Origin of the sequence: Pseudomonas sp. B23(2017), assembly GCF_002113725.1 — a bacterium.
In the GTDB taxonomy this organism is placed as follows: domain Bacteria; phylum Pseudomonadota; class Gammaproteobacteria; order Pseudomonadales; family Pseudomonadaceae; genus Aquipseudomonas; species Aquipseudomonas putida_Z.
Genome location: NZ_NEJM01000007.1, coordinates 56,466 through 112,716, shown reverse-complemented (window position 1 = coordinate 112,716; position 56,251 = coordinate 56,466). Strand labels below are relative to the sequence as shown.

52 protein-coding genes, 1 tRNA gene, 1 pseudogene and 1 riboswitch (2 of these 55 only partly in view) are annotated in these 56,251 nt (G+C 62.9%); of the genes and pseudogenes, 27 read left to right on the top strand and 27 right to left on the bottom strand.

Annotated elements, in window-relative coordinates; translation table 11 throughout:
• Window positions 1–1,310, top strand: partial view of a phosphate acetyltransferase gene (pta, locus tag CAG46_RS13590; RefSeq protein ID WP_085617390.1) — the 3' portion only. The gene continues 778 nt to the left of window position 1, outside the view; only the last 1,310 of its 2,088 coding nucleotides appear in the window; its start codon lies off the left edge, out of view; it ends in the stop codon at window positions 1,308–1,310.
• Window positions 1,311–1,445: 135 nt separating this feature from the next.
• On the opposite strand, the gene CAG46_RS13585 is transcribed toward pta, so the two are convergent.
• The 8 genes from CAG46_RS13585 to CAG46_RS13535 form a co-directional block, all read right to left on the bottom strand.
• Entirely contained in the window at window positions 1,446–2,156 is a 711-nt protein-coding gene (locus CAG46_RS13585) for an OmpA family protein (protein ID WP_015268963.1), read from the bottom strand.
• Between the two features lie 108 nt (window positions 2,157–2,264).
• On the bottom strand, window positions 2,265–2,909 hold the full coding sequence (locus tag CAG46_RS13580; protein WP_085587373.1) for an MBL fold metallo-hydrolase: 645 nt from the start codon (window positions 2,907–2,909) through the stop codon (window positions 2,265–2,267).
• Between the two features lie 1,344 nt (window positions 2,910–4,253).
• The gene (locus CAG46_RS13565; RefSeq protein WP_025337711.1) at window positions 4,254–4,946 is read right to left on the bottom strand and encodes a sensor histidine kinase KdpD; all 693 of its coding nucleotides are present in this window, start codon (window positions 4,944–4,946) and stop codon (window positions 4,254–4,256) included.
• On the bottom strand, window positions 4,943–6,550 hold the full coding sequence (locus CAG46_RS13560) for a response regulator (protein ID WP_025337710.1): 1,608 nt from the start codon (window positions 6,548–6,550) through the stop codon (window positions 4,943–4,945). The genes CAG46_RS13565 and CAG46_RS13560 overlap by 4 nt, the downstream gene beginning before the upstream one ends.
• 158 nt (window positions 6,551–6,708) lie before the next feature.
• Window positions 6,709–9,426 carry a LuxR C-terminal-related transcriptional regulator gene (locus tag CAG46_RS13555; protein WP_085617386.1) on the bottom strand — a complete coding sequence of 906 codons (2,718 nt, stop codon included), beginning with the start codon at window positions 9,424–9,426 and terminating at the stop codon, window positions 6,709–6,711.
• 338 nt (window positions 9,427–9,764) lie between these two features.
• Window positions 9,765–11,129 (bottom strand): DUF1329 domain-containing protein, encoded by a 1,365-nt coding sequence (locus CAG46_RS13545; RefSeq protein WP_075043774.1) that lies wholly within the window; start codon window positions 11,127–11,129, stop codon window positions 9,765–9,767.
• Between the two features lie 25 nt (window positions 11,130–11,154).
• Complete coding sequence (locus CAG46_RS13540; protein WP_085617383.1) at window positions 11,155–13,038, bottom strand: DUF1302 domain-containing protein; 1,884 nt, start codon at window positions 13,036–13,038, stop codon at window positions 11,155–11,157.
• Between the two features lie 331 nt (window positions 13,039–13,369).
• On the bottom strand, window positions 13,370–15,052 hold the full coding sequence (locus CAG46_RS13535) for a fatty acid--CoA ligase (protein ID WP_085617381.1): 1,683 nt from the start codon (window positions 15,050–15,052) through the stop codon (window positions 13,370–13,372).
• Between the two features lie 312 nt (window positions 15,053–15,364).
• Here CAG46_RS13535 and CAG46_RS13530 point away from each other — a divergent pair, with 312 nt between their 5' ends.
• From CAG46_RS13530 to CAG46_RS13520, 3 genes are all read left to right on the top strand, one after another.
• Window positions 15,365–16,330, top strand: a complete 966-nt coding sequence (locus CAG46_RS13530; protein WP_085617463.1) for a 2-hydroxyacid dehydrogenase — start codon at window positions 15,365–15,367, stop codon at window positions 16,328–16,330.
• Window positions 16,331–16,384: 54 nt separating this feature from the next.
• Entirely contained in the window at window positions 16,385–17,383 is a 999-nt protein-coding gene (locus CAG46_RS13525) for a class I SAM-dependent methyltransferase (RefSeq protein ID WP_085617379.1), read from the top strand.
• A 39-nt stretch (window positions 17,384–17,422) separates the two neighbouring features.
• A riboswitch (yybP-ykoY riboswitch) is annotated at window positions 17,423–17,562 on the top strand.
• An 88-nt stretch (window positions 17,563–17,650) separates the two neighbouring features.
• Window positions 17,651–18,235 (top strand): TMEM165/GDT1 family protein, encoded by a 585-nt coding sequence (locus tag CAG46_RS13520; RefSeq protein WP_013970934.1) that lies wholly within the window; start codon window positions 17,651–17,653, stop codon window positions 18,233–18,235.
• A 126-nt stretch (window positions 18,236–18,361) separates the two neighbouring features.
• Here CAG46_RS13520 and CAG46_RS13515 read toward each other — a convergent pair whose 3' ends face one another.
• From CAG46_RS13515 to CAG46_RS13500, 4 genes are all read right to left on the bottom strand, one after another.
• On the bottom strand, window positions 18,362–19,177 hold the full coding sequence (locus tag CAG46_RS13515) for a M48 family metallopeptidase (protein ID WP_025337703.1): 816 nt from the start codon (window positions 19,175–19,177) through the stop codon (window positions 18,362–18,364).
• Window positions 19,178–19,356: 179 nt separating this feature from the next.
• Window positions 19,357–19,977: an SOS response-associated peptidase gene (locus CAG46_RS13510; RefSeq protein WP_085617376.1), complete on the bottom strand. Its 621-nt coding sequence runs from the start codon at window positions 19,975–19,977 to the stop codon at window positions 19,357–19,359.
• 15 nt (window positions 19,978–19,992) lie between these two features.
• Entirely contained in the window at window positions 19,993–20,253 is a 261-nt protein-coding gene (locus CAG46_RS13505; protein ID WP_025337701.1) for a putative signal transducing protein, read from the bottom strand.
• Window positions 20,253–20,435: a CPXCG motif-containing cysteine-rich protein gene (locus CAG46_RS13500; protein WP_012270508.1), complete on the bottom strand. Its 183-nt coding sequence runs from the start codon at window positions 20,433–20,435 to the stop codon at window positions 20,253–20,255. Before CAG46_RS13500 ends, CAG46_RS13505 begins: the two co-directional genes overlap by 1 nt.
• Before the next feature lie 125 nt (window positions 20,436–20,560).
• Here CAG46_RS13500 and CAG46_RS13495 point away from each other — a divergent pair, with 125 nt between their 5' ends.
• On the top strand, window positions 20,561–21,727 hold the full coding sequence (locus CAG46_RS13495; protein WP_025337700.1) for a 1-acyl-sn-glycerol-3-phosphate acyltransferase: 1,167 nt from the start codon (window positions 20,561–20,563) through the stop codon (window positions 21,725–21,727).
• Window positions 21,728–21,843: 116 nt separating this feature from the next.
• Here the strand turns inward: CAG46_RS13495 and CAG46_RS13490 are convergent, their stop codons facing one another.
• Both CAG46_RS13490 and CAG46_RS13485 read right to left on the bottom strand, forming a co-directional pair.
• Window positions 21,844–22,104 carry a hypothetical protein gene (locus tag CAG46_RS13490; RefSeq protein WP_012270506.1) on the bottom strand — a complete coding sequence of 87 codons (261 nt, stop codon included), beginning with the start codon at window positions 22,102–22,104 and terminating at the stop codon, window positions 21,844–21,846.
• 197 nt (window positions 22,105–22,301) lie between these two features.
• Window positions 22,302–22,886, bottom strand: a complete 585-nt coding sequence (locus CAG46_RS13485) for a YajG family lipoprotein (protein WP_013970929.1) — start codon at window positions 22,884–22,886, stop codon at window positions 22,302–22,304.
• A 146-nt stretch (window positions 22,887–23,032) separates the two neighbouring features.
• Here CAG46_RS13485 and CAG46_RS13480 point away from each other — a divergent pair, with 146 nt between their 5' ends.
• Together CAG46_RS13480 and mqo are read left to right on the top strand one after the other, a co-directional pair.
• Window positions 23,033–23,266, top strand: a complete 234-nt coding sequence (locus CAG46_RS13480; protein ID WP_025337699.1) for a hypothetical protein — start codon at window positions 23,033–23,035, stop codon at window positions 23,264–23,266.
• A gap of 600 nt (window positions 23,267–23,866) precedes the next feature.
• Window positions 23,867–25,375 carry a malate dehydrogenase (quinone) gene (gene mqo / locus CAG46_RS13475; RefSeq protein ID WP_025337698.1) on the top strand — a complete coding sequence of 503 codons (1,509 nt, stop codon included), beginning with the start codon at window positions 23,867–23,869 and terminating at the stop codon, window positions 25,373–25,375.
• Between the two features lie 178 nt (window positions 25,376–25,553).
• Here the strand turns inward: mqo and CAG46_RS13470 are convergent, their stop codons facing one another.
• From CAG46_RS13470 to CAG46_RS13455, 4 genes are all read right to left on the bottom strand, one after another.
• Window positions 25,554–25,844: a PA4642 family protein gene (locus CAG46_RS13470; RefSeq protein WP_015268954.1), complete on the bottom strand. Its 291-nt coding sequence runs from the start codon at window positions 25,842–25,844 to the stop codon at window positions 25,554–25,556.
• Window positions 25,845–25,912: 68 nt separating this feature from the next.
• On the bottom strand, window positions 25,913–26,383 hold the full coding sequence (locus tag CAG46_RS13465) for a hypothetical protein (RefSeq protein WP_025337696.1): 471 nt from the start codon (window positions 26,381–26,383) through the stop codon (window positions 25,913–25,915).
• A 187-nt stretch (window positions 26,384–26,570) separates the two neighbouring features.
• Window positions 26,571–27,044: a WbuC family cupin fold metalloprotein gene (locus CAG46_RS13460; protein ID WP_025337695.1), complete on the bottom strand. Its 474-nt coding sequence runs from the start codon at window positions 27,042–27,044 to the stop codon at window positions 26,571–26,573.
• Between the two features lie 2 nt (window positions 27,045–27,046).
• On the bottom strand, window positions 27,047–27,604 hold the full coding sequence (locus CAG46_RS13455) for a hypoxanthine-guanine phosphoribosyltransferase (protein ID WP_003256346.1): 558 nt from the start codon (window positions 27,602–27,604) through the stop codon (window positions 27,047–27,049).
• 161 nt (window positions 27,605–27,765) lie between these two features.
• Between CAG46_RS13455 and upp the strand changes: the two genes are divergently transcribed.
• Window positions 27,766–28,404: a uracil phosphoribosyltransferase gene (gene upp / locus CAG46_RS13450; RefSeq protein WP_011532223.1), complete on the top strand. Its 639-nt coding sequence runs from the start codon at window positions 27,766–27,768 to the stop codon at window positions 28,402–28,404.
• Window positions 28,405–28,406: 2 nt separating this feature from the next.
• Entirely contained in the window at window positions 28,407–29,681 is a 1,275-nt protein-coding gene (locus CAG46_RS13445) for a uracil-xanthine permease family protein (RefSeq protein WP_025337694.1), read from the top strand.
• A 132-nt stretch (window positions 29,682–29,813) separates the two neighbouring features.
• On the opposite strand, the gene hemH is transcribed toward CAG46_RS13445, so the two are convergent.
• Window positions 29,814–30,827: a ferrochelatase gene (gene hemH, locus CAG46_RS13440; protein ID WP_025337693.1), complete on the bottom strand. Its 1,014-nt coding sequence runs from the start codon at window positions 30,825–30,827 to the stop codon at window positions 29,814–29,816.
• 13 nt (window positions 30,828–30,840) lie between these two features.
• Window positions 30,841–31,746 carry a TIGR01777 family oxidoreductase gene (locus CAG46_RS13435; RefSeq protein WP_085617374.1) on the bottom strand — a complete coding sequence of 302 codons (906 nt, stop codon included), beginning with the start codon at window positions 31,744–31,746 and terminating at the stop codon, window positions 30,841–30,843.
• A gap of 187 nt (window positions 31,747–31,933) precedes the next feature.
• Between CAG46_RS13435 and CAG46_RS13430 the strand changes: the two genes are divergently transcribed.
• The 5 genes from CAG46_RS13430 to CAG46_RS13410 all read left to right on the top strand — a co-directional run bounded on the left by CAG46_RS13430 (window position 31,934) and on the right by CAG46_RS13410 (window position 37,006).
• Window positions 31,934–32,920 carry an NAD(P)/FAD-dependent oxidoreductase gene (locus CAG46_RS13430; protein WP_025337691.1) on the top strand — a complete coding sequence of 329 codons (987 nt, stop codon included), beginning with the start codon at window positions 31,934–31,936 and terminating at the stop codon, window positions 32,918–32,920.
• 100 nt (window positions 32,921–33,020) lie between these two features.
• Window positions 33,021–33,989, top strand: coding sequence for a DUF523 and DUF1722 domain-containing protein (locus CAG46_RS13425; RefSeq protein WP_085617371.1), 969 nt, complete (start codon window positions 33,021–33,023; stop codon window positions 33,987–33,989).
• Entirely contained in the window at window positions 33,979–34,878 is a 900-nt protein-coding gene (locus CAG46_RS13420) for a MerR family transcriptional regulator (RefSeq protein WP_085617369.1), read from the top strand. Before CAG46_RS13425 ends, CAG46_RS13420 begins: the two co-directional genes overlap by 11 nt.
• Window positions 34,869–36,311, top strand: a complete 1,443-nt coding sequence (phrB, locus tag CAG46_RS13415; protein ID WP_085617366.1) for a deoxyribodipyrimidine photo-lyase — start codon at window positions 34,869–34,871, stop codon at window positions 36,309–36,311. The genes CAG46_RS13420 and phrB overlap by 10 nt, the downstream gene beginning before the upstream one ends.
• Complete coding sequence (locus CAG46_RS13410) at window positions 36,308–37,006, top strand: SDR family oxidoreductase (protein ID WP_085617363.1); 699 nt, start codon at window positions 36,308–36,310, stop codon at window positions 37,004–37,006. Before phrB ends, CAG46_RS13410 begins: the two co-directional genes overlap by 4 nt.
• A gap of 109 nt (window positions 37,007–37,115) precedes the next feature.
• Here the strand turns inward: CAG46_RS13410 and CAG46_RS13405 are convergent, their stop codons facing one another.
• From CAG46_RS13405 to hemA, 6 genes are all read right to left on the bottom strand, one after another.
• On the bottom strand, window positions 37,116–37,634 hold the full coding sequence (locus CAG46_RS13405; protein ID WP_025337686.1) for an acyloxyacyl hydrolase: 519 nt from the start codon (window positions 37,632–37,634) through the stop codon (window positions 37,116–37,118).
• Between the two features lie 101 nt (window positions 37,635–37,735).
• The gene (gene murI / locus CAG46_RS13400; RefSeq protein ID WP_025337685.1) at window positions 37,736–38,533 is read right to left on the bottom strand and encodes a glutamate racemase; all 798 of its coding nucleotides are present in this window, start codon (window positions 38,531–38,533) and stop codon (window positions 37,736–37,738) included.
• A complete protein-coding gene (locus tag CAG46_RS13395) occupies window positions 38,526–39,281 on the bottom strand; it encodes a molybdopterin-synthase adenylyltransferase MoeB (RefSeq protein WP_025337684.1) in 756 nt (251 codons plus the stop codon). Before CAG46_RS13395 ends, murI begins: the two co-directional genes overlap by 8 nt.
• Window positions 39,275–40,105, bottom strand: a complete 831-nt coding sequence (gene prmC / locus CAG46_RS13390; protein WP_013970910.1) for a peptide chain release factor N(5)-glutamine methyltransferase — start codon at window positions 40,103–40,105, stop codon at window positions 39,275–39,277. The genes CAG46_RS13395 and prmC overlap by 7 nt, the downstream gene beginning before the upstream one ends.
• Window positions 40,105–41,187 (bottom strand): peptide chain release factor 1, encoded by a 1,083-nt coding sequence (prfA, locus tag CAG46_RS13385; RefSeq protein ID WP_013970909.1) that lies wholly within the window; start codon window positions 41,185–41,187, stop codon window positions 40,105–40,107. Before prfA ends, prmC begins: the two co-directional genes overlap by 1 nt.
• The gene (hemA, locus tag CAG46_RS13380; protein WP_085587332.1) at window positions 41,184–42,461 is read right to left on the bottom strand and encodes a glutamyl-tRNA reductase; all 1,278 of its coding nucleotides are present in this window, start codon (window positions 42,459–42,461) and stop codon (window positions 41,184–41,186) included. The genes prfA and hemA overlap by 4 nt, the downstream gene beginning before the upstream one ends.
• 805 nt (window positions 42,462–43,266) lie before the next feature.
• Between hemA and CAG46_RS13370 the strand changes: the two genes are divergently transcribed.
• From CAG46_RS13370 to CAG46_RS13310, 13 genes and pseudogenes are all read left to right on the top strand, one after another.
• Window positions 43,267–44,460, top strand: a complete 1,194-nt coding sequence (locus CAG46_RS13370) for a hypothetical protein (RefSeq protein WP_256575084.1) — start codon at window positions 43,267–43,269, stop codon at window positions 44,458–44,460.
• A 23-nt stretch (window positions 44,461–44,483) separates the two neighbouring features.
• Window positions 44,484–45,101, top strand: a complete 618-nt coding sequence (locus CAG46_RS13365) for a phosphatidylcholine/phosphatidylserine synthase (protein ID WP_085617361.1) — start codon at window positions 44,484–44,486, stop codon at window positions 45,099–45,101.
• A 12-nt stretch (window positions 45,102–45,113) separates the two neighbouring features.
• A complete protein-coding gene (locus CAG46_RS13360) occupies window positions 45,114–46,439 on the top strand; it encodes an ATP-grasp domain-containing protein (protein WP_085617359.1) in 1,326 nt (441 codons plus the stop codon).
• 102 nt (window positions 46,440–46,541) lie between these two features.
• Window positions 46,542–46,715, top strand: a pseudogene (locus tag CAG46_RS13355) (IS5/IS1182 family transposase); the annotation flags it as partial.
• Between the two features lie 245 nt (window positions 46,716–46,960).
• Window positions 46,961–48,682 carry a tetratricopeptide repeat protein gene (locus CAG46_RS13350; RefSeq protein ID WP_085617357.1) on the top strand — a complete coding sequence of 574 codons (1,722 nt, stop codon included), beginning with the start codon at window positions 46,961–46,963 and terminating at the stop codon, window positions 48,680–48,682.
• A gap of 4 nt (window positions 48,683–48,686) precedes the next feature.
• Entirely contained in the window at window positions 48,687–49,304 is a 618-nt protein-coding gene (gene lolB / locus CAG46_RS13345) for a lipoprotein insertase outer membrane protein LolB (RefSeq protein WP_085617355.1), read from the top strand.
• 3 nt (window positions 49,305–49,307) lie between these two features.
• Window positions 49,308–50,168 (top strand): 4-(cytidine 5'-diphospho)-2-C-methyl-D-erythritol kinase, encoded by an 861-nt coding sequence (ispE, locus tag CAG46_RS13340; protein WP_075043753.1) that lies wholly within the window; start codon window positions 49,308–49,310, stop codon window positions 50,166–50,168.
• 20 nt (window positions 50,169–50,188) lie between these two features.
• Window positions 50,189–50,263: transfer RNA gene (locus CAG46_RS13335), tRNA-Gln, on the top strand.
• Window positions 50,264–50,310: 47 nt separating this feature from the next.
• Window positions 50,311–51,252 carry a ribose-phosphate pyrophosphokinase gene (locus CAG46_RS13330; protein WP_003247410.1) on the top strand — a complete coding sequence of 314 codons (942 nt, stop codon included), beginning with the start codon at window positions 50,311–50,313 and terminating at the stop codon, window positions 51,250–51,252.
• A 121-nt stretch (window positions 51,253–51,373) separates the two neighbouring features.
• Window positions 51,374–51,967: a 50S ribosomal protein L25/general stress protein Ctc gene (locus CAG46_RS13325; RefSeq protein ID WP_013970896.1), complete on the top strand. Its 594-nt coding sequence runs from the start codon at window positions 51,374–51,376 to the stop codon at window positions 51,965–51,967.
• Window positions 51,968–52,046: 79 nt separating this feature from the next.
• Window positions 52,047–52,631, top strand: a complete 585-nt coding sequence (gene pth / locus CAG46_RS13320) for an aminoacyl-tRNA hydrolase (protein ID WP_008099045.1) — start codon at window positions 52,047–52,049, stop codon at window positions 52,629–52,631.
• Window positions 52,632–52,655: 24 nt separating this feature from the next.
• The gene (gene ychF, locus CAG46_RS13315; protein ID WP_013970895.1) at window positions 52,656–53,756 is read left to right on the top strand and encodes a redox-regulated ATPase YchF; all 1,101 of its coding nucleotides are present in this window, start codon (window positions 52,656–52,658) and stop codon (window positions 53,754–53,756) included.
• 283 nt (window positions 53,757–54,039) lie between these two features.
• Window positions 54,040–55,752, top strand: a complete 1,713-nt coding sequence (locus CAG46_RS13310; protein ID WP_085617352.1) for a SulP family inorganic anion transporter — start codon at window positions 54,040–54,042, stop codon at window positions 55,750–55,752.
• An 89-nt stretch (window positions 55,753–55,841) separates the two neighbouring features.
• On the opposite strand, the gene CAG46_RS13305 is transcribed toward CAG46_RS13310, so the two are convergent.
• Window positions 55,842–56,251, bottom strand: the end of a protein-coding gene (locus tag CAG46_RS13305) for a DUF2955 domain-containing protein (RefSeq protein ID WP_085617349.1). 613 nt of this gene lie beyond the right edge of the window; 410 of the gene's 1,023 nt are visible here — the last part of the coding sequence; its start codon lies off the right edge, out of view — the gene reads right to left on this strand; it ends in the stop codon at window positions 55,842–55,844.

Below are 56,251 nucleotides of genomic sequence, written 5' to 3'. Positions count from 1 at the left end.
TGGTGACCCCGGGCGACCGCGACGACATCATCCTCGCCGTCAGCCTGGCGGCGATCAACGGCGTACCGCTGGCCGGCCTGCTGCTGACCAGCGACGGCAAGCCAGACCCACGCATCCTGGGCTTGTGTCGCGGCGCCCTGCAGGCCGGCCTGCCGATCCTGTCGGTCAGTACCGGCTCGTACGACACCGCCAACCAGCTCAACTCGCTGAACCGCGAAATCCCGGTGGACGACCGCGAGCGCGCCGAATTCATCACCGACTTCGTCGCCAGCCACCTCGACGCCGCCTGGCTGCACCAGCGTTGCGGCACCCCGCGCGAACTGCGCCTGTCGCCTGCAGTGTTCCGCTACCAGCTGATCCAGCGGGCGCAGCAGGCCAACAAGCGCATCGTCCTGCCGGAAGGCGCCGAGCCGCTGCTGGTGCAGGCTGCGGCCATCTGCCAGGCCCGCGGCATTGCCCGCTGCGTGCTACTGGCCAAGCCCGAGGATGTAGATGCCGTGGCGCGCGCCCAGGGCATCACCTTGCCGCCGGGCCTGGAAATCCTGGACCCCGAGGTGATTCGCGGGCGCTATGTGGAGCCGATGGTCGAGCTGCGCAAGAGCAAGAACCTCAATGCCCCAATGGCCGAGCAGCAACTGGAAGACCCGGTGGTGATCGGTACCATGATGCTGGCCCTGGACGAAGTGGACGGCCTGGTCTCGGGCCTGGTGCACTCCACCGCCAACACCATCCGCCCGGCCCTGCAGCTGATCAAGACCGCACCGGGTTCGAGCCTGGTGTCGTCGGTGTTCTTCATGCTGTTCCCCGAGCAGGTGCTGGTGTACGGCGACTGCGTGATGAACCCGCACCCAAGTGCTGTCGAACTGGCCGAGATCGCCCGGCAGAGTGCCGAATCGGCGCAGGCCTTCGGCATCGCGCCGCGGGTGGCGATGATCAGTTATTCAAGCGATTCGGCCAGCGACGAGGAAGTCGAGAAAGTGCGCGAAGCGACCCGCCTGGCACAGGGCGCGGCGCAGGAGCTGCTGATCGACGGGCCGTTGCAGTATGACGCGGCGGCCAACCCGGCGATTGCACGGGAGCTGGCGCCGGGCAGCCCGGTAGCCGGGCGGGCGACGGTATTCGTGTTCCCTGACCTGAATACCGGCAACACGACCCACAAGGCGGTGCAACGCAGCACCGACGGGGTCAGCCTGGGGCCGATGCTGCAAGGGTTGCGCAAGCCGGTGAACGACTTGCCGCGCGGGGCTCAGGTTGACGATATCGTGCATACCATTGCCCTGACGGCGATTCAGGCGAGCGTGGCGGGCTAAAAGCTGGGGCTGCTTTGCAGCCCATCGCCGGCAAGCCAGCTCCCACAGGATTTGCATAGCCCTTGAGCCTTGTGCAGTACCTGTGGGAGCTGGCTTGCCGGCGATGGGCCGCAAAGCGGCCCCAGGATTGATGCCTTACTGCTGAACCTGCCCCTGGTCATACTGCTGACCCGGAATCGGCTTCAGGTTCACTTCCACCCGGCGGTTCTGCGCGCGACCATTGGCGTCGGCGTTGCTGGCGATCGGCTGGTCCGGGCCCATGCCACGTACGGTGATACGCGAGGCATCCACACCCTGCGAGGTCAGGTAGGTGCTGACCGCCTGCGCACGGCGCTGGGACAGGTCCATGTTGTGCTGGCGGCTGCCAGTGCTGTCGGTGAAACCGACCACTTCGATGGTGTTCTGGTTGAACTGCTTGAACGAGCCGGCCAGGTTGTTCAGCGGCGAGTAGAAGCTTGGCGCGATGTTGGCCGAGTCGGTGGCGAAGGTGATGTTGCCCGGCATGATCAGCTTGATCTGGTCACCCTGGCGCTGCACTTCCACGCCGGTGTTGGCCATCTGCGCGCGCAGCTCGGCTTCCTGCTTGTCGGCGTAGTAGCCATAACCGGCTGCGGCGGCACCTACGGCGGCGGCACCGATCAGTGCACCCTTGCCACGGTTGTTGTGGTCGATGGCGGCACCGGCGATAGCACCGGCCAGCGCGCCCAGGCCGCCGTACTTGGCGGTCTTGCTCATCCCTGTGGAGCCCTGCGCCTGCCCCTGGCTGTCATAAGGGTTCTGCCCGGCACAGCCGGTCATCAGGGCAGCGGCGGTTGCGACGATAATCAGACGACGCATGGTGAACATGGACAAGCTCCTACTGAATTCATGAATGCGGCAGATCATAAAGGGATCTATGCCAGCCTTGGATTGCATCGGCAACAAAAAATTCCATGAAAGTGCCTTCATGTGCCATCAGGCACGCACGAAGGGGTTTTCGCGCATTTCGTCGCCCAGGCGGGTATCAGGCCCGTGGCCGGTCACCACGATGGCCTCCTCGTCCAGCCGATACAGCCGCTCCTTGATCGAACGGACGATGGCCCGCTGGTCGCCACCCCACAAATCGGTACGGCCAATGCCTCGGCGGAACAGCGTATCGCCGGCGATCAGCAGCTTGGCATCGGCAAACCAGAAGCTCATCGAGCCCGGCGTGTGGCCTGGCGTATGCAGGGCCACGCCACAACCGCAGGCCAGCTCCTCGTCATCCCCCAACCAGCGGTCTGGCGCAGGTACCGGGGTGTAGGGCACACCGAACATCTGGCACTGCATTTCCAGGTTGTCCCACAGCGCCTGGTCGTCTTTGTGCAGGTGCAGCGTTGCGCCGGTCAGTTCCTTGAGCTTGCCCGAGGCAAGGAAGTGATCGAAGTGCGCGTGGGTGTGAATGATGCTCACCAGCGTCAGCCCGTGGGCCAGCAGGCGAGCAAGGATCTTGTCCGGGTCACCGCCCGGGTCGACGACGATGGCCTTTTTGGTAAGCGGGTCGCCGATCAGGGTGCAGTTGCATTGCAGGGGGCCTACGGGGAAGGTTTCGCGGATGAGTGAAGACGGGGGTTGGGTCATTGACGTTCTCATGAGGAAAGCGCAGCGCGCTAAAAGCGTCGAGTCTATTTATTCAATCAAGCGCAGGCAGGTCGCCGGGATTACAAGCTGCCCCCTGAGGCAAACGAAAAACCGGCCAATAGGCCGGTTTTCAGACTAATACGAGTGTGCAGCAAGGCGCATATCCCAGGGCCTGACGTGCTGTCGTTCAGGACGGGATTCCTGCCAGAGGGCCTGCGGGCTCAAGCTCTGCCCCCTTCGCCTTCGCGACCTGCAGGAACCGGAGCTGGTTACTGGAGACTCGACCACCAAGACGTCTGGCTTCAGCCTCGAATCTTGCAATGGCAAGCAACTCTACCTGTCTCGTTTTGGATCGCATGGTTACCTCCAAAAGCTTGATCGACGCAATCGATGTTATTAGGGATCAACCTGGATCACAAGCCGACCCTCGGCGGTCCAGGTGAAGCCAAGCGCCTCATAAACTGACATTGCGCCCTCAATAGGGTCTTGTATTTCAATCTCTTGACAACCCAACATGCGAGCGTAGAAGTCTATCGATGTCAGCGCCAAACCAGCGATCTCTCCCCGAAGTGGATGCCACCTGCTGGGATTACCTTGGAGCAGAATGACCTTGATACATAAGCGACTCTTTCTAGGGCTTGCATAGCAGAGACCACAGAGCTCGCTTCCGAACCAGATGGCAAGATCGAACCCTTTGGGATCGCTATCCTTCCAGTCGACAATTTCCTCCCAAGGAAACATACACCCACTTGTCAGCCATTCCAGGCTAGCACTGACGGCCTCGTGCGTTATGGGCTCTATCCGGACTTGATCCAGCTCGACATCTCGGCTCAGTAGTTCTGGCTGCCGACACAGCAATTCATGAGTGAGGGTTCTGGCTTGGGATCGAAATATTTGGTATCGGAGTTTGCTGATTCGCCTTCTCATGCAAGCCCCACATTCGAAATGGAGCCTCCGTCCATTTAGAACTCACGACCTACTGGTTGCATGCGGTCCCACGCCCGCATGTCTTTCGGTTGCGGGGCATTGAAGTCGCACTGACCGAGGAGCGACGCAAGGTCATAACGGTTTGCGCCGAAGCCCGCATTCTTCTGATGCTCATTCGCTCGGAAGCTTTCAATCGGTGAGCAGTGGTTCAACTTCTGGGTAAATCTCTTCATAACCGCTCTGCTGGTAGTCATCGAAAACCGAATAATTACCAGCGTGAACGCCGATGAAAAAGAGCTCAAAAGCCCGTTTGGTTTAGATCAGATTGCTCCTACAACTCACGACGAAGCGTCGCCGCTGTACTAGCAGGAAGCGTTGCTTGATGTGTCAATACGGGCCGTGCTCTGCAAGCTTCTTTCAAGGCAAGAACAACCTGAACAACCCACCCCCAAGCGCGCCGCCATTGGAGATCTCGATCCGCCCACGCACCCCGCCGCTTTCATGCAGTGCCGCGATTCGCGCCGCAAAATACAGGCCCAGGCCGGTACTGCCACTGGTCGAGTCGATACCCTGGATGAATTCTTCCTGGCGTTCGAGCATGCGCTGTGGATAACCCGGGCCGTCATCGTTGACGCAGATGGCCAACTGGTTGTCTGCCTCTTCGATGGTGATCAGCAAGGCATGCGCGGCAAAGCGGGTGGCGTTGGTGATCACGTTGGCGATCACCGAGGCCACCAGCTCGCGGTCGAAGAAGCCCAGCGGGTTGTCGGTGTCGATGCGCCAGGTGGCAAGGATGTCCTTGTGCTTGAGCACTTCCTCGTGCGCAGCCAGCTGGGCTTCGATGAAATCGTCCAGTTCGTGGTAGTCCGGGCACACCGGCAACTGGTTCACGCCCAGTTTGTACAACCCCAGCAACTGCACCAGCATGCCGTTGAGGTGGCGAAACTCATGCTCCATCACCCCCTGCTCGGCACCACCGCGCAGTTCCTCGGGCAAGCGCTGCATCCACTGGTTGTGGGACTGGATCAACGCCGACAGGGAATTCTTCAGGTCGTGCACGGTGGAGGCGATCACCGTGGAAAAATCCAGCCCCTGGTTGTCTTGATTCATGCGCCGAACACTCGGATGTGCAGTTTGCGATAGCGGTCGTAGCGGTTGTCGCTGGCGGGGATGCCGGCCACGCTGGTCAGGGCGTCGCGGCACTCCTGCATGATCGCGGGCTGAGGGCTGTCTCCGCCGATGCGCAGCAGCGCCTGGGCAGTGTTGAGGGCGATGCTGATGTTCTTCGGCTGCAAACCCAGCGCCTTGCGGAACAGCTGCAACGCCTCGCCGAGCTGCCCCCCCTGGTAACTGCGCACACCCTGGCGATTGAGGGTGACCGCTTCGGTAATGGCGTTGAGAACGCTGGGGTCGTCCGTCAGCTTGCCGACCCTCTCCATGACCTTGGGGTCGTCGCCATAACTTTCCACACAGCTCCTCAGCACGCCGATGGCGGCGGCTTCCTGCCCCATGGCCTGCAACTGCGCGGCAACGGTCAGGGCCGAATCGACCGAGAAGAACTGGTTCATCTTGTCCAGGCGCTGGATCGCCTGTTCGGTAAGCTTGGCAGCCGTTTCAGGGTCGCCGGCCTGCTGCAGGCTGGCGGCCTTCATCATGCGGGCACGCACCTGCAGGCCCTGGTCCTCGGGGTTTTCCTTGGCTACTTCGCTGAGCGTGCTGTTGATCTCGACCCGGGTGCGCGCATCCAGGCCAAAGCCGGCATTCCTGCTCATCAGCGCCTGCACCAGGCCCAGGTTGTTCTCGGGGTCCTTGTAGCGTGAGCTCTGACCCTGGTTCACCGCATGGCGGAACGCTTTCGAGGCACTCTCGAAGTCTTCGTTTTCCAACGCCAGCTTGCCCAGCGTCGACTGCCGGCGCACCGACAGCGGCGACAGGCGCACGGCTTCTTCAAGCATATTCTGCGCACGCCTGGTTTCGCCTTGGGCCACCAGCACCTCGGCCATGCCATCGTACAGGCCTGGCATGATCGGGAAGGCCTTGAGCGCTTGCTCATACACGCCCTGGGCCTGGGCATTCTGGCCGCGCTTGTGCATCAGGCTGCCCAACGCCGAGTACACCCACGGCTGCGGGCGGCTGGCCAGGATGGCCTTGAGGAACTTCTCCAACTCCTCGAAGCGGTTGAGGTTGCGCAAGGCATCGGCCCGATAGCGCAGGCACAGCGGGGCCAGGCGTGGGTCGCGCTTGCACAGCTCGGCGCAGGCCGCCAGCACTTCGGCCGGGCGATTGCGGTCCAGGGCCTGCAGGATCGGCTTGAGCAGGGTCTTGCGCTGGTACAGCTTCTCCACGCGCTGGGCCAGGCCAACCCGGTTGAACGGCTTGGTCAGGTAGGCATCAGGCTCGTGCTCGATGGCGCTGAGGACAATGGCCTGGCTGCTCTCGGCCGTGACCATGATGAATATGCACTCATGGCTGATGTGCTTGTCGAGGATCAGGTCTTCGAGCACCTGCTGGCCGTTCTTCTTGCCGTCGCCCAGGTGGAAGTCCTGCAGGATGACGTCATAGCGCTTTTGCGCGCACATGCGCAGCGCCTGCTCGCCGCTGTCGGCGGTGTCCACGTCACGTACGCCCAGCTCGCGCAGCATGGAACGGGTCGACGTGCGAAAGTCGGTAAAGTCGTCGACGATCAGAAAGCTCTTTTGCCCGTACTGCAGCATCAACACGACCTGCCTTGGAATGATTGAAAAATCGCGCGAGGCGATGCCACCGATAGCTGTATCGGCAGCTGGTCGGGAAAGATGAGGGTAGAGCGTTGGCGGCCACGAACGATGGCCTGACGCCATCGCTTTAGCGAGCAAGACTCTGCTGGGCTATTTCACGCCAGCATTCCCAGGGACTTGGCCTTGGCCACCGCCTGGGTACGCCGCTCCACCCCCAGCTTGCTGTTGATATGGCTGGCGTGGGTTTTCACCGTGTGCAGGGAAATGAACAGCCGCTCGCTGATCTGCTGGTTGGAACAGCCTTGGGCAATCAGCTCGAGCACGGCCAGCTCGCGGCTACTCAGGGCTTCGCCGCTGCCGGCGCTGACGCTCGGCAGCGGTGGCAGGCGCTTGAGCAGCTCGCCCTGCACCGAGCAGGCGGCAACTGCCTGCAGCTGTTCGAGAAGCCACTGCGGGTGCTGCTCCAGCAAAGGCTGGAACGGTTGCAGCACGCCGCCTTGGGCTGCCTCCAGCAACCGTGGCAACAACTGGGCGGCCTGCTCTTCCCGGCCTTCGCCCAGCAACAAGCCAAGCCACTGGCACAGGGCACTGACGCTGAGCATCATGCCGCCACTGGCCTGGCCGCGCTCGACCAGGCTCGCCAGGCGTTGCGCCGCGTCATCGCTACGCGACTGGATACGTTCGAGCGATGCCTGCTGCAAGGCGATGTGCAACGGCAGCAACGGGTGGAACTCCGGGGCTGCCGCCGGTTGCTCGCCGCCATAGGTCTGGCCCAGGCGCAGCAGCCAGGACTCGGCCAGGTCGATGCGCCCCTGTGCCAGCCACAACTCGCATTTGACCAGGGTGATCATGGCCAGGTAGTAGACCGGCGGCACATCCCAGATGTGCATCAGCCGCTCGGCCTCGGCCAGTTCGGCAAAAGCCTCGGCAAAGTGCCCTTCCCGGCCATCGAGCGTAGCGATCACGCAGTGGCCGATGAGCACGCTGATATCGCGACAGGCCCGCGCCTCGCCCAGCCCCGCACGCAAGCGTGCACGGCCCTGGGACGGCTGCAGGCGCGATACCAGCAGGTAGCCTTCGTAAAGCGTCAGGCGGGCGCGCACGGCATACAGCCGCTGTGCCGACAGCCCTTGCAGGCGTTGCAGCCCCTCGCGCACTTCGTCCAGTGCGCGCAACACCTCGCCACGGGCATGCAGCACCCGCGCCCGGTCGTAATGGGCCAGGGCCTCGAACAATGGGTTGCCAACGCGCTGGGCCAGCTCCAGGGCCTCACGGTTCCAGCCGCGGGCCCGCCAGAAATCGCCATCGGCAATCGCCAGGTTGGACAGCGTCGACAGGCACACCAGGCGTTGGCCATAACGCTTGCTCGGCAGGCTCTGCAGCGCTTCGCCGCAATAGGCCAGGGTGCGCTCGCGGTCGCCACGGCCCCGGGCGATCACACCACTCAGCGCCAGCCACTGGGCCAGCATGGACTTTTGCGCGGTCGCCGAAGGCGCGGGCAGGAAGCGGCTGAGATAACCCGCCAGCTCCTCGGCCGCGTCCAGCTGGCACGCCAGGCCCAACGCCCAGCTGTACAGCACGATCAGCCGCGGCGTGCTGATCAGCAGGCTGTCGGGCAGGTCCATCTTCCAGCGCAGCAACATGCCGACGTTCTGTTCGGCCAGCAGTTGCTCCTCGGACAGGCTCTGCACCAGATCGGCGGCGACATCAAGGTGACCGGCCCGCAGCGCCTGCTCCACCGCTTCGTCCAGCAGGCCTTGGCTTTCGAACCAGCGGCAGGCACGCAACTGCAGGCCGGCCAGCGGCTCGCTGGCCTGGCGGCTGCGCAGCAGGTCGGAGAACAGGTGGTGATAGCGGAACCAGTGGCCATGCTCGTCCAGCGGCACCAGGAACACCTGGTGCGCCTGCAAGAAGCGCAGGATCGCGGCGCTGTCGTGGCGGCCGCGCACGGCATCGCACAACGGGGCGCAGAAACGCTCCTGGCAGGCCGTTTCGTACAGGAAGGCCTGCACATCGGCGGGCAGCATGTCGATGACTTCTTCCAGCAGATAGTCGCGGATCAGGCCCTCACCACCATGCAAGGCCTGTGGCAAGGCCTGCTCGTCAGCGGACTCGCTGGCCGCCAGCTGCCAGAAACGCAACCCGGCCACCCAACCGTCGCTGCGCTGGATCAGGTTGTCCAGGGCCTGGCCACGCAGCCCGGTGGGTTGGCGACCGATCACCGCCAGCGACTCTTCGGCGGTAAGGCGCAAGTCCTGTTCGTTAAGCTCGACCAGTTGCCGCGACAGGCGCAGGCGCGCCAGGTGCCAGTCCGGGCGCTGGCGGCTGGTGACCAGCAGCACCAGGCCGGGGGGCAGGTGATTGAGGAAGAACTGCAGGCAGCGGTCGAGCACCGGCCCCTGGGCCAGGTGATAGTCGTCCAGCACCAGCAACAAGGGCGTATCGGCTTGCAGGTACAGCGCCAGCTCGTCGAGCAGGCCGTCGAGCCATTCCTCGAAGGCGAACGGCTGGTGGCGCTGGCGCATTTTCAGCAGGCCCATGGCCTGGCCGCCCAGCGCCGGGCAGTACTGCTGCAGGCCTTCGAGCAGGCGTTCGAGGAAGCGACCAGGGTCGGCATCCCGTTGGCTCAGGCCCAGCCACAGGCTACGCCAGTGCTCGGGCAGCGCTTCGCAAAATTCGATGGCCAGGGAGCTTTTGCCGAAACCCGCCGGGGCATTGACCAGCAACAGCCGCCCGCCGAGGCCGGCTTGCAGCCGGTGGCACAGGCGCAGGCGCGGCACATGGCCGTCCGGCAAGGGCGGCCGGAAGAAACGCCCGTCCAGCAGGCCCAGGGCCTGGCTGGCGAATCCATGCGTACGGGACAGATCTGTCATGGCCGGCTCGTTCTGGTTGGAAGACTACGGCGGTATGGATGCTTGCGAGACTAGCGGGTAACGCTGCGCATTTGAAGATGATGGGCGCAATTCCCCTGGAAAAGACTGCGACAAAAAGCAACATGGCTGATGGACAGGGGCTGGGGCGGGGGTTTGCTGAGGTATTCACCAGCTTTATTGCTGTACCGGCCTCTTCGCGGGTGAACCCGCTCCCACAGGTACTGCACTGGACTTGAAACCTGTGTAATCCCTGTGGGAGCGGGTTCACCCGCGAAGAGGCCGGTACAGGAAAATGAAACGCCCCGGTCAAGCCGGGGCGCTCCAAGGTTACGCGATACTTAGCGAATACCCGACTGGCGCAGTGCCGCTGGCTGGAAGTCCGCCTTGCTGGCGCTGAAGCCGAAGTCGTAGGCGCGCTTCTCTTCGTTCTTCATGCCCAGGGCCAAGTAACGGCCCGACTGCAGGTCGTAGATAGTCTCCAGGGTGTACCACGGCACTTCCACGTTGTAGTACGGCTGGGCATGTGCCTCGGACACGCGCCACAGCTGGCCACGGCCGTCGTACTGGTCGATCACCGCAGCCTGCCAGGTGTCCTCGTCGATGTAGAAGTCACGCTTGGCATAGATGTGCCGCTGGCCCGGCTTGAGGGTCGCGACCACGTGCCACACACGGCGCAGCTCGTAACGGGAAAGGTCCTGGTTGATGTGCCCGGCCTTGATGATGTCGGTGTACTTGAGCTTGGGGTCGTCGAGCTTGAAGGCGTTGGACGCGATGTACATCTCCTTCTTGCCTTCCAGCTTCCAGTCATAGCGGTCCGGCGCACCGTTGAACATGTCCAGGTTGTCCGAGGTGCGCAAACCGTCGGCGGCGGTACCCGGGCCGTCGTACGACACTTGCGGTGCCTGGCGCACGCGGCGTTGGCCTGCGTTGTAGATCCACGCCTTGCGCGGCTCCTTCACCTGGTCGAGGGTTTCGTGCACCAGCAGCACGGTACCGGCCAGGCGCGCGGGCGCGGTCACCTCCTGCTTGAAGTAGAACAGGATGTTGCCCGGGTTGTTCGGGTCGTAATCCTTCATCTTGTCGCGGAAGACGAACTGGTCGGAGAAGTACACAGGGTTGAAGGAGCCGTTCTGCTGTGGCGTGGCCTGGGTCACCAGGCGGCTGACGCTGCCACCCCGGTAGCGGGTGATGTGGTTCCAGATCACCTCCAGGCCGCTTTTGGGGATCGGGAACGGTACAGCCGTGCGGAAGTTGCTCAGGCCGTTGCCGCCTTCGACCAGGGTGGTCTTGGTGGCGTTCTCCTTGATGGCGGCGAACACGTCGGCCGGCACCGTGGAACCGCGATGGGTCTTGAATACCGGGATCTTGAAGGTGTCCGGGTAGCGCTTGAGCATGGCCAGCTGGCCCGGCGAGAGCTTGTCCTTGTACTGGTCGGCGTTCTGCGCGGTGATGGTGAACAGCGGCTTGTCGCTGCCGTACGGGTCGGACAGGAAGCCCTTGCCGTCGGCACTGCCCGCGCTCTTCGACAGCGGCTCCCACGGGCCGATCGAGCCATCGGCGTTGCCGGCCTTTTCGGCGCCCATCGGGGTCAGGGTACTGCCCAGCTTGGCCGCCTCGTCGGCGGATACTGCAGCCATGACGCTGGTCGCCAGCAGGGACAGGCCCAGCACACCGGCTTGCAGCAGACTTCTGGTCTTGTTCATGTCGTGTCGTCCTGGATCTGTATGCTTAGAAGTTCACGCCGAAGCTGAGGGCGACGAAGTCGCGGTCATCCACGGTGGTGTACTTGCCATCGAAGAAGTTGGTGTACGACAGGCTTGCCGTGTAGGTGTTCTGGTACTCGGCGTCGAGGCCCAGGCTGACGGCCTTGCGGCCTTCCTCGAAGTTGGCGCCAGGGCCGGGCGAGTAGCCGGAGACATCATGCGACCAGGCCACGCTCGGTTTCAGGTTGACCCCAGCGAAGACATCGTTGTAGTCCCAGATGGCGCGGGCACGGTAGCCCCACGAAGTCGAGGTGGTGAAACCGTCGTTTTCGCAGTTGCGGGTCAGGTTGGCGGTCGACGAACCAAGTCCCGAGCCGATGATGGTGTTGCCGTTGAGAATGGCACAGGTACCGCTCGGCAGCGGGCCGGGGCCGTAGACCGGATCACGCCCGTAACGCGCCTTGCTGGTGCTTTCCAGCCCGCCCACATGGGTGACACCGACTTCACCGACCACGGTGAGGCGGCTGGCCCCCATGACCTGATCGAAGAAGTGAGTGAAGGTGGTCTGGAACTGGGTGATCTCCTTGCGCCGGTAGCCATGCAGATCCTGCCCGGGCGTGCCGGTCAGCACAGAGGCATTATTGAAGGGCGCTCGATCGATCGGCGTTACCCCGGCGAACAGAATGTCAGTGGTGTTGAGCTGCACCGGAGCATTGGGGCGGTAGCTGAGCTCACCGCTCCAGGCCGTGCCGGTGGGCAACGTGGTGGAGAAGCTCAGGCCATACAGGCGAATGTCTTCCGGATACTCGACGAAGTACTCGGAGTTACCCGCGATGATCAACGGCGCCAGCGCACGCACCGCACCTGGAGAGAGTGGGTTGTTCACCAGGTTGAACAGCCCCTGCGGCGCCCCGGTAGCACTAAAGATCGGTGCCCGGCTGTGGTAGTTCATGAAGTAGGCGCCGAACTCGGTATCCAGCGGCTCGAACATGTAGCGGAACGCCACCCCGAACTGGCCGCTGTCACGGGCGTCGCGGTCGGCACCTCGGCGTACCTTGACGCCCTCGCTGTTGACGTCCACGCCAAAAGCCGAAAGGCCGGCAAGCACCTGGGGTGACAGTGCCCGGCTGCTGTTGAGCACGCGCAGGTTGTCGGTACAGCCGTCGGCAATAATGTCCGGCTGGGAGAAGAAGGTGCCGCAGTTGTCGACAACCGTCTGGTCCCATTCGATCTGGTAGAAGGCCTCCGCCGACAGGTTGTCGGTCAGGCTTTGCGAGATGTAGAACATGTTGACCGGAATCAGGCCTTCCTTGATCTCGGCCCCCGGACGGCGAAAGGCAGCTACGTCGATCGGGTTGATCGAGTTGATGCCGCCACCGATGAAGGTACTTTCACCCCAGCTCACCACCTGCTTGCCCAGGCGCACCGAGCCCGGCTGATCGCCGATGGAGTAGTTGTGATAGACGAACGCGTCGAGCAGCTCGGCACCGGACGATTTGGCGCCTTCCTTGCGGTTGGAGTCGCTGATGTCCTTGAACTCGCGGCCTTCGTCCTTCAGTTCGAAGTCGTACCAGTACTTGCCGCGGACGAACACGCCGGTGTCGCCGTACTTGAGCTCCAGGTCATGGATGCCCTTGAAGATCTTGGAGAAGGTTTCGCCCTTCTTGAAGTTCAGGTGGCCATCGTCGGATGTCTGCGACAGGCCCTTGCCGCCGTTGTTCACCCCGATCAGGTTCTTGTTGGGGTTGGCCGTCGACCAGCTGGCGCCGATGGAGAGCGACGAGTCGAACTGGCCTTCGATTTCACCAATGTTGAAACTGACAGCGAAAGCAGGACTTGCGAGCGTGGAAGCAAGGCTGACAGCCAGGGGCAACTTGGCCCGGCGCCAGAACAGGTTTGCAGATTTCATCGACGCTACTCCATGTACTTTTTTTGTTATGGCAGTGAGTCCTTTCAAGAACGGCCCGAGCGACCGGTTTGCAGGCTTGCGCCCGCGGCGACACGGCTTGCGCATGTCGCCTCCCCCATTCCTGAAAATCCCCTGGCCCCGACTATAGCCAGCAAGGCACAGGCGCTTGATCCCTCTAAAGTGTGATTTGCGCTCCGTGCGGCCAACTCGCTGCCATGTTGCCCCGGCTGCGCGCTGGCAGTGCTAAAGGATGGCGTATTTCTGCCGTTTGGCAAGGCTCCACCCCTCTAGCATGCGGGTCGCGTGCTGCGGTACGCGACCCGCATGGCGGTTACAGCGTGGAGAGGAACGCGCTGTTGCTGGCCTGCCACTGGACGATGTCCTGGCGGATGCGTTTCTTGTCCAGCTTGCCGACACTGGTCTTGGGAATTTCAGTAACAACGGCGATCTGGCTTGGAATCGCCCACTTGTTGATGTGCCCTTGCTCGACAAAAGGCTTGAGGTGTTCCTTCAATGCCTTGGCGTCGATGGCCTGGCCATCGCGCACCACCAGCAGGGCAAACGGGCGCTCACCCCACTGCGGATCGGCCACCCCCACCACCGCCACTTCGCGCACGGCCGGGTGACGGCTGATCAGGTCTTCGAGGTCGAGCGAGGAAATCCATTCGCCACCGGTCTTGATCACATCCTTGATGCGGTCGCGGATGTCGATGTAGCCCATGCCGTCGAGCGTGGCGACATCGCCGGTGTGCAACCAGCCCCCCTGCCACAGCTCCTCGCTCTTCTCCGGTTCCTTGAAGTAGCCCATGGTCAGCCACGGCGCACGCAGCACCAGCTCGCCCTGAGTTTCACCATCGGCGGGCAGGAAGTTGCCGTCGCCGTCGACGATGGCCGCCTCGACCAGCGGCACCGGCACGCCGGCCTTGATGCGGTAGGTGACGCGCTCATCCTCGCTGCCGGCCTGCAGTTCGTCGTTCAGGTGGGCGGCGGAAATCAGCGGGCAGGTCTCGGACATGCCATACGCGGCGGTCAGCTGGATGCCACGTGCCAGGGCGGCCTGGTACAACGAGCGGTTGAGTGCGCTGCCGCCGATGATGATCTTCCAGCCGCCGAAGTCCTGACCTTGTGAGGTCGGGCAGTTGAGCAGCATCTGCAGGATGGTCGGCACGCAATGGGAGAAGGTGACCTTCTCTTCGCGCCACAGCTTGACCAGCATGTCCGGCTCGTAGCGCCCCGGATACACCTGCTTCATGCCGAGCATGGTGGCGGCGTAGGGAATGCCCCAGGCGTGCACATGGAACATCGGCGTGATGGGCATGTACACGTCGTTGCTGCCCAGCAGGCGCACGCTGTCGATGCTGCCGGTCACCGAAGCTTCGGCCAGGGTATGCAGCACCAGTTGCCGGTGGGTGAAGTACACCCCCTTGGGGTTGCCGGTGGTGCCGGTGGTGTAGAAAGTGGTGGCCACCGAGTTCTCGTCGAAGTCCGGGAAATCGTAGCGCGGGCTGGCAGCGGCCAGCAGTTGTTCGTACTCGCCCACCAGGTTGGGCAGCTCGGCTGTCTTGTCCGGGCCGTCGGTCAGCAGCACGGTCTTGTCGACGGTGGTCAGTTGCCCCGCGATGCCCTGGTACAGGCCGACGAAGTCGCTGTTGACCAGCACCACGCGGTCTTCGGCGTGGTTCATGGTGTAGAGAATCTGCTCGGGCGACAGGCGCACGTTGATGGTGTGCACCACCGCGCCGATCATCGGGATGGCGAACATGCATTCCAGGTAGCGGTGGCTGTCCCAGTCCATCACCGCCACGGTGTCACCGGCCTTTACCCCGGCTTCGCTCAGCACGTTGGCCAGGCGCGCGATGCGCTCGTTGAGTTGCGGGTAGGTCAGCCGCAACTGGTCGCGGTAGACGATTTCGCGGGTCTTTTCATAGCGGCTGCCAGACATCAGCAGGCGCTTGATCAGCAGGGGGTAAGCGTAGGCGCCCTCGGCGGGCTTGATGATGCGGGTCTGCAACATGGGTATCCCTTTTCTGAAAAGCGGGCCGGACAAGTCTGGGAACCACTGTAGTTCGCCAATGTGACGGCTAAATCAGCCGAAGGAATGATTTGCATGATGAAGGTATGAGTGGCGGGCGTTGACGGGCGGCAAGGTTGAACTAGACACTGCGGCGGCAGCTTCAGGTTATGTGGTGAAGCTGATGGCCTATTCGCGGGTAAACCCGCTCCCACAGGTACTGCACCAGCCTTTGCAATGGTGCAGTACCTGTGGGAGCGGGTTTACCCGCGAATGGCCGCGACACCGAAATCCCGCCCAGCCTCGGAGAACTTCATGCCCAGCCCGCGTCGCGCCGTGTTTCTCGATCACCAGTCCCTGGACCTGGGCGATCTCGACCTCTCGCCCCTGAAGCAGCAGTTCGACGAGTTCGAACTGTTCGCCGCCACCCGCCCGGAGCAGGTCACCGAACGCCTGCAGGGCGCGGTGGCGGTAATCAGCAACAAGGTCATGCTCGACGCCGCGACGCTGGCCGCCAACCCGCAACTGAAGCTGATCCTGGTGGCCGCCACCGGCACCAACAATGTCGACCTGGCAGCCGCGCGCGCTCAGGGCATCACCGTGTGCAACTGCCAGGGCTACGGCACACCGTCCGTCGCCCAGCACACCCTCGCCCTGCTGCTGGCCCTGGCCACCCGCCTGTGCGACTACAACCAGGCGGTAGCCGACGGCCAGTGGGCCAAGGCCAGCCAGTTCTGCCTGCTGGACTTCCCAATCGTCGAGCTGGAGGGCAAGACCCTTGGCCTGCTCGGCCACGGTGAACTGGGCGGCGCGGTGGCGAGGCTGGCCGAAGCCTTCGGCATGCGCGTGCTCAGCGGGCAGATCCCCGGCCGCCCGGAACGCGCCGACCGTTTGCCACTGGACGAGTTGCTGCCGCAAGTCGACGCCCTGACCCTGCACTGCCCGCTGAACGAGCACACCCGACACATGCTCGGGTCCCGCGAGCTGGCCCTGCTCAAGCCCAACGCGCTGGTGGTCAACACCGCCCGCGGCGGCCTGATCGACGAGCAAGCGCTAGCCGACGCCCTGCGCAGTGGCCACCTGGGCGGTGCCGCCACCGACGTGCTGAGCGTGGAGCCGCCGGTCAATGGCAACCCGCTGCTCGAACCCGGCATCCCGCGCCTGATCATCACCCCGCACAGCGCCTGGGGCGCGGTGGAATCCCGCCAGCGCATCGTCGGCCAGCTCAGCGAGAACGCCCAGGCCTTCTTCGCCGGGCAGCCACGCCGCGTGGTCAGCTGAGCCCGACGCCCGCCTCTGCTACACTGCGCCACTTTTTTCCAGGAGGCGTCGTCCATGGACCCGCGCAGTGAAGTGTTGCTCCGCCAGGCAGAGCTGTTCCAGGGCCCGCTGCTGCTCGCCGGCGCCCCCGCCGACGGCCTGCTTGGCCAGTTGCCCCAGGCCCGAGCCTGGACCTGGCATGCGGGCGATCAGGCCATGCTCGAAAGCCGCTTCGCCGGGCGCAGCCACTATGCAGTGGAGCCCCCTGAAGTGGCTTTCGACAGCGCCGTGCTGTTCCTGCCCAAGTCCCGCGAACTGGCCGCCTACCTGCTCAACGCCCTGGCCTCGCGCCTGGCTGGCCGCGAGCTGTACCTGGTCGGCGAGAAACGTGGCGGCATCGAGGGCGCGGCCAAGCAGCTACAGGCCTTTGGCAAGCCGCGCAAGCTCGACAGCGCCCGCCATTGCCAGCTGTGGCAGGTGACCATCGAGCATGCGCCAGAAGCCAAGCCCCTGGAAAGCCTGGCCGAACGCTTCGAGCTCAGCCTGGAAGACGGCCCACTGCAAGTGGTCAGCCTGCCCGGTGTGTTCAGCCATGGCCGCCTCGATCGCGGTACCGCCCTGCTGCTCAAGCACCTCGACGGCCTGCCGAGCGGGCATGTGCTGGACTTCGGCTGCGGTGCCGGGGTGCTGGGCGCCACGGTCAAGCGCCGTTATCCACAAAACCGGGTGACCCTGCTGGACGTGGATGCCTTCGCCGTGGCCGCCAGCCGCCTGACCTTGGCCGCCAATGGTCTGGAAGGCGAAGTGATCAGCGGCGACGGCATCGACGCGGCGCCGACCGAGCTGAGCCTGATCCTGAGCAACCCGCCGTTCCACACCGGGGTGCACACCAACTACCAGGCATCGGAAAACTTGCTGAAAAAATCGGCCGTTCACCTGCGAAAAGGTGGCGAAATGCGCCTGGTTGCCAACAGCTTCCTGCGCTACCAGCCACTGATCGAAGGGGCGCTGGGCAACTGCCAGGTACGCGACGAGGCGGACGGTTTCCGCATCTACCAGGCAACACACGGATAAAAACAGCGCTTGCCGAAAGCGTTTTGCCTAGGCAGAATCCGCACCGTCCTAGGGGAGTAGTCTCCCGCGAGCGCCCAGCTCGCCCGGTACGCGTCAACATACTTGGTCCACAGACCATGGCGCGTGCGACCCACCATGCCAGCCTGCATGGCGAGATCCGCATAGACGGATCCAGGGTTTGACAAGACCTATGACACGCACACCTTACCCGGGGCGGGGAGGCTGTACGTGTCATAGCCGTGTCGACCCGCCCCCGTAGGAATCCTGATGCTGGAATCTCTGTTGGTCCCCACCGCCATCGTTGCCCTCGCCGAAATTGGCGACAAGACGCAATTGCTCGCGCTCATACTCGCTGCCCGCTTCCGCAAGCCCTGGCCGATCATCGCCGGCATCATCGCCGCCACCCTGGCCAACCATGCTGCGGCCGGTGCCGTGGGCGCGTGGGTCGGCAGCTTCTTCAGCGACTCGGCACTGCACTGGATCCTGGCTGCGAGCTTCACCGCCACTGCCCTGTGGACCCTGGTTCCGGACAAGATGGATGACGACGAGAACCCGGCACGCCGCTTCGGGCCGTTCCTGACCACGCTGATCGCGTTCTTCCTGGCTGAAATCGGTGACAAGACCCAGGTCGCCACGGTGATGCTGGCAGCACAGTATCCGTACCTGATCATGGTCATTATCGGTACCACCCTGGGCATGCTGATTGCCAACGTGCCGGTGGTACTGGCGGGTAACTTCGCGGCGGACAAACTGCCGCTGACGCTGATCCGTCGCCTGGCGGCCACGGCGTTCTTCGTGCTGGCGATCGTGGCCGTGTACTCGGCGATGAAAGCCAGTGGCTGGGTGGGCTAACCCGGAAAGCGGGGGCTGCTGCGCAGCCCGTCGCGACACAAGGCCGCTCCTACAAGGAATACGCTATCCCTTGTAGGAGCGGCCTTGTGTCGCGACAGGGCCGCAAAGCGGCCCCATTTTCAGCAACTACTTCTTGGCCGCCTGATACAGCGGCATCACCTTCGGAATGGCCGCCTGCAACGAAGCAATGCGGCTCTGGGACGCCGGGTGAGTGCTCATGAACTCAGGCGGTGCGCCTTCGGAAGCCTGGCTCATCTTGTTCCACAGGGTGATCGCGGCATTCGGGTCGTAACCGGCACGCGCCGAGAGTTCCAGGCCGATCAGGTCGGCTTCGTTCTCGTTGGCCCGGCTGTTGGGCAGGGTCATGGCATAGTTCACCACGGTATCGGCCATGGCCATGCTACCCTGGCCGAGGCCAAAGAGGGCACCGGCGCCCTGGCGCGCCATTTCCACGCCATACGCCTTGGACATCGCCTCGCGGCTGTGCTCACGCAGGGCGTGGGCGATCTCGTGGCCCACCACCGCAGCAATTTCCGCATCGGTGAGCTTGAGCTGATCGATCAGCCCGGTGTAGACGATGATCTTGCCGCCAGGGCCGCAGTTGGCGTTGAGCTCGTCGCTCTTGATCACGTTCACTTCCCAGTTCCATTGCGCGGCATCCGGGCGGAACTTGGGGGTCTGGGCGATCAGGCGGTTGGCAATTACCTGCACACGCTTGGCAACAGCGCTGGACTTGTCGAGCACGCCTTTGTTCGATGCTTCACCCAGGGTCTGCTGGTACGACTGGGCGTACATCTGGTTGACCTCATCGGTCGAGAGCATGCTGAACATGTACTGTTGGCGCTCGACGCCGACAGCACCGCCGCTGGTGGTATTCACCGCCTGGCAGCCGGCTAGCAGGATGCCAGCACTCAACAGGCTGACGACAAAAGACTTACGCATGAAAACACTCCCTTTTTACATGCGCCGTATCGTAGGCCGAGTCGCTTGGGGCCGCCATAGCCGCAGGGAAGATTTTCGTCGCCTGTGCCGGCCCCTTCGCGGGTGAACCCGCTCCTACAGGGATAATGCGATCGTTGTAGGAGCGGCTTCAGCCGCGAAGAGGCCGGCACAGCCATACATCAGGCCGGGGTCAGGCACTCCGGCGCATCCAGCTTCGGGTCATTGACGAAATGCGCCAGGGCCCGCTCGCGCAGCGTCGCCGGCGGGCGGGCCAGCAATTCATGCAGGCGGGCCAGCGGCGTGTCCGGGTCAAGCCAGGCCGCCTGCCCCGCCTCGTCCAGTATCAGCGGCCGACGCTGGTTCATCGCCGCCTGGGTCACCACCGCACAACTCAGCCAAACCTGGTCCTGCACCGGGTAGGCCTCCCACACGGCGGCGAAGTACAGCGACGCGCCCTCCCCCGGGGTCAGCCAGTACGGGCGCTTGCGCACGCTACCGCGCCATTCGTAAAAGCCGTTGGCCGGCATCAGGCAGCGGCGCTGGCGAAACGCGTCGCGAAACATCGGCTGCTCGGCCAGGGTTTCGGCGCGGGCATGGGCGGGGGTACGGGACAGGTCGGTGAGCCACGCCGGAGTCAGCCCCCAGCGCGCCCTGGCCAGTTGCAGCTGGCCGTCGAGCTGGCGCTGGATCAGCACCGAAGCCCCGGGCGAGATGTTCCATTGGGCGGGCTGGCCAACGGGAAAGCCCGGCAGACTGGCAAGAGCCTGGGGCCAGCGAAACAGGGCGTAACGTCCACACATGGGCGAATTCAGAACCTAGCAGATCAAGGTACCGGGGAAACTCTCCGGTTCGTCGCCAACCAGTGGCTGGGCGTCATTGTACGCATCGATCAGCTGCCGTGCGTACTCGGCCTGCTCATCAGCCACGGCAAGCCCCAGCAAACCCTGCATCGGCAGCTCACCGGCAGCACCGACCAGGTCACGGCCAACCAGGTGTGCCTCGATCCCCTCGCTGGCAAGCATGCCCGCCAGCATTTCAGCCTCGAGCAGGCTTTCCGGTTCGTAGATGCGCTGCATCAGTCATTCTCACCGAATACATCCAGCATCCACTCTTCGCCATGAACTTGCAGCACGAAGCGGATAGGCTTGCAGCATACCTGGCAGTCCTCGATGTACTCCTGATCGCCACCGGACAGGTCCACCGTGGTTTCGACTTCTTCGCCACAATAAGGGCAATCGTAGATAGCAGTTTCCAGCATCGCGGCCTCCGGGGTGACTTATGCGTATAATTGCCGGTCTGTTTACAGGGCCTGTGTGTGTCCGAGCCGTTTTTCGGAGCCCGTCCCTACCTTATTACCCTAGCCGTTTCCAACAAGAGAGCATGATGGGCGAATTCGATGCCATCCGACCGTACGACGACGCTGAGGTCCCTGCCGTTCTGGCACGCCTGCTCAGCGACCCGGCATTCCTCGATATCCTCACCCACTTCCGCTTCCCGCGTGCGGCCGGTGCTCTCGGCTGGTTGCTCAAACCGCTGATCGCCCGCCGCCTGCGCAAGGAATTCGCCGGTGTCACCTGTGTCTCGACCTTGCAGGACAAAGTCGAGTACTACGTCGACCAGACCATCGACCGCGCCACCGACGGCGTCACCTATTCGGGCGTGGAGCAGCTCAAGGCCGGCACCGCCTACCTGTTCCTGGCCAACCACCGTGACATCGTCATGGACCCGGCCTTCGTCAACTACGCGGTGTACCACGCCGGCCTGCCCACGCCGCGCATCGCGATTGGCGACAACCTGCTGCAAAAGCCGTTTGTCAGCGACATGATGCGCCTGAACAAGAGCTTCATCGTGCACCGCTCGATCAGTGGGCGCCGCGAAAAGCTGGCGGCCTACCAGCTGCTCTCGGCCTACATCAACCATTCGATCCGCAACGACGCCACGTCGATCTGGATCGCCCAGGCCGAAGGCCGGGCCAAGGACGGTGACGACCGCACCGATTCGGCGATCCTCAAGATGTTCCACATGAGCCGCAAGGACGAGCCGTTCGGCGCGGTGATCCAGAGCCTGAACCTGACACCGGTTTCGATCAGCTACGAATATGACCCGTGCGACCAGGCCAAGGCCCGCGAGCTGTACATCCGCGCCACCACCGGCACCTACAAGAAGGCGCCGGGCGAGGACGACAACAGCATCGCCAAGGGCATTACCGGCTACAAGGGCCGGGTGCACATCAACTTCGCCCCGCCGGTGACCGAGTACCACGAGGACACCAAGCAGCTGGCAGTGGAAATCGACCGGCAGATCCTCGGTGGCTACCGGCTGTTCCCGGTGCACTACCTGGCCTATGCGATGTGGGATGGCAAGGATGAGGCGCTGCAGGTGCCGAGCGCCGAGAAGGTGTTCCCGGCTGATGAGCTGGCCCGGGCCAAGGAAGAATGGCAACGCCGCCTGGATGCCTGCCCCGAGGAGCAGCGGCCGTACCTGGTGTTGCAGTATGCGACGCCGGTGCGCAACCAGTACCAGGTCAGGCAGCAGGCACCGGTTGCCTGAGTGATCCTAGGGCTGCCTTGCAGCCCATCGCGACACAAGGCCGCTCCTACAAGGGATCGCGCATACCTGTAGGAGCGGCCTTGTGTCGCGATGGGCCGCAAAGCGGCCCCGGAATCTCAAACCCAGGTACTGAACCAGGACAACAGCAGCGCCATCGCCAGGCACGAAAAACCGAGAATGTAGAAGTAGCGCGGTACCCGCAGGTCGAACGCGTCCACCACCCCCTCGTCCACCGCCATGTATTCGCGGGTCTCAGCCTCGCGCCGCCGCGCACTGTGCAGCAGCAACCCACCCGGGCAGGTCAGCAGCAGCGCCAGCAGATTGATCAGCTTGGTCGGGTGGGCGGCCAGGAACCCCCAGAGCACTTGCAAGGACATCACGCAACCTCGGTATGAGCGACGGCAAAGGCCGGCATTCTACCCAAGTCATGCCCAGACGCCCGGCCCAGGCGACAAAGTGTCATCAAATTTCATCTGGCATGGCATGAAGATTTGCCGGCCTCTTCGCGGGCACAGACAACAAAAAACCCGCTGCCTGGAACACAGGCAGCGGGTTTTGTTTTACAGCTGAAGGCTTACTGCCCCAGCACTTGACCGATGGTCGGGTCCTTGAACATGCGAGTCAGGGCATCGCTCAGCACATCGCCCACCAGCTGGGTGTTGGTTTCCTGGTTCGGCGCCATGCCGAAACGCTGGTCCAGCGAAGCGCCGTAACGGCCACTGTAGCGGCGGCCGCCATTGGACACGTCGGCACGGAAGGTGGCGCCGATGGTAGCCTCGGTCACGTACAGGTTGTCTTTCGGCGACTGGTACTTCAGCTCGGCCAGGGTCACGGTCAGCTGCGGCGCGTTGTAGGCGTTCGGCGTCGGGGTGAAGCCGAGCAGGCGCACGGCGGCTTCGGCCTGGGCTTGCAGCTTGGGCACGATGTCGTTACCGCTGACGCTGATGGTGCTGGTCTCGGGGTACATGCCACCGCGAGTCCCCAGAGACTGCGAGGCCCGGCCGTCAACCACACGGACCACTACCGGCTGGCCATGGCCGACCGGGGCGAGCTGGGCCTTGAGCGTGGGTTGCGGATTGAGTTGTTGCGGGCTGTGGGCACAACCGACCAGGCTGAGGCTGGCCACGGCGATCAAACCGAACAACAGACGTTGCAACATGCGCGTTACTCCAGAAAAAAGCGGCGAAGGCCCACAGTATACCTAGCCACGCATCGACCAGTCATCGGCCTGGCCCGCTTGTCACAATCGTTTCATCGCCGCGCCCTTATCCTTGCGCCAAGCCCTAACGCACAGGACTCGCTGCCATGGCCTCGCTCTGGACCCTGCTCTTCCAACGCCCGCGCCACAACACCTATGCCCGCCTCGACGCGAACGGCAAATGCCTGGCCTTCAAGCAATGCAGCCAGGCGCCCAGCGGCAGCGGCTGGGTCCAGATCGGCGAAATCCAGCTCGCCTGGCTGGGCCGCGAACTGCCCGCCAGTGCCCGGGTTTGCGCCCGCGCAAGCCGCCGCTGGCACCAGCGCATCCTCGCGGCCTGACAAACGCTGCAATAAAAACCACGAATGGCGACATTTCTGCCCGCGACATCGCTATAATCTCCCCCCGATTATAAGGACGTCTCCTGATCGGGCCCCGCACTCGCCGATTGACCCCGGCAACTTCAACGCTTCGCCCACAGAGAGCCTTCCACTCAGGTCTTGCATCGGCTGTCGTGCCTGCTTTTCCGGCCCTTCACACTGCATGAACCTGCGGGTTGCCATCGCGCAGTCCCCTTTTGAGGTTCACGTCTCCAAAAGAGCGTGAAAAAACGGTTTTCACAACTTCACAAGAGTGTGGCGAGCAAATGAACAGTCTGGCATGTGCAAAAGCGGCAGATGTGTCCCGAACAGCCCTGAACAGGCGGCAAATGCGCTCATCCCGTATGAGTGTCTGAGCCGTTCCATAACGCACGCACGACACCTTGACCATAAGTCGAATTGCCGCACCCGTGGCAAACCGCGTTCAATACGCGAACCCGAAGACTGATTGGCGGTGTCCGCGGAAGTTGCAAGAACTGCGAAAAGTCGGACATGGCGACCCTGGCGAACCCAGGTCCTATGCTGTCAATTAGGTAGCTGTAGATTGTGGAGACGCGTTAAATGGCGCAGAACGAATCGGTTGATGTGGTACTGGTAGGCGCGGGCATCATGAGTGCCACCCTGGCCGTACTGCTCAAGGAGCTCGACCCGACCCTGAAGCTTGAGGTCGTGGAGGCGATGGACTCCGGAGCCGCGGAAAGCTCCAACCCCTGGAACAACGCAGGCACCGGCCACGCCGGCCTGTGCGAGCTTAACTATACGCCCCAGGCCGCCGATGGCAGCATCGACATCAAGAAGGCCGTGCACATCAACACCCAGTTCGAGGTTTCGCGCCAGTTCTGGGCCTACCTGAGCAAGAAGGGCAACTTCGGCTCGGCACGTGCCTTCATCAACCCTGTCCCGCACCTGAGCTACGTCGAGGGTGACAAGGGTGTTTCCTTCCTCAAGAAGCGCTATGAGCTGCTCAAGCAGCACCATGCCTTCGCGGACATGGAATACACCGAAGACAAGGCCGTGATGAATGACTGGATGCCGCTGATGATGCCAGGCCGCCCAGCCGACCAGCACATCGCCGCCACCCGCGTGCTCAAGGGCACCGACGTCAACTTCGGCGCCCTGACCAACAAGCTGCTGAAGCTGCTGGGCGACTCGCAGGACGCTCAGGTCAAGTACAGCAAGAAGGTCGTCGGCCTGCGCCGTAACGGCAAGGGCTGGACCGTGAGCATCAAGGACGTCAACAGCGGCGGCAGCCGTGAAGTGGACGCCCGCTTCGTCTTCCTCGGCGCCGGTGGCGCGGCCCTGCCGCTGCTGCAGCTGTCGGGCATCCCGGAAAGCAAAGGTTTCGGCGGCTTCCCGGTCAGCGGCCAGTGGCTGCGTTGCGACAACCCGGAAATCGTCAAGCAGCACCAGGCCAAGGTCTACAGCCAGGCTGCGGTCGGCGCCCCACCGATGTCGGTACCGCACCTGGATACCCGCGTGGTCGATGGCAAGAAATCGCTGCTGTTCGGCCCATATGCCGGCTTCACCACCAAGTTCCTCAAGCACGGTTCGCTGATGGACCTGCCGCTGTCGGTGCGCATGGGCAACATCGGCCCGATGCTGGCCGTGGCCCGTGACAACATGGACCTGACCAAGTACCTGGTCAGCGAAGTGATGCAGTCGATGGAGCAGCGCCTGGAAGCCCTGCGTCGCTTCTACCCGCAGGCCAAGGCCGAAGACTGGCGCCTGGAAGTGGCTGGTCAGCGCGTGCAGATCATCAAGAAAGACCCGAAGAAAGGCGGCGTGCTGCAGTTCGGTACCGAGCTGGTCTCGGCCCAGGACGGCAGCCTGGCTGCACTGCTCGGCGCATCGCCGGGTGCTTCGGTGACCGTGTCGATCATGCTGGAACTGATCGAGCGCTGCTTCCCCGAGCAGGCCAAAGGTGCCTGGGCTGCCAAGCTCAAGGAAATCTTCCCGGCTCGCGAGAAGACCCTGGCGACCGATGCTGCCCTGTACCACAAGATCAGTGCCGACAACGACGTGGCGCTGGACCTGGTGGAAAGCAGCCCGGCGGCCAAGCATTACGCCTGATTCGGCCGGTAACGAAAAAACGCCCCTCGGGGCGTTTTTTTGTGCCTGGATCCTAGTAAGCCTGTTCCTGCCCTTTCGCGGGTAAACCCGCTCCCACAAGGACCGCACCACAGCTAATGGCTGTGCTGTTCCTGTGGGAGCGGGTTTACCCGCGAAGAGGCCGGAGCAGATTTACAAATCAGCCACGGGCCTTGGCGATGATCTCGATGTAATCCGACGCATTGCGCTGGTCGGCAATCTGCTCGACAAAGGTCTTGCCGTGCTCGTCCTTGCCATCCAGGTCCAGCCCAGCCTCGACGAAGAAGCCGACAAAACGCTCGAAATCGTCGATGCGCAGGCCGCGGTAGGCCTTGACCAGCTTGTGCAGCGACGGCGATGTCACGCCATCGGCCGGCTCGAACTGAAGGAACGACTTGATGTAGTCGTCGCTGATCTCGTCACCGATTACCTGTTTCTTGTCTTTACGCATTGCCGACTCCAACTGGACCATCACGAAATTTCGAAGGCCGGCAGTGTACCCCCCGCAGGCCGGGCGCCTCAACGCGTACGTACGGTACCGGTGTGCAGGTCGGCCCAGACGTGGCCGTTGCCGTACGTGAGAAACTGCACATAAAGCGTCTCGTTGCGCAGCAGGTCCATGATCACGCGGTAGTCGCTGAGCGGGTAATTCAGGCTCAGGGTGCGGGTTTTGTCGTCGTATACGGGTTTCTTCAGGCTCTTGGCCGCTTCACCGTCAAAAGTCAGCAGCACCTGGGCTATGGTCGCTCCCTTGCTCAGCGGCTTGCCCTTGAGGCGCACCTGCAACGACGAGGTGATCGGGATCGGCTGCTGGTCGGACTGGCGCTGGGTACCCACTACCACCGAGTAGTCGGTCACTTGCAGCAATTGCTGGCCAGTCGGCGCTTCCTGGCGCAGGGACTGGTCGTCAGGTGGCAGGAACTGGCTGTGCAGCGGTGCGGCGGCGAGTGGCAGGCTGACCGCCAGCAGGAGGGGAAGAAACGCACGCATGTGAGGCTCCTTGAATGAAGGAGCACTCTAGCACGGCCTGCACAGGCTCTTGTAGGAGCGGCCTTGTGTCGCGATGGGCCGCAAAGCGGCCCCGGCCATGTTGGTGGCGAAGCTTCAATCGAGGGGCTGCTGCGCAGCCCGATCGCGACACAAGGCCGCTCCTACAGTTGAGTGCGCCGGCCCGACATCAATCGAACTGCGCGCGCATCCAGGCCTGGTACTCGGCCACGCCTTCTTCACCTTCGCGCGGAGCCCAGTGCGCATGCTCGCCTTCACCCACCGGCCGATACGGCCCGGCCTTGCACTCGAACATGATGCTGTCCGGCTCCAGCACCACCAGCCCATGATAAATACCAGGTGCCAGGTCCACACCCAGGCAGTCACCCCCCGCCTTCAGCACTCGCTTGTCGGTCACCGCCCCCTGCTCGTCGAAGAGCAGCAGGCCCAGGCAACCCTTAAGCACGACCAGCGTTTCGGCTTTGTCATCGCGGAGGTGCCGATGCGGAGGGATGTAGGTGCTCGGTTGCAGCCCGACCGCCATGCGGTGGCAAGGCTCTTCCATCTCATGGAAATTGTGATGCTGCCGCCCGCGTGGGTTGGCGGCAGCCTGTGCGGCCAGCCCGGCGAACAGCGATTGGTCGATGAACGCAGGCTGGCGCATGATCACAGCCCCTTTACGGCGAAGATGCCGTTGGCGTTGCGCCAGTAGCCTTTGTAATCCATGCCATAACCGAAGATGTAGCGGTCGACGCAGGGCAGGCCCACGTAGTTGGCCTTGAGCTCCGGGCTGGCCTTGCGGTCATGGTCCTTGTCGATCAGTACCGCGGTGTGCACCGAGCGCGCGCCGGCATGCTTGCAGAACTCGATGATGGCGCTGAGGGTGTGGCCTTCGTCGAGGATGTCATCGACGATCAGTACGTCACGGTCGATGAACGACACTTCGGGCTTGGCCTTCCAGAACAGCTCGCCGCCGCTGGTCTGGTTGCGGTAGCGGGTGGCGTGCAGGTAGCTGGCTTCCAGTGGGAACTGCAGGTGGGTCAGCAGTTTGCCGGAGAAGATCAGGCCGCCGTTCATCACGCAGAACACAACCGGGTTCTTGTCGTGCAGGTCCTTGCAGATCTGCTCGCCGACTTTGGCGATGGCCGCTTCGACTTCGGCTTCGGTGTACAGGCAGTCAGCTTCACGCATGACTTGACGGATATGCTCGAGATCGGCGGACATGGCGCTCTCCGGGGGTGCATTTTGGAAAAGCGGGCAAAGGTACGCATCCGCTCGTCACAGATCAAGCATTTATGGACTAACGTCCAGAATGACCAGACGACAGCACAGGCTGAATAGATTAATCTAGCGCGGTTTTTTTGCCCGCCTTTCGGAGCCCCCCTATGCCCACTCGTGAGATCCGCCATCCGCTGATCCGCCACAAGCTCGGCCTGATGCGCCGTGCCGATATCAGCACCAAGAATTTTCGCGAACTTGCCCAGGAAGTCGGCGCGCTCCTGACCTACGAAGCCACCCAGGACCTGCCGCTCGAAACCTACGAGATCGACGGCTGGTGCGGCAAGGTGCAAGTTGAAAAAATCGCCGGCAAGAAGATTACCGTGGTGCCGATCCTGCGTGCCGGCATCGGCATGCTCGACGGCGTGCTCAGCCTGATCCCGGGTGCCAAGGTCAGCGCCGTCGGCGTTGCCCGCAACGAGGAAACCCTCGAAGCCCACACCTACCTGGAAAAGCTCGCGCCGGACATCAACCAGCGCCTGGCCCTGATCATCGACCCGATGCTGGCCACCGGCGGTTCGATGGTCGCCACCATCGACCTGCTGAAGAAGGCCGGCTGCAAAGAGATCCGAGCCATGGTCCTGGTCGCCGCGCCAGAAGGCATCGAAGTGGTGGAAAAAGCCCACCCGGACGTGCAGATCTACACCGCCTCGATCGACCAGCGCCTGAACGAACACGGCTACATCGTGCCGGGCCTGGGCGATGCCGGTGACAAGATCTTCGGCACCAAGCAAAAGGACGCCTGACCATGCAGGACGGCTTCAACGACCCGCTCTGGCGCCAGGTCGTTTCGGGCGCGCAGATGCTCTTCGTGGCATTTGGCGCGCTGGTGCTGATGCCACTGATCACCGGCCTCGATCCGAACGTCGCGCTGTTCACCGCCGGTATCGGCACCCTGCTGTTCCAGCTGGTCACCGGCCGCCAGGTACCCGTGTTCCTGGCCTCGAGCTTTGCCTTCATCACCCCGATCATCCTCGCCAAGGGCCAGTTCGGCCTGGCCGAGACCATGGGCGGCGTGATGGCCGCAGGTTTCGTGTACACCTTCATGGGCCTGATGGTGAAAATCAAAGGCACCGGTTTCATCGACCGCATGCTGCCGCCGGTGGTGATCGGCCCGGTGATCATCTCCATCGGCCTGGCCATGGCGCCGATCGCCGCCAACATGGCGATGGGCAAGGCCGGTGACGGCAGTGTGCTGCTGCCCTACAAGACCGCCATGATGATCTCGATGCCGGCCCTGCTGACAACGCTGATCGTCGCCGTGTTCGGCAAGGGCATCTTCCGTCTGGTGCCGATCATTGCCGGCGTGCTGGTAGGCTTTGCCCTGTCGTTCGCCTTTGGCGTGGTCGACACAGCCAAGATCGCCGCCGCACCGTGGCTGGAGCTGCCCAACTTCACCGCGCCAGCGTTCAACTGGCAGGCCATCCTGTTCATCGTCCCGGTTGCCCTGGCACCGGCGATCGAGCACATCGGCGGCGTGATCGCGGTCGGCAGCGTGACCGGCCGCGACTACCTGAAGAAGCCCGGCCTGCACCGCACCCTGCTGGGCGACGGCCTGGCCACCACCGCAGCCGGCCTGTTCGGGGGCCCGCCCAACACCACCTATGCCGAAGTGACCGGCGCGGTGATGCTGACCAAGAACTACAACCCGAAGATCATGACCTGGGCGGCGGTCTTCGCCATCACCCTGGCCTTCATCGGCAAGTTCGGCGCACTGCTGCAAAGCATCCCGGTACCGGTGATGGGTGGCATCCTGTGCCTGCTGTTCGGCTCGATCGCGGCGGTGGGCATGAACACCATGATCCGCCACAAGATCGACCTGGCCGAAGCGCGCAACCTGGTGATCGTGTCGGTGACCCTGGTGTTCGGTATTGGCGGCGTGCTGATCGGCAGCGGTGATGGCCCGGATGACTGGGGCCTGAAGGGCATCGCCCTGTGCGCCATCGTGGCAATCGCCCTGAACCTGATCTTGCCGGGCAATGATGGCTGGAAGCACAAGAAGCTGGATGATCAGTTGCCTTGATCCGGCTTTAGCCTGATCTGGCCCTATCGCCGGCAAGCCAGCTCCCACAGGTATCCCACAGATTTCGAGAACTGTGGAATACCTGTGGGAGCTGGCTTGCCGGCGATAGGGCCAGTACAGGCAACCTGAAAGTCAGGCCTTTTCGCACATCCCCGCCAGCGCCTTCACCCACTCCGGGTGATCATTCAGGCAAGGCACCAGCACCAGCTCCTGCCCGCCGGCCTCGACAAACTGCTCGCTCCCGCGCATGCCGATCTCTTCCAGGGTTTCGATGCAATCGGCCACGAACGCCGGGCACATTACCAGCAGCTTCTTCACCCCGGCCTTGGCCAGCTCGTCCAGCCGCGCCTCGGTATAGGGTTCGATCCACTTGGCCCGCCCCAGCCGTGACTGGAACGACACCGACCACTTGCCATCGGGTATGCCCATTTTCTGCGCAAAGGCCCTGGCCGTTGCCAGGCACTGCCCGCGGTAGCACACCGCGCGCATATCGGCACTGGCATCCTTGCAGCAGTCGGCCGCCTGGAAGTCATGCTTGCCGGTCGGGTCCAGCTTCTTCAGGTGCCGCTCCGGCAAGCCATGGAAGCTCAGTAGCAGGTGGTCGTAAGACTGCTCCAGGTAAGGGCGGGCGCTGGCCGCCAGTGCCTCGATGTAGTCCGGGTGCTCGTAGAACGGCTGCAGCACGCGCAGCTGCAACGGCAACTGGCGTTCATTGACCGTCTGCCTGGCCAGTTCCACCACAGTGGTCACCGTGCTGTCGGCGAACTGCGGGTACAGCGGCGCCAGGGTCACCTTGCGCACACCCTGTGCCACCAGGCGCTCCAGCACCTCGGGCAAGGCCGGCTGGCCATAGCGCATGGCAATCTCCACCGGGCCATGGGGCCAGTGCTCGACCATCGCCGCCTGCAGGCGACGGGTCAGCACCACCAGCGGCGAGCCCTCCTCCCACCAGATCGAGCCATAGGCGTGCGCCGACTGCTCCGGGCGCTTGACCAGGATCAGCGACACCAGCAGGCGCCGCACCGGCCAGGGCAGGTCGATCACGTACGGGTCCATGAGGAACTGGTTGAGGTAGCGGCGCACATCGGCCACCGAGGTGGAGGCCGGGGAACCTAGGTTGACCAGCAGCAGGGCGTGATCGGTCATGCAGCGTCCTATGTCAGAGGCGGCTGGACAGGTTGTCCAGGGCCGATTGCAAATCGTTGAAGCGGAAAGTGAAGCCTGCCGCCAGCAAGCGTACCGGGCGGGCGCGCTGCCCGCCGAGCAGCAGGGTCGACAGCTCACCCAGCCCGGCCTTGAGCAGCAGTGCCGGCACTGGCAGCAGCGCCGGCCGGTGCAAGGTGCGGCCAAGGCGCCTGGCGAACTCGCGGTTGCGCACCGGCTCCGGGGCGCAGGCATTATAAGGACCGCTGGCATCCTTGTGCTGCAAGAGAAAATCAATCAGGGCGACCTGGTCTTCTATATGGACCCAAGGCATCCACTGCCGCCCGTCGCCCAAAGGCCCGCCCAGCCCCAGTTTGAAGGGCAGGCGCAGGCGCGACAAAAAGCCGCCATCACTGGCCAGAACCAACCCGGTACGCACCAGCACCACGCGAATGCCCTGAGCCTGGGAACGCAGCGCTGTCTCTTCCCAGGCAATGCACAGCTGGCTGGCAAAATCTTCGCGCACCGGCGGTGAAGCCTCGGTCAGCTCGCGTTCGCCACCGTCTCCATACCAGCCCACCGCAGAGCCGGAGATCAGCACTTCCGGGCGCTGCTCGCGGCTGCCCAGCCAAGCCAGCAACTGCTCGGTAAGGGTGACGCGGCTGGCCCACAGCAGGTTGCGCCGGGCCGCCGTCCAGGGCCGATCGGCAATCGGCGCGCCGGCCAGGTTGATCACTGCGTCCAGGTGATCATCCGCCTCCAGTTGCTCCAGACGGGCAATGCCACGCACGCCGGTCCCACAGATTTTCGGCACCTGTTCAGGTCGCCGACTCCACACCGTCAGGCGATGACCCTGGCCGAGCCAGTACTGGCACAGGTGCTTGCCAATCAACCCGGTGCCGCCTGTCAGCAATATATGCATGGCTGTGTCCTCGCAGAATGCGGCGGTGGTCTATTTTTAACATCAAGGCACTTTTTTGACCCGACGCTCTCGGATAAACATAGGCCAACCTGCCTGCCAACACGGAATAACCTTATACAACATTTGAGCATTGTACAGGTTTGCCTGACAGCGTAGTCTGCTTACAGCAAGGTTTGAAGAGGCCATCATGACAGTACCTATTGCCATCATCGGGGCCGGTATCGCCGGTCTGTCAGCCGCCCAGGCCTTGCAGAAGGCCGGGCAATCCGTGCATTTGTTCGACAAGGGCCACGGCAGTGGCGGTCGCATGGCCAGCAAGCGCAGCGAAGCTGGCGCGCTGGACCTCGGCGCCCAGTATTTCACCGCCCGTGACCGGCGCTTTGTCGAGCAGGTACAGCAGTGGGTTGCCGCTGGTTGGGCCGAGCAATGGAAGCCACAGCTGTACAATTACCGCGATGGTGAACTCACCCCTTCACCCGACGAGCAGACGCGCTGGGTGGGCGTGCCGCGCATGAGTGCAATCACCCGCGGCCTGCTCAAGGATGTGACGGTCAACTTCGGCTGCCGCATCGCCGAAGTGTTCCGCGGCAAGCAGTACTGGCACCTGCAGGACACCGAAGGCTGCAGCCACGGCCCCTACAGCCGCGTGGTGATCGCCGTGCCGGCGCCACAGGCCACGCCGCTGCTGGCCGCGACCCCGAAGCTCGCTGCCGTGGCCGCCGGTGTGCAGATGGAGCCCACCTGGGCCGTCGCCCTGGCCTTCCAGACCCCGCTGGACACCCCGATGCAAGGCTGCTTCGTGCAGGACAACCCGCTCGACTGGCTGGCGCGCAACCGCAGCAAGCCCGGGCGTGACGAGCAGCTCGACACCTGGGTACTGCACGCCACCTCGGACTGGAGCCGGCAACACATCGACCTGCCCAAGGAAGAAGTGATCGAACAGCTGTGGGGCGAGTTCGCCGAACTGGTCGGCTGCGTGGTGCCGGCACCTACTTTTGCCTTGGCCCACCGCTGGCTTTATGCCCGCCCGAGCAGCAACCATGAATGGGGCGCGCTGGCCGATGCTGACCAGGGCTTGTACGCCTGCGGTGACTGGTGCCTGTCCGGCCGTGTCGAAGGCGCCTGGCTCAGTGGCCAGGAAGCGGCGCGTCGGCTGCTCGAACACCTCGAGTGATGTAGGGTTATACAAAAAAACTGGTTTGCATAACTTCCGGGCTGTGCTGGAATGAACCTGTACAACTTTTTAGTCTCGTACAGGTTTTGGGAGGCAGCACATGCACGACTCATTTGCCCACAGCAAGCCGCGTATCGCCATCAGCGCCTGCCTGACCGGGCACAGCGTGCGCTATAACGGCGGCCACAAGGCCTCCGACCTGTGCCGTATGCAACTCGAGGAACATTTCGACTGGTTGCCGGTGTGCCCGGAGGTGGCCATCGGCCTAGGCGTGCCGCGTGACCCGATCCGGCTGGTCGGCAACCCCGAGCAGCCGGAAGTGGTAGGCACCCGCAACCCCGGCATGGACCTTACCGGCCCGCTGCGCAACTACGGCGAGCAAATGGCAGCCGAACTCGACGATATCTGCGGCTACATCTTCATGCAGAAATCGCCTTCCTGTGGCCTGGAGCGGGTCAAGGTGTACCAGGAAAATGGCCACCCGGCCTTCCACGGTGGGCGGGGCGTGTATGCCCAGGCGTTCTGCGCACGGCGCCCGGATCTGCCGGTGGAAGAAGAAGGCCGCCTGCACGACCCTGTGCTGCGCGAGAACTTCATCAGCCGTGTGTACGCCTATGCCGACTGGCAGCGCCTGCTGGCCGAAGGCCTGAGCCGTGGCGCCCTGGTGCGGTTCCACTCGCGCTACAAGTACCTGCTGATGGCCAACAACCCGCAGGCCTACCGCAGCCTTGGGCGCCTGCTCGGCAGCATGAGCAAGGATGATGACCCGCAAAGCATCGGCCCGCGCTATTTCAGCCAGCTGATGCAGGCCCTGCGTCGCTGTGCCAGCCGTGGCACTCATTGCAACGTGCTGCAGCATCTGAGCGGCTACTTCAAGGACACCCTCACACAGCAGGACAAAGCCGAGCTGCAAACCATCATCGGCCAATACCAGCAAGGCGTGGTACCGCTGGTAGTGCCGCTTACCCTGCTCAAGCACCATTTGCGCAAGCACCCCGACCCGTATCTGCAGCAGCAGGCCTACCTGCAGCCGCACCCCGAGCGCCTGGGCCTGCGCAATGCCGTCTGAAATCCTGTTGCCCATCGGCGAGCTGGCTCGCCGCACGGGCGTCAATCCCGTCACCCTGCGCGCCTGGGAGCGCCGCTACGGCCTGCTCAAGCCCCAGCGAACCGCCAAGGGCCATCGCCTGTATCCGCTGGAGCAGGTCGAACGCGTCGAGGCGATCCTCGCCTGGCTGCAACGCGGCGCCTCCGTCGGCCAGGTACGCGAGCTGCTCGACAAACCGGCCGGCACGCCACCGAAAGGCGACTGGCAAGCCCGGCAGTTCCAACTGGTCGAGGCCATCGCCACGCTGTCGCAGCGCGCCCTCGACCAGCAGCTCAACCAGGCGATGGCACTGTACCCGGCTGTCACCCTGTGCGAGCAATTGCTGTTGCCGCTGCTCGACCTCCTCGACCTGCGCTGGCGCAACTATTTCAATGCACGGCTGGAGCAGGTGTTTTTCCACAGCTGGCTGCGTAGCAAGCTGGGCGCCCGGGTCTACCACGACAACCAGTTGCTGCAAGGCCCTGCCATCTTGCTGACCGAAGACAGCGAACACACCTTCAGCCCCGGTTTGTGGTTGTGCGCCTGGCTGTTCACCAGTAACGGCCTGCCGGTCGAAGTACTGGAGCACACCATTGCCGGCGCGCACCTGCAACGCGCCGTAACCATGCTCAAGCCGCGCGCCGTGCTGCTGCACCTGGGGCCACGCATCGATGACAAAGCGCTGCAACGCACCCTGTCCAACCTGCCCGTACCGACCCTGGCCGGCGGGCCGATGCTGGCGCTGCACGAAGCCCGGCTGCGTGCCCTCAGGCTGCCCAACCTTGCCCTGTTCGATACCCCACAGGCGGCATTGCGTTTGCTGCAAGCCCATGACCGCCAGCCTGGAGAGATGACCGCACCATGCACCTGACCTGGCTGCGCAGCGACCTGCGCATCGATGACAACACCGCGCTCAGCGCCGCCAGCGAACGCGGCCCGACCCTCGCCCTGTGGCTGGTCAGCCCCGGGCAATGGCTGGCCCACGACGACGCCGCCTGCAAAGTCGACTTCTGGCTGCGCAACCTGCGCGACCTGCGCCAGGCGCTGGAGCGCCTGAACATCCCCCTGCTGATCCGCAGGATCGACACCTGGGACCAGGCGCCACAGGCCGTACTCGATGTCTGCCGCCGACATCAGGTGCAAAGCGTGCACTGGAACGAGGAGTACGGCATCAACGAGCAACGTCGCGACGACGCCACCCGCGCGCTGCTGGAAAAGTCGTCCATCCAGGCCCACAGCCACCTCGACCAGCTGTTGTTCCGCCCTGGCACCATCCTTACCCGCAGCGGCGACTACTTCCAGGTGTTCAGCCAGTTCAAGAAGAACTGCCTGGAGCACCTGCACCGCGGCCTCCCCGCCCTGGCCCAGCGGGTGAAACGCCAGGCACCGCTGCAGGTCAGCAGCGACCCGATCCCCCAGCACGTGGACGGCTTCGAAAAACCCGCGCAAGCACTGCGCGACCACTGGCCGGCCGGCGAAGCTGAAGCGCAGGCGCGGCTGACCCGTTTTCTCGACGAAACCATCGACGACTACCAACAGCTGCGCGACTTGCCTGCCAAGCCCGGCACCAGCCAGCTCTCCGCCTACCTGGCCGCAGGCGTGATCTCGCCGCGCCAGTGCCTGCACGGCGCCCTGGCCAGCAACCGCGGCGAGTTCGACAGCGGCAGCAGCGGCGTGCAAACCTGGATCAACGAGTTGCTCTGGCGCGAATTCTACAAACACATCCTGACCGGTTATCCACAGGTCTCCCGTCACCGCGCCTTCCGCGCCCAGACCGAAGCCCTGCCCTGGCGCGATGCACCGGCCGACCTCGAAGCCTGGGAACAGGGCCGGACCGGCTTCCCGATCATCGACGCCGCCATGCGCCAACTGCTGGATACCGGGTGGATGCACAACCGCCTGCGCATGATCGTGGCCATGTTCCTCAGCAAGAACCTGTTGATCGACTGGCGCAAGGGCGAGCGGCATTTCATGCGCCACCTGATAGACGGCGACCTGGCCGCCAACAACGGTGGGTGGCAGTGGAGCGCGTCCACTGGCACCGACGCAGTGCCCTATTTCCGCATCTTCAACCCGGTTTCCCAGTCGCAGCGTTTCGACCCGCAGGGGCGTTTCATTCGGCACTGGCTGCCGGAACTGCAGGGGCTGGATGAAAAAGCCATTCATTTCCCCGTGAAGTCGGCCGATCTTTTTGCTAGATATTCCTATCACAGTCCAATTGTCGATCTCGACAGCAGTCGTCAGCGCGCACTGGAGGCATTCAAGAACCTCCCGCGCCGGCAGGATCAGAGGGCAGCATCTTGAACAACGCACGCAGTATCTGGGTGACGGGAGCAGGCAATGGACTAGGCCTGGCGTTAGTGGAGGGGTTACTCGAGCAAGGACACCGGGTAGCTGCAAGCGGCAGGCATGGCGAAGCACTGGATGCCCTGGCTGCACGCTATGGCAGCCAGCTGTTGCGCTTGCCGTGGCAGTTGCACGAAGAACACCAGGCGGCCCAGGCCAGCCAGCAGATATGCCATGCCTGGTGCGCGCTGGACGGCTTGATCATCAATGCCGGTACCAGTGATTACCTGGCGGACGATGTGGCGGACAGCGAGTTGTTCGAGGCGATCGTCACTGACAACCAGTTGGCCGGCGAGCATTGCCTGGCCAAAGCGCTGCCTTTGCTGGCGAAGGGTGACTCACCGCAGGTGATGGCGGTGTTCAACCGTTATTCGGCGCTGCAGCTGCATGCACCGACGCAGGCGCCTGCGGGCTGGAACAACATGCCGCAGTGGATGCGCGAGCAGCGTCAGGCGTTGAAGGCGCAGGGGGTCGAGCTGACCGTGGTGGGGCCGCAGTCGTTGAAGATACCTGTGACACCGGCGCAGGCGATACCGGAGGCGTGGACGCCGCAGAATGCGGCAGAAGAGCTGCTGCGGCGGTGGCCGCAGAGGGAGCCCGAGCTTGTGCTGGAGGCTCTGGATCTCAATGGCCTGTGGCCGTTGACGCGCTAGAGCCTGGCATCGGCACTGCCTTCTTCGCGGGTAAACCCGCCCCCACAGGTACACCACAGGCGGTTCTGTGGGAGCGGGTTCACCCGCGAAGAGGCCGGCACAGGAGAGCTCAGAGCGCCATGCGGTAATGCAGGCTATAGCTCTCAACCCCATCGTTGGGCTGCTTGATGCCTGCGTTGGAATAGTGAATCGCCCGCACGCCAATCTCATGCCCACCGGCAAAGCGCAATCCAAAGCCGATACGGTCCTCGAACTGGAATGCCGAGCCCAGCTCGTTGTCTTCCAGCTCGGTGCTGGAGAATGCCGCCACGCCAATCCCCGCCTCTATATAAGGCTTCACCGACTCCCCGGCAAACTCGTAGACGAACACCGGCGCGAACGACAGGCTATGGTTGCTCGCGGTCTCGTCACCATCCCAATAGGTGTAGGCCCCATCCCAGTACCCCGTCAGGCGCCCGACGCTGGTCTGCCACCAGCTCGCGTCCCAATTCGATTGCAGCCCCAACCGATAGACCATGGTCGAGTCACCGGTCTGCCCCACCGAAAACGAAACGTCGGCAGCCTGCGCCGCCAGTGAGTGCCCCAGGGTGAAGACGGCAGCCGCCGCCAAGCCAAGCAGCTTCTTCATGAGCAACATCCTTCTTTGCTGTTATTGGTATCCGCCTCATGTCAGGCAAAGCGATAGAAAACGGCAGTGGTACGATAGTTCAGCTTCTTTTCACATTTTTTTCACAATGAAAAGCTTTGCACACTGTCGGACTTATGCCACAGCAAGGGTAGGATTTGTCTGAGTGATTGCGGATCGGCACTGGTCCAGAAGCGGGTATCCCGGGCTGGCCCATCGGCCAGCAGGTCATCCGCGCCCAGCAGCCGCTGCAGTTGGCGCGCCACTGCGGCACCGGTGTCGATGATGGCCACGTCGGCTGGCACCATGCCGGCCAGCAACGGGCGCAGGAAGGGGTAATGGGTGCAGCCGAGGATCAACGTGTCGCAGCCAGCGGCCAGCAACGGCTGCACATAACCTTGCAGCAGCTGGCGCAGCGCCGGGCTGGCCAGGTCGCCGGTCTCGATCAGCTCGACCAGCCCCGGGCAAGGTTGGGTGATGACCTGCACGTCATTGGCAAAGCGGTCGAGCAAGGCGGCGAACTTGGCGCTCTGCAGGGTACCGGTGGTGGCCAGCACACCGACCACGCCCGAGCGCGTGGCGGCGGCAGCAGGCTTCACCGCCGGCTCCATGCCCACCAGCGGCCAGGTCGGGTACAACTCGCGCAGGTCGGCCACCGCCGCCACCGTGGCGGTATTGCAGGCCAGTACCATGGCCTTGGCACCCTGTTCATGGAAGAACGCAGCAATGCGTCGGAGACGCTCACGGATATAGTCCGGCGACTTCTCGCCGTAGGGTATGTGCCCGCAATCGGCCACGTACAGCAGCGTCTCGTTGGGCAGCAGGCGCTGGATCTCTGCGAGCACCGACAAGCCGCCGACTCCGGAATCCATCACGCCGACCGGCGCCGAGCGCTCAGCCATCGCGCTTGCCGCAGACCGCACAGGCCGGGTCGCGCTTGACCCGTAGCTCGCGGATACGAGTGCCGAGAGCATCGATCAGCAGCAGGCGGCCGACCAGCGGCTCGCCGAACCCGGCCAGCAGCTTCATCGCCTCCAGCGCCTGCAGGCTGCCCACCAGGCCCACCAGCGGGCCGATCACACCGGCTTCGCTGCAGGTCAGTTCGGCTTCGCTGCCATGGCCGTACAGGCAGTGGTAGCAAGGGCTGTAGTCACGCCGTGGGTCGAATACCGACAACTGCCCTTCCAGGCGAATCGCCGCACCGCTGACCAGCGGCTTGCCAGCCGCGACACAGGCGACGTTGACCGCCTCGCGGGTACCGAAATTGTCAGAGCAGTCCAGCACCAGGTCCACCGCTGCCACCGCTGCCGCCAGTGAGTCCTCGTCCAGAGCCTGGCGATGGGCAACCAGGCTGATTTCCGGGTTGATCGCCTGCAAGCGCTGCAAGGCCGAATCGACCTTGCTCATGCCGACACTGGCACTGTCGTGGATCACCTGCCGTTGCAGGTTGGTCAGGTCGACGGTGTCGAAGTCGGCCAGGTGCAGCTCACCCACCCCGGCAGCGGCCAGGTACAAGGCGACTGGCGAGCCAAGGCCACCGAGCCCGACGATCAGCGCCTTGCTCTGCTTGAGCCGCAACTGGCCGTCGATGTCGATCTGGGCCAGCAATACCTGCCGGCTGTAACGCAGCAGTTCCTGATCACTCAGCATGGCAGGCGCCCCAGGGTAATGCGTTCATGGCCGCCCAGGTCCGTGCGGCTGGCGACCTCGATGAAGCCTTGTTCAGCCAGCAAGGCGCGCACCGCCGCTGCCTGATCGTAGCCGTGTTCCAGCAGCAACCAGCCACCCGGTACCAGGTGCGCGGGGGCCTGGGCAGCGATCACGCGCAAGTCGTCCAGGCCATCGGCGCCGGCCACCAGCGCGCTGCTGGGTTCGAAACGTACATCACCGGCGACCAGGTGCGGGTCTGCGGCGGCGATGTAGGGCGGGTTGCTGACAATCAGGTCGAAACGCTCGCCGGCCAGGCTGTCGAACCAGTGGCTGAGCCGTACCTGGGCGTTCGCCAGGCCCAGGCGCTGGCGGTTGCGCTCGGCCAGGGCGGCGGCCTCCTCCACCCGGTCCACTGCAGTTACCTGCCAGGCCGGGCGATCGCTGGCCAGGGCCAGGGCAATCGCGCCGGTGCCGGTGCCCAGGTCAAGGACCTTGGCCGGCGTGGCGGGTTGCAGTTCAAGCGCGGCTTCGACCAGCAGCTCGGTATCCGGCCGCGGGATCAGGGTATGCGGCGCCACCTCCAGGTCGATCTTCCAGAAGCCCTGCAGCCCGAGAATGTAGGCGACCGGTTCGCCGCCACGGCGGCGCTGCAGGTAGCCGGCATAGGTCTCGGCATCTTCGCTGCTGACGATTCGCTCGGGCCAGGTGTGCAGGTAGCTGCGCGACTTGCCGATGGCCGCGGCCAACAGCAGCTCGGCATCCAGCCGCTCGGTGGGCGATTCTGGCAACTGCGCGTTGCGCAGCAGGCTGGCGATGATGGTCATCAGTCCCCCAGGGCGGCCAGTTGATCGGCCTGGTATTCGGCCAGCAGCGGTTCGATCACCGCCTCCACGCCACCGGCGAGGATGTCGTCCAGCGAGTACAGGGTCAGGTTGATGCGGTGATCGGTCACCCGGCCCTGTGGATAATTGTACGTACGGATGCGCTCGGAACGGTCACCCGAGCCGACCAGCAGCTTGCGCTCGGTGGCGATGGCGTTCTGCGCGGCGCTGGTCTGCATGTCGTTGAGCTTGGCCGACAGCCAGGACATGGCGCGGGCACGGTTCTTGTGCTGCGAGCGCTCTTCCTGGCACTCGACCACGATACCGGTGGGCAAGTGGGTGATTCGGATCGCCGAGTCGGTCTTGTTGACGTGCTGGCCGCCGGCACCGGATGCGCGGTAGGTGTCCACGCGCAGGTCGGCCGGGTTGATCTCGATGGCCGCTTGCTCGTCCGGCTCGGGCAGTACTGCCACGGTGCACGCGGAGGTGTGGATACGGCCCTGGGATTCGGTTTCGGGCACGCGCTGTACGCGGTGCGCGCCGGACTCGAATTTGAGCTTGCCGTACACGCTCTCACCCTCGACGCGGGCGATGATTTCCTTGTAGCCGCCGTGCTCGCCTTCGTTCTCGGAGAGGATTTCCAGGCGCCAGCCACGCTTTTCGGCGTAGCGCGAATACATGCGGAACAGGTCGCCGGAGAAGATCGCCGCCTCGTCGCCACCGGTGCCGGCACGGATTTCGAGGAACACGTTGCGGCCGTCGTTGGGGTCCTTGGGCAACAGCATGCGTTGCAGCTGCGACTCCAGCGTCAGCAGTTGTTCCTTGGCTTCACGCACTTCTTCCACGGCCATTTCGCGCAGGTCCGGGTCACTGTCCTTGAGCAGCGCCTGGGCACCTTCGAGGTCGTCCTGGACTTTGCGCCACTCTTTATAAGCAGCGTAGACCGGCTCGACTTCGGCGTATTCACGGGAATAGGCGCGAAAGCGCGTCTGGTCGGAAATGACCTCGGCATCACCGAGCAGTGCGGTGAGTTCTTCGAAGCGGTCCTGGAGGATTTCCAGTTTGTTCAGCAGCGACGCTTTCATTGCGGGGATTTGTCCGTCGAGCCCTCGTTGAGGGCAAAGAGTTCCTGGGCCATGGCCAGCGCATCGAGGCGGCCCTCGGCCGAGAGCCTTTTCAATTGCACGCTGGGTGCGTGCAGGAGTTTGTTGGTCAGCCCCCGGGCCAGTTGGGCCAGTACCTCTTCGGGGTTGCCGCCGTTGGCCAGCAGTCGCTGGGCCTTTTGCAGTTCTTCGTCGCGCAGGCGCTCGCTTTGCTGGCGATAAGCCTTGAGCACATCCACCGCGGCCAGCTCGCGCAGGCGCAGCATGAAGTCTTCGGCCCCCACCGACACCAGCTCTTCGGCGGCCTGGGCCGCGCCCTGGCGACTCTTGAGGTTTTCCGCCACCACATCGTGCAGGTCATCGACAGTGTACAGGTAGACGTCGTCGAGTTCGCCGACTTCGGTTTCGATATCGCGCGGTACAGCAATGTCGACCATGAAAATCGGCTTGTGCCGGCGCTGTTTCAGCGCGCTCTCGACCGCGCCCTTGCCGAGGATCGGCAACTGGCTGGCGGTGGAGCTGATGACGATGTCGCTGTTGGCCAGTTCCTGGGGGATGTCGGCCAGCAGAACGGCGTGCGCACCGAACTGCTCGGCCAGGATGCTGGCCCGCTCAAGGGTACGGTTGGCCACGACGATGCGGCGCACGCCCTGCTCATGCAGGTGGCGGGCGACCAGGGTGATGGTTTCGCCGGCGCCGATCAGCAGGGCCTGGCTGCGGCCCAGGTCGCTGAAGATCTGCTTGGCCAGGCTGACTGCGGCAAACGCCACCGACACCGGGTTTTCGCCGATGGCGGTGTCGGTGCGCACCTGCTTGGCGGCACTGAAAGTGGCCTGGAACAGGCGCCCGAGCAATGGGCCGACGGTGCCAGCCTCACGCGCCACGGCGTAGGCGGACTTCATCTGGCCGAGGATCTGCGGCTCGCCGAGCACCAGCGAGTCCAGGCCGGAGGCCACCCGCATCATGTGCTTCACCGCCTCGTGCTCTTCGTGCACGTAGGCGCTGGCGCGCAGCTCGTCCAGGCTGAGGCGGTGGTAGTCGGCGAGCCATTGCAGCACCACATCGGCGGACAGGTGGTCCTGCTCGATATAGAGCTCGCTACGGTTGCAGGTCGACAGAATCGCCGCTTCGCGGCTGGATGTCAGCCGGCAGAGCTGCTGCAGGGCGTCTACCAGCTGCTCTGGGGTAAACGCCACGCGCTCGCGTACGTCTACCGAGGCAGTCTTATGGTTGATACCAAGTGCAAGAAAGGCCATGCAAGGTCGCTGGTTGTGACGGGAAGCCGATAATTGTCCTCTTTCGCAGGTTTTTGGACAACCACCGTTCGCTATTGCGCTGATAGTCGTGCGGCTATCGCCTTTTCGTAGCCTGCCCTAGCGGTGTTTTCAGGTCTTGCCGGCTTTTGATCTGGCTTTTGATCCTGATCTTGATCTTCGCGACTTCAGGAGGCCGAACGCAGGCCTTGCGCATGGGGGTGACGAGCATGGATGCCCGTCAAGCGCTGGGCCCCAGGATGAGGCCTGCAGCGCAGTCCTCCCGGGAGCAAGCCCTACGCTCGGCCTCCTGAAGTCGCAATCTGCAGCACCTGATCTACCGCGCGCTTAGAAGCAACAGTCACAGCAAAAGCCAGAGCCATCGGCTCGACATCGCCCTAGCCAACTACGCCGACCGGGTCGAGAAGACTTTTGACATATGTCCATAAGACTTATCCACAGTCTTGTAGTCCATTTCCCAAATACATGCCCAGCTGTTGCCCTACCCTCCTTCCGCACCTAGTCTTGACGCCGCTACATCGATATTCCTCACCGAGACAGCGATACGAGTGGGATAGCATGGCTTTATCAGTCAGTCGGTTTATTTCTATCTACTAATTTTGCTGATGATTAGAAGCTATGTTGGTGAGGATTAGTAAAGATGTTGACGGACTGCAATGATGCACATTTACTTGGTGACGCACCCAAAACAAGCATTTTTTAATTCTTGTTTAACCTATCTTAAAAACGATTTTCTATGCAGGGTATGCTTCATGCATGGCAGGAAGCTATATAATAGGCGCGAGCAATGGAAGAACTTGCAGTATCTCGTAGGCACTCAGTGCTCCTTTGGGGCGTTAACTTGTGTGCCATTTCGGCCTCTACGCTGAGTTATATTTATCTTTCCTACTATATTTATGCTAATACTGCCAGCCTAATACTTTCCCAAGTGGTGCTGTTTGCGCCAATGGTTCTGCCGGTAATTCTTGTCGCTCCTATCTACCGCCTGGCTGACTATCTAGCGCCACGCACCTTGCTGTGGAGTGCCAACTTGCTGTCGCTGGGCTGCGCGGCGGCCACCTACAAGATCCTGCCACATCATGTGGAAGTCGCCGTGTTAGGCGCGGTAGTCATTGGCGCCCTGGATGCGCTGCAACGGGTAGGGCGTATTGTTGCCATCAAGTGTTATTTCCCGAGTGCGCAAATCGCCAGCTCAGTGCCTCTGACACTCACCGCACAATTCATTGCCGGCGGCCTGGCAGGCATCAGTCTGGTACTGTTCAAAGCCAACATGACGCCTGGGTTAGCCCTGCTCATTACTGTCAGTCTTTTTTCCATCGCGGCCTTGGCGGCCTATCTACTACCTGCGCCAACAAAGCCTACGATCACCGTGCAGGTCGCACCAAGACTATTGACTGCCCTTGGTTCGCTTTTGCAGGAGTATCCCGCGCTACGCCTCAGCCTCTATCAGTTCATCGTCTTCGTCAGCCTTTTTCAGGGTTTCTTCAATGTATCCAGGGTGCTGTTACCGGCCCATGTGCTGGGCTTGGGAGAGGTGTATGTCGGCTTGTTGCAGGCCGTCAATAGTGTGGCAGCATTGGTGGGCGCAGTACTGTTCTATCGTTTGGACAAGTACAATTTGCGACCGCTACCTATGCCGATGGCTGTAGTCAGCGGCCTGTTCATGATGCTCGCAGCGTTCGGCCATGATATTCAGTCCAGTTACATCGCGTATTTTTTCTACATATTCTTTTTCGAGCTGACATTTTTCAAGTTGCAAGCCGATCTTGTCAGGAGCACACCTACCAGTGCCATGCCGTTGATGGCATCTGTCCAGTATGCCGGGGTGTACTTAGGCATGATAATTACCATCTTCGCCGGTTCAATTCTGGTTAAGTATGCAGGCCTGTTCAGCACGAGCGTTATCTTCGTTGCTTTCTATTTTGTCGCAACCAACGCCCTTCGAAAGACAGTTGCGATCAAGGGAAAACAACCTGTCTAAATAGTTTCTTCAAGGAGAACAATATGCCCACATTAGCGCGTGCATTTCCGTTCGTCCGTTTTTTGGACTTGGCGAACATATTAACAATGTTCAATATCGGTTTGGCCTTCGGTACTGTTTATTTTGCGTTGCAAAGACGGTTCGTTCTGGCGGCAACGGTGATTTGCCTGGCCGCGATGCTCGATTTCCTTGACGGCCACATAGCCCGACGCTACCTGGCGGCGAACAGCGCGCAACGGGCCTTCGGCAAGCATCTAGACAGTTTTGCAGACTTACTCAATTTCAGCATCACGCCAGCCCTTGTCATCCTAATCCTCGACCAGTCTCTTTCGGCCACGCTGGCCGCAGCAACTCTGGTTTTCACGGCCATTTTGCGGCTATCGCTGTTTGGCATGCCCAGCACATCGGCTGGCGGGGGATATCAGGGGCTACCCACCACATATTCAGGATTTGTCTTTGCGCTGGCGCTGATGGGGCTATCGGCCGGGCATTACGGTGCCGGTGTGATCGTCGGCCTGGTGGCCCTGGTCGGCATCCTCCAGGTCACCAGCTTGAGAATTCCCAAGTATGGCGCACCTTCGACGGTCGCTTGCTTCGCAATGCTGTTCGGGCTCAGCACCATTTACTTTCATCCCTGGTAATCCGAGGTTCCAATGAAACACGTGGTTTTCGTCGACAGCACCGTAAGCGGCCTGCTGGCTTTTGAGGCAGCCAAACGGCTTGGCTGCCATGTCACCTTCATTCATCAGCGCGACGCCTCGTTCCTGACGATCTCGATCAAGGACGACACCTCCCGTCTCGAGCCTTACCTGCGATATGTGGATACTTATTTGCGTATCGATAACCTGGAAGACGGCGAACTCAGCCAGTTGTTGGCCAACCTGCACGCAGAGCGTCCTATTGACGCCCTCATCTCTACCTCTGAAGCAGCCATAGTACCGGTGGCGCGTGAGGCCCAGCGTATCGGCACCCTCTACCCGAGGTACGAAGCTCTGTGCGGGGCGGTATACAAGAGTCGGTTGCGCAAGACGCTGCGGGCACACGGACTACGCTCTCCTGATTTTGAAGTACTGAGCGAAGAGCAACTGATCAACGGGGTCGCTCCGAGTTTGTCGCTGCCATTCGTTGTCAAGCCGACCCGCGGATTCGCCAAGCAGTTTTCCGCCATTTGCCATAGCCAGGCCGACTTTGACGCCTTTCTCGCCGAGCTGCGCCAGAGTCGCAAGGGTGCTGATCCTATGATCGACCACTTGATAAGCCGCGACTATCTGGTCGAGCAATACATCGACGGTACATTGCATTCAGCGGAAGTCATCGTCCAAGACGCCAAGGTCTCCTGCTTTGCGACCACCATCCGTTTCCGCGCCGACCATAGCGAAATATTAGAAATGACCGCGACCATGCCGTCAGGCCTTGACGCAGCACAGCGCGACGAGATCAAAGCATATGTGCAGGCAGTGTTCAGCGCTCTGGGGCTGGATGTTGGCCTTTATCATGTTGAACTGTTGCGCGATGCCAAAGGGCCCTGTCTAGTGGAGATCAACGCACGCATGATGGGTAGCGTAGCGCCGCAGATGTACCGGATGCTGACCGGCATCGACCCGTTCGAACTGCTAGTCCGTCTGCACCTAGGCGAGCCCATTCTAATTGACGACTCAGTGCTTCAGCGCGCAGGTAGCGTCGTAACTGTCGCCTCCCGCAATGGCGGTCATATCGCCAACGACTACGCCCCCGACTCCCTACAGCCATTACTGGACAAGTACAACATCCGGTTTTGCACCGCCCACGTTGCGCCTGGCCAGGCGATAAACGTCTATAGCGGCAACATCGGCACAATTGGCCACGTCATCGTTGAGGACGACTGCCCCTACGCTGCGGCGAAAAAGGGCAATCGCTTCCTGCGCGAGCTGTCCTCACTTTACAGCCTTGAACTCGCGACTTATAACTCTGAAGGTAGATTCGAGGATCGCAGCGGGTAACTACCGTTACTACCGCGACCATTTGAGTGTCTCTCACACCAAGTGAAAATTGAGTAAAGTAAAAGTCCCCGGAATATGACAGCTACAGAAGTTGACGAGTACGCCTGGTCCGCATCAGGTAAATGGCTCAAGGTTTTTCAGGCTCTGGTGGCCGAACCGGACATGGAGTGGATGTTCATTGATGGCAGCTATGCCAAGGCCCACCCGCACAGTGCCGGTGCTGCCAGTGGCAAGGTTGAGGCCATAGGGAAAAGCCAAGCCGGCAACACCCGCAAAACGGGAACAGCCTCCGCACATTACGCTTCTCATGGCGCTTGTGCTCTCCCATTTCCTGCTTCCAGGCCATAAAATGTACAGCCAGGGGCTGGGTCATTGCGTCAGAAGCCCCTTCGAACCTCTCCCCCACCCCGCTGTCCCACTCTGCACCACCCAGCCTGTAAACCACGACCTTCGCAGGTGGGTTTGCCCCCGCGCTTGTGTCATCATGCTCCGACCGCCGGTGAGTCCTCTTAAAGCCTTCTATGAACAAACCATACGCATTGCTGCTTGCCTTCGCCCTGCTCCAGGGCTGCCAGAGCCTGGCCCCGCAAAAGGCCGAGCCTCCCGTCGCCGAGGCCGGCAAGAGCGAGGCGGAAAAGCCCGTGGTGTATGGCTCGTTCAAGCAGGACACGCTCTATAGCCTGCTGGTGGCAGAACTGGCCGGCCAGCGCAACCGCTTCGACATCGCCCTGGCCAACTACACCGACCAGGCCGCGAAAACCCAGGACCCCGGGGTTTCCGAGCGCGCCTACCGCATTGCCGAATACCTCGGCGCCGACGAACCGGCACTGGACAACGCCTTGGTCTGGGCCCGCAACGACCCGCAGAACCTCGACGCCCAGCGCGCCGCCGCCATCCAGCTGGCCCGCGCCGGCCGCTATGACGACTCCATGACGTACATGGAAAAGGTCCTGCAGGGACAGGGCGACACCCATTTCGATTTCCTCGCCCTGTCCGCCGCCGAAACCGACCAGAGCACCCGCGACGGCCTGCTGCAAAGCTTCGAACGCCTGCTGGTGAAGTACCCGGACAACGGTCAACTGGTGTTCGGCAAGGCCCTGTTGCTGAACCAGGACGGCAAGGCCGAAGAAGCCTTGGAACTGCTCGAGTCGCACCCGCCGCAAAACGGCGAAATCGCCCCGATCCTGCTGCGCGCGCGCCTGCTGCAAGCCCTGGATCGCGGCCCGGAGGCCCTGCCACTGCTGCGCGGGGCGATTCGCGACAACCCGGACGACAAGCGCCTGCGCCTGACCTACGCCCGCACCCTGGTCGAACAGGACCGCATCGCCGATGCCAAGGGCGAGTTCCTCAGCCTGGTCCAGCAATACCCCGAGGACGACGAGCTGCGCTATTCGCTGGCCCTGGTGTGCCTGGAGAACAAGGACTGGGATGAAGCCGAAGGCTACCTGCAGGAGCTGATCGAGCGCGACAGCAACGTCGACGCCGCGCACCTGAACCTGGGCCGCATCCGCGAGGAGCGCCACGACCCTGCAGGCGCCCTGCGTGAATACGCCCTGGTCGGCCCGGGCCCCGACTACCTGCCGGCGCAACTGCGCCAGGCTGACATCCTGATCGCCAACGGCCGTGGTACCGAAGCCTCACGCCTGCTCGCCGATGCCCGCGAAGCCCAGCCGGACTACGCCATCCAGCTGTTCCTGATCGAATCGGAAAGCTACAGCAACAACAACAAGGACGCCCAGGCCAGCCAGGTGCTGCAGCAAGCCATCCAGCGCTACCCGGACGACCTCAACCTGCTTTACACCCGCGCCATGCTGGCGGAAAAGCGTGACGACCTGCCGCAGATGGAAAAAGACCTGCGCGCCATCATCGCCCGCGAACCGGAAAACGCCATGGCCCTGAACGCCCTCGGCTACACCCTGGCCGACCGCACCACCCGCTACAGCGAAGCCAAGGCGCTGATCGACAAAGCCCATCAGCTGACCCCGGACGACCCGGCGGTACTCGACAGCCTGGGCTGGGTCAATTACCGCCTGGGCAACCTCGACGAGGCTGAAACCTACCTGCGCAAGGCCTTTGCCAGCTTCCCCGACCACGAAGTGGCCGCCCACCTGGGCGAAGTGCTATGGGCCAACGGCAAGCGCCGCGAAGCCCGCCAGGTCTGGGCCAAGGGCTTCGAAGCCCAGGCCGACAGCCCCATCCTGCGCAAGACCATCCTGCGCCTGACCGGATCCGAGACTCTCTAACGCCATGTTCCTGCGCCATTGCATTACCTTCACCCTGATCGCCCTGCTGGCCGGCTGTGCCGGCTTCGGTAGCCGCGAGGCCCTGCAGGGCCACGGCGACCCGCAGCAGTGGCGCGCCCATAAAGAGCAGCTGAGCAGCCTCGATGGCTGGCAGATCAACGGCAAGGTCGGCATCCGTGCCCCGCGCGAGTCGGGCAGCGGCACGCTGTTCTGGCTGCAACGCCAGGACTACTACGACATTCGCCTGGCCGGCCCGCTGGGCCGTGGCGCCGCACGCCTGACCGGCCGCCCCGGTGGCGTGGTACTGGAAGTGGCCAACCAGGGCCGCTACGAGGCCCCCAGCCCCGAAGCGCTGCTGGAAGAACAACTGGGCTGGCAGTTGCCGGTCTCGCACCTGGTCTGGTGGGTACGCGGCCTGCCCGCCCCCGACAGCAAGAGCAAGCTGACCCTGGACGGCGACAGCCGCCTGGCCAGCCTCGACCAGGATGGCTGGCAGGTGCAGTACCTGAGCTACACCGAGCAGAACGGCTACTGGCTGCCCGAGCGCCTGAAGCTGCACGGCAAAAACCTCGACGTGACCCTGGTGGTCAAGGACTGGCAGCCGCGCCAGCTGGGGCACTGATACATGCAAACCCTTACCCTGCCCGCCCCGGCCAAGCTCAACCTGTGGCTGCACATCATCGGCCGCCGCGCGGACGGCTATCACGAGCTGGAAACCGTGTTCCAGTTTCTCGATCACGGCGACGAACTGAGCTTTGCCGTGCGTGATGACGGCGTGATCCGCCTGCATACCGAGATCGAGGCGGTGCCGCACGACAGCAACCTGATCGTGCGTGCCGCGCGCAAGCTGCAGGAACAATCCGGCACGACGATGGGCGCCGACATCTGGCTGAGCAAGGTGCTGCCCATGGGCGGCGGCATCGGCGGTGGCAGCTCGGATGCCGCCACTACCCTGTTGGCCCTCGCCCACCTGTGGCAACTGGACTGGGACGAAGACCGCCTGGCCGCACTGGGCCTGAGCCTGGGCGCCGACGTACCGGTATTCGTGCGCGGCCACGCGGCGTTCGCCCAGGGCGTGGGTGAACAACTGACCCCGGTCGACCCGGAAGAGCCGTGGTATGTCGTGCTGGTGCCGCAAGTGTCTGTCAGCACAGTAGAAATTTTTTCACATCCACAGTTGACACGTGATTCACTCCCCCTTAAGATGCGCCCCGTTCCCGAGGGAAACAGTCGAAATGACTGCCAACCGGTGGTAGAGCAGAGTTACCCGGAAGTTCGCAATGCGTTGAATTCACTGGGTAAATTCACTGAGGCTCGACTGACCGGTACTGGAAGTTGTGTGTTTGGGGCCTTCCCAAGCAAAGCCGAAGCTGATAAAGTTCTGGCCCTTCTTTCAGCGACCCAAACAGGGTTTGTGGCGAAAGGAAGCAACGTTTCGATGTTGCATCGCAAGCTGCAAAGTCTGGTCAAGAAGTCGAGCGCATAAGCGTTCGCAGCAACAGATACAGGGGCGTCGCCAAGCGGTAAGGCAGCAGGTTTTGATCCTGCCATGCGTTGGTTCGAATCCAGCCGCCCCTGCCATTTTCCTTATACTCATCCAGGTTACCCTCAGCCTTCAGGTACTGCGCGTGTCCAAGATGATGGTCTTTACGGGGAATGCCAACCCCGATCTGGCTCGGCGTGTCGTACGTCAGCTGCATATCCCTCTCGGTGACGTCTCTGTCGGTAAGTTCTCCGACGGCGAGATCAGCACTGAGATCAATGAAAATGTCCGCGGTAAAGACGTCTTCATTATTCAGCCGACCTGTGCCCCGACCAACGATAACCTGATGGAACTGGTAGTGATGGCCGACGCCTTCCGCCGCTCCTCAGCATCCCGAATCACCGCCGTGATTCCTTACTTCGGATACGCCCGCCAGGACCGCCGTCCGCGTTCGGCACGTGTAGCCATCAGCGCCAAAGTCGTCGCTGACATGCTCACTGTCGTAGGTATCGACCGTGTACTCACCGTCGACCTGCACGCTGACCAGATCCAGGGTTTCTTCGATATCCCGGTCGACAACATCTACGGCTCGCCCGTACTGGTCGACGATATCGAGGACCAGCGTTTCGAGAACCTGATGATCGTCTCCCCGGACATCGGTGGTGTCGTGCGCGCACGTGCCGTCGCCAAGTCCCTGGGCGTCGACCTGGGTATCATCGACAAGCGCCGCGAGAAGGCTAACCACTCCGAGGTGATGCACATCATCGGCGACGTCGAAGGGCGCACCTGCATCCTGGTAGACGACATGGTCGACACCGCCGGCACCCTGTGCCACGCGGCCAAAGCCCTGAAAGAACACGGCGCTGCCAAGGTTTACGCCTACTGCACGCACCCTGTCCTGTCGGGCCGCGCGATCGAGAACATCGAGAAGTCGGTACTGGACGAGCTGGTGGTGACCAACACCGTTCCGCTGTCCGCCGCTGCTCAAGCCTGTGACCGTATCCGCCAGCTGGATATCGCACCGGTTGTCGCTGAAGCGGTCCGCCGCATCAGCAACGAAGAATCGATCAGCGCGATGTTCCGCTAAGCGGAACACACGCTGACGAAAAGCGCCCCGCCCCAACACTGGTTGTTGGGGCGGGGCTTTTTTGCCATCCCCGTTGGCGCTGGTCGCAAACGCCCTCGGGGGGCTATTTTGGAGAAACAAAATGACCGAATTCACTCTGAACGCCCAAGCGCGTACTGACCTGGGGAAAGGTGCGAGCCGCCGCCTGCGTCACTCCGCCAACATCCCAGCCGTTGTCTACGGTGGTAACCAGGACGCCCAGTCCCTGACCATCCTGGCCAAGGAAATCACCAAGCTGTTCGAAAACGAGGCTGCCTTCAGCCACGTTCTGGAACTGAACGTCGACGGCGCCAAGCAAAACGTCGTGGTCAAGGCTCTGCAGCGCCACCCGGCCAAAGGTTTCATCATGCACGCCGACTTCGTTCGCGTCGTTGCTGGCCAGAAACTGACCGCCAAGGTACCGGTTCACTTCATCAACGAAGAAGCCCCAGTCAAGAAAGGCGGCGAGATCTCCCACGTAGAAGCCGAGATCGAAGTTTCCTGCGAAGCCAAAGACCTGCCTGAGTTCATCGAAGTCGACCTGGCCAACGCTGAAATCGGCACCATCATCCACCTGTCGGACCTGAAAGCTCCGAAAGGCGTAGAGTTCGTAGCTCTGGCCCACGGTGATGACAAAGCTGTTGCCAACGTTCACGCTCCACGCGTTGCTCCAGAAGCAGAAGGCGCTGCCGAGTAATCCACTCGCACGCCGGCGTTGATCGGGTTACAGTGCCGCGCGCCCTGTAACCCACCAACTCCAAGGAAGAGCCCCTGACGTGACCGCCATCCAGTTGATCGTCGGCCTGGGTAACCCCGGCCCCGAATACGAACAGACCCGGCATAACGCAGGGGCTCTTTTCGTTGAACGCATTGCCAGCGCCCAGCGCGTCTCGTTGACCGCTGACCGCAAATATTTCGGCCTGACGGCTAAGTTCAGCCATCAGGGCAACGACGTTCGTCTGCTCATCCCCACCACCTACATGAACCGTAGCGGCCAGTCCGTGGCGGCCTTGGCCAATTTCTTCCGCATCAAGCCGGAAGCGATCCTGGTGGCGCATGACGAACTCGACCTGCCCCCGGGCGTCGCCAAGCTCAAGCGCGGCGGTGGCCATGGTGGGCACAACGGCCTGCGCGACATCATCGCGCAGCTCGGCAACCAGAACGACTTCCACCGCCTGCGGCTTGGCATCGGCCACCCGGGCGACGCCAAACTGGTCTCCAACTTCGTCCTGGGCCGCGCGCCGCGCGCCGAGCAGGAGAAGCTCGACGCCAGCATCGATTTTGCCCTCGGCGTGCTGCCGGACGTGCTTGCCGGCGACTTCGCCAAGGCGATGCGCGAGCTGCACAGCCAGAAGGCCTGATTTCCTTTAGAGAGGGGAATACCCATGGGTTTCAATTGCGGCATCGTCGGCCTGCCCAACGTCGGCAAGTCCACCCTGTTCAACGCCCTGACCAAGTCTGGCATCGCGGCGGAGAACTTCCCCTTCTGCACCATCGAGCCTAACAGCGGCATCGTGCCGATGCCCGATGCGCGCTTGAATGCCTTGGCTGAGATCGTCAAGCCAAACCGCATCCTGCCGACCACCATGGAGTTCGTCGACATCGCCGGCCTGGTGGCTGGTGCCTCGAAGGGCGAAGGCCTGGGCAACAAGTTCCTCGCCAACATCCGCGAGACCGACGCCATTGCCCACGTGGTGCGCTGCTTCGAAGACGAGAACGTGATCCACGTTTCCAACAGCGTCGACCCCAAGCGTGACATCGAGATCATCGACCTCGAGCTGATCTTCGCCGACCTCGACAGCTGCGAGAAGCAACTGCAGAAGGTTGCCCGCAACGCCAAGGGCGGCGACAAGGAAGCCCTGGCGCAGAAGGCCATCCTCGAACAGCTGATCCCGCACTTCACCGAAGGCAAGCCTGCGCGCAGCCTGATGAAGAACATGAGCGCCGAAGACAAGGCGGTCATCCGCGGCTTCCACCTGCTGACCAGCAAGCCGGTCATGTACATCGCCAACGTGGCCGAAGACGGCTTCGACAACAACCCGCACCTGGACGTGGTCAAGGCCATCGCCGAGGAAGAAGGCGCGGTAGTGGTACCGGTGTGCAACAAGATCGAAGCGGAAATCGCCGAGCTGGAAGACGGTGAAGAGAAGGACATGTTCCTCGAGGCCCTGGGCCTGGAAGAACCTGGCCTGAACCGCGTTATCCGCGCTGGTTACGAGCTGCTGAACCTGCAGACCTACTTCACTGCCGGCGTGCAGGAAGTACGTGCCTGGACCGTGCGCGTCGGTGCCACTGCACCACAAGCCGCTGGCGTGATCCACACCGACTTCGAAAAAGGCTTCATCCGCGCTGAAGTGGTGGCCTATGACGACTTCATCCAGTTCAAGGGTGAGAGCGGTGCCAAGGAAGCCGGTAAATGGCGTTTGGAAGGCAAGGACTACATCGTCAAGGACGGTGACGTGATGCACTTCCGCTTCAACGTCTAAGCGCCAGACTGCAGTACCCACGAACCCCTTGAGGCCAACGCCTCAAGGGGTTTTGTTTTTCCTGGCATCTGGCAAGCAGCACGCGCCCACTGTGGGAGCGGCTTTAGCCGCGAAGAATCCAACGCGGTGCATGGCACCGGCTGCGCCGGTGTTCGCGGGCATGCCCGCTCCCACAGGTACCGCGCATTTTCCGGACCTCGCATCAAAGCGAAAGGGCCGCAGAGCGGCCCCGGAATTCAGCATCTAAGCTGTGATTCAGCACCCTCCCCCGGACGCACGCCCCATGCCTGAAAAACCCCGCCTCGACTGGCAACGCTGGTTACCCGGCCTGGTCACCCTGCTCCACTACCAACCCGCCTGGCTGCCCAAAGACATCGCCGCCGGCCTGGTGCTCACCACCATGCTGGTGCCGGTGGGCATCGCCTATGCCGAAGCGTCTGGCGTACCCGGCATCTACGGGCTGTACGCCACCATCATCCCGCTGCTGGCCTATGCCCTGTTCGGCCCCAGCCGCATCCTGGTGCTGGGCCCGGACTCGGCACTGGCCGCGCCGATCCTGGCGGTGGTGGTGCAGTACGCCGCCAGCGACCCGCAACGGGCAATCGCCATCGCCAGCATGATGGCCCTGGTGGCCGGGGCATTCTGCGTGATCGCCGGTCTGCTGCGCCTGGGCTTCATCACAGAGTTGCTGTCCAAGCCGATCCGCTATGGCTACATGAACGGCATCGCCCTCACGGTGCTGATCAGCCAGTTGCCCAAACTGTTCGGCCTGTCGGTCGACAGCCAGGGCCCGCTGCGGGATACCTGGAACCTGATCCAGGCCTTGCTCGCCGGCCAGGGCCATTGGCCAAGCTTCGTGGTCGGTGGCGGTAGCCTGGCGCTGATCCTGCTGCTCAAGCCGTTCAAGCGCTTGCCGGGCATTCTCATTGCAGTGGTGCTGGCCACGCTGGCGGTGAGGCTGCTGGGGCTCGACCAGCAAGGCGTGAAAGTGCTCGGCGAACTGCCACAGGGGCTGCCCAGCTTCGTGTTCCCCTGGGTCAGCGATATCGACCTGGTGGAGGTGTTGCTCGGCGGCATCGCGGTGGCACTGGTGTCGTTCGCCGATACCAGCGTGCTGTCACGTTCCTATGCCGCGCGCATGAAGACCCCGGTCAACCCCAATCAGGAAATGTTCGGCCTGGGCGTGGCCAACCTGGCCTCGGGGCTGTTCCAGGGCATCCCCATCAGCAGCAGTTCGTCACGCACCCCCGTGGCCGAAGCGGCCGGCTCGCAGACCCAGCTCACCGGCATCATCGGCGCGCTGGCGGTGACGCTGTTGCTGCTGGTGGCGCCCAACCTGATGCAACACCTGCCCAACAGCGCCCTGGCGGCGGTGGTGATTGCCGCAGCGTTGGGCCTGTTCGAGTTTGCCGACCTCAAGCGCATCTTCCGCATGCAGCAATGGGAGTTCTGGCTGTCGTTCACCTGCTTCGTCGGCGTAGCGGTATTCGGGGCCATTCCTGGCATCTGCATTGCCGTGGCGATATCGGTGATCGAGTTCCTGTGGGACGGCTGGCGGCCGCATCATGCGGTGCTGGGACGGGTGGATGGCACCCGCGGTTACCATGATGTGCAGCGTTATCCACAGGCCCGACGCATTCCGGGGCTGGTGCTGCTGCGTTGGGATGCGCCGCTGTTCTTTGCCAATGCCGAACAGTTCCAGAGCACGGTGATGGCGGCGGTGGATGCATCGCCTACCCCGGTTCAACGGCTGGTGATTGCGGCAGAGCCGGTGACCAGCATCGATATCACCTCGGCGGACATGCTGGCCGAGCTGGACCGGGCGCTGGAGGCGCGGGGGGTGGAGTTGCAGTTTGCCGAGATGAAGGACCCGGTAAAGGACAAGATGCGGCAGTTCGAGTTGTTCGAGCATATGGGGGAGTCGGCGTTTCATCCCACTGTTGGGGCAGCGGTGGATGCCTACCTGGAAGAGAGTGGGGTTGACTGGAAACCCTAGGTTTTCCTGGGCTGGCCTCTTCGCGGGTAAACCCGCTCCCACAAGAATTGCGTGATCCCATGGGCAACGCGATACCTGTGGGAGCGGGTTCACCCGCGAAGAAGCCCACGCCGCATCCGAAGCCGGTCGATCCAGATCAGCATGGCACTGGCATACACCGACACCGCCAGAAACAGCGCCATGCGCACGGCAAAGGCGCGGTACACATCCTGCCCGCCCGCGCTGTCCTGCACCGACTGCCCCAGCAAGATCAGCATGGTCGTCAGGCAACTCACCCAGTACGCCGGGCTTTGCCTGGTATCCACTGCACGGTAGAGCCTGCGCCCCTGCCAGAGAACGAACAGCAGCACCCACAGGAAAAACATCCACAGGTGCACGAACAGGCTCAACGCGCCCCACATCAGTATCGCCAGCAACCCGGCAAGCAAGGTCGAGCCGATCAGCTCGCGGCTGGCATGCCGCGCGCGGGTTTCGCCGGCCTGCTGCCCCAGGCTCACTG

Coding starts and splice junctions, on each gene's coding strand:
- CAG46_RS13525 (WP_085617379.1), top strand. CDS start 16,385: ATGGACCCGCGCAGTGAAGTGTTGCTCCGCCAGGCAGAGCTGTTCCAG.
- murI (WP_025337685.1), bottom strand. CDS start 38,533: ATGGCTGAGCGCTCGGCGCCGGTCGGCGTGATGGATTCCGGAGTCGGC.
- CAG46_RS13350 (WP_085617357.1), top strand. CDS start 46,961: ATGAACAAACCATACGCATTGCTGCTTGCCTTCGCCCTGCTCCAGGGC.
- CAG46_RS13535 (WP_085617381.1), bottom strand. CDS start 15,052: ATGTTGCAGACCCGCATCATCAAGCCCGCCGAGGGCGCCTACGCTTAC.
- CAG46_RS13490 (WP_012270506.1), bottom strand. CDS start 22,104: ATGTCCTTGCAAGTGCTCTGGGGGTTCCTGGCCGCCCACCCGACCAAG.
- CAG46_RS13430 (WP_025337691.1), top strand. CDS start 31,934: ATGACAGTACCTATTGCCATCATCGGGGCCGGTATCGCCGGTCTGTCA.
- CAG46_RS13500 (WP_012270508.1), bottom strand. CDS start 20,435: ATGCTGGAAACTGCTATCTACGATTGCCCTTATTGTGGCGAAGAAGTC.
- CAG46_RS13370 (WP_256575084.1), top strand. CDS start 43,267: ATGGAAGAACTTGCAGTATCTCGTAGGCACTCAGTGCTCCTTTGGGGC.
- CAG46_RS13455 (WP_003256346.1), bottom strand. CDS start 27,604: ATGTCCGCCGATCTCGAGCATATCCGTCAAGTCATGCGTGAAGCTGAC.
- ychF (WP_013970895.1), top strand. CDS start 52,656: ATGGGTTTCAATTGCGGCATCGTCGGCCTGCCCAACGTCGGCAAGTCC.
- CAG46_RS13420 (WP_085617369.1), top strand. CDS start 33,979: ATGCCGTCTGAAATCCTGTTGCCCATCGGCGAGCTGGCTCGCCGCACG.
- CAG46_RS13360 (WP_085617359.1), top strand. CDS start 45,114: ATGAAACACGTGGTTTTCGTCGACAGCACCGTAAGCGGCCTGCTGGCT.
- CAG46_RS13515 (WP_025337703.1), bottom strand. CDS start 19,177: ATGCGTAAGTCTTTTGTCGTCAGCCTGTTGAGTGCTGGCATCCTGCTA.
- lolB (WP_085617355.1), top strand. CDS start 48,687: ATGTTCCTGCGCCATTGCATTACCTTCACCCTGATCGCCCTGCTGGCC.
- CAG46_RS13465 (WP_025337696.1), bottom strand. CDS start 26,383: ATGCGTGCGTTTCTTCCCCTCCTGCTGGCGGTCAGCCTGCCACTCGCC.
- phrB (WP_085617366.1), top strand. CDS start 34,869: ATGCACCTGACCTGGCTGCGCAGCGACCTGCGCATCGATGACAACACC.
- CAG46_RS13470 (WP_015268954.1), bottom strand. CDS start 25,844: ATGCGTAAAGACAAGAAACAGGTAATCGGTGACGAGATCAGCGACGAC.
- hemA (WP_085587332.1), bottom strand. CDS start 42,461: ATGGCCTTTCTTGCACTTGGTATCAACCATAAGACTGCCTCGGTAGAC.
- CAG46_RS13445 (WP_025337694.1), top strand. CDS start 28,407: ATGCAGGACGGCTTCAACGACCCGCTCTGGCGCCAGGTCGTTTCGGGC.
- CAG46_RS13505 (WP_025337701.1), bottom strand. CDS start 20,253: ATGCAGCGCATCTACGAACCGGAAAGCCTGCTCGAGGCTGAAATGCTG.
- CAG46_RS13510 (WP_085617376.1), bottom strand. CDS start 19,977: ATGTGTGGACGTTACGCCCTGTTTCGCTGGCCCCAGGCTCTTGCCAGT.
- CAG46_RS13565 (WP_025337711.1), bottom strand. CDS start 4,946: ATGAATCAAGACAACCAGGGGCTGGATTTTTCCACGGTGATCGCCTCC.
- hemH (WP_025337693.1), bottom strand. CDS start 30,827: ATGACCGATCACGCCCTGCTGCTGGTCAACCTAGGTTCCCCGGCCTCC.
- prmC (WP_013970910.1), bottom strand. CDS start 40,105: ATGACCATCATCGCCAGCCTGCTGCGCAACGCGCAGTTGCCAGAATCG.
- CAG46_RS13480 (WP_025337699.1), top strand. CDS start 23,033: ATGGCCTCGCTCTGGACCCTGCTCTTCCAACGCCCGCGCCACAACACC.
- CAG46_RS13540 (WP_085617383.1), bottom strand. CDS start 13,038: ATGAAATCTGCAAACCTGTTCTGGCGCCGGGCCAAGTTGCCCCTGGCT.
- mqo (WP_025337698.1), top strand. CDS start 23,867: ATGGCGCAGAACGAATCGGTTGATGTGGTACTGGTAGGCGCGGGCATC.
- CAG46_RS13435 (WP_085617374.1), bottom strand. CDS start 31,746: ATGCATATATTGCTGACAGGCGGCACCGGGTTGATTGGCAAGCACCTG.
- CAG46_RS13460 (WP_025337695.1), bottom strand. CDS start 27,044: ATGCGCCAGCCTGCGTTCATCGACCAATCGCTGTTCGCCGGGCTGGCC.
- CAG46_RS13325 (WP_013970896.1), top strand. CDS start 51,374: ATGACCGAATTCACTCTGAACGCCCAAGCGCGTACTGACCTGGGGAAA.
- CAG46_RS13555 (WP_085617386.1), bottom strand. CDS start 9,426: ATGACAGATCTGTCCCGTACGCATGGATTCGCCAGCCAGGCCCTGGGC.
- CAG46_RS13495 (WP_025337700.1), top strand. CDS start 20,561: ATGGGCGAATTCGATGCCATCCGACCGTACGACGACGCTGAGGTCCCT.
- CAG46_RS13545 (WP_075043774.1), bottom strand. CDS start 11,129: ATGAACAAGACCAGAAGTCTGCTGCAAGCCGGTGTGCTGGGCCTGTCC.
- ispE (WP_075043753.1), top strand. CDS start 49,308: ATGCAAACCCTTACCCTGCCCGCCCCGGCCAAGCTCAACCTGTGGCTG.
- CAG46_RS13310 (WP_085617352.1), top strand. CDS start 54,040: ATGCCTGAAAAACCCCGCCTCGACTGGCAACGCTGGTTACCCGGCCTG.
- CAG46_RS13580 (WP_085587373.1), bottom strand. CDS start 2,909: ATGACCCAACCCCCGTCTTCACTCATCCGCGAAACCTTCCCCGTAGGC.
- CAG46_RS13530 (WP_085617463.1), top strand. CDS start 15,365: ATGCCCAGCCCGCGTCGCGCCGTGTTTCTCGATCACCAGTCCCTGGAC.
- CAG46_RS13425 (WP_085617371.1), top strand. CDS start 33,021: ATGCACGACTCATTTGCCCACAGCAAGCCGCGTATCGCCATCAGCGCC.
- CAG46_RS13365 (WP_085617361.1), top strand. CDS start 44,484: ATGCCCACATTAGCGCGTGCATTTCCGTTCGTCCGTTTTTTGGACTTG.
- upp (WP_011532223.1), top strand. CDS start 27,766: ATGCCCACTCGTGAGATCCGCCATCCGCTGATCCGCCACAAGCTCGGC.
- CAG46_RS13520 (WP_013970934.1), top strand. CDS start 17,651: ATGCTGGAATCTCTGTTGGTCCCCACCGCCATCGTTGCCCTCGCCGAA.
- CAG46_RS13560 (WP_025337710.1), bottom strand. CDS start 6,550: ATGCTGCAGTACGGGCAAAAGAGCTTTCTGATCGTCGACGACTTTACC.
- CAG46_RS13405 (WP_025337686.1), bottom strand. CDS start 37,634: ATGAAGAAGCTGCTTGGCTTGGCGGCGGCTGCCGTCTTCACCCTGGGG.
- CAG46_RS13485 (WP_013970929.1), bottom strand. CDS start 22,886: ATGTTGCAACGTCTGTTGTTCGGTTTGATCGCCGTGGCCAGCCTCAGC.
- prfA (WP_013970909.1), bottom strand. CDS start 41,187: ATGAAAGCGTCGCTGCTGAACAAACTGGAAATCCTCCAGGACCGCTTC.
- CAG46_RS13585 (WP_015268963.1), bottom strand. CDS start 2,156: ATGTTCACCATGCGTCGTCTGATTATCGTCGCAACCGCCGCTGCCCTG.
- CAG46_RS13395 (WP_025337684.1), bottom strand. CDS start 39,281: ATGCTGAGTGATCAGGAACTGCTGCGTTACAGCCGGCAGGTATTGCTG.